At 46.4% G+C, this 57,671-nt stretch carries 50 protein-coding genes and 2 tRNA genes; 14 read left to right on the forward strand and 38 right to left on the reverse strand.

Annotated features, from left to right (window positions below; all coding sequences use genetic code 11):
* Window positions 1-131: 131 nt before the first annotated feature.
* On the reverse strand, window positions 132-1,700 hold the full coding sequence (locus Q0N89_RS02660; RefSeq protein WP_294033262.1) for an aminotransferase class I/II-fold pyridoxal phosphate-dependent enzyme: 1,569 nt from the start codon (window positions 1,698-1,700) through the stop codon (window positions 132-134).
* 267 nt (window positions 1,701-1,967) lie between these two features.
* Between Q0N89_RS02660 and msrB the strand changes: the two genes are divergently transcribed.
* The 8 genes from msrB to Q0N89_RS02700 all read left to right on the forward strand — a co-directional run bounded on the left by msrB (window position 1,968) and on the right by Q0N89_RS02700 (window position 9,275).
* Window positions 1,968-2,390, forward strand: coding sequence for a peptide-methionine (R)-S-oxide reductase MsrB (gene msrB / locus Q0N89_RS02665; RefSeq protein WP_294033263.1), 423 nt, complete (start codon window positions 1,968-1,970; stop codon window positions 2,388-2,390).
* Between the two features lie 40 nt (window positions 2,391-2,430).
* The gene (locus Q0N89_RS02670; protein WP_294033264.1) at window positions 2,431-2,910 is read left to right on the forward strand and encodes a glutathione peroxidase; all 480 of its coding nucleotides are present in this window, start codon (window positions 2,431-2,433) and stop codon (window positions 2,908-2,910) included.
* Window positions 2,911-3,187: 277 nt separating this feature from the next.
* Window positions 3,188-3,263: transfer RNA gene (locus Q0N89_RS02675), tRNA-Val, on the forward strand.
* A gap of 4 nt (window positions 3,264-3,267) precedes the next feature.
* A tRNA-Asp gene (locus Q0N89_RS02680) sits at window positions 3,268-3,344 on the forward strand.
* Between the two features lie 214 nt (window positions 3,345-3,558).
* On the forward strand, window positions 3,559-4,131 hold the full coding sequence (locus Q0N89_RS02685; RefSeq protein ID WP_294033265.1) for a hypothetical protein: 573 nt from the start codon (window positions 3,559-3,561) through the stop codon (window positions 4,129-4,131).
* An 833-nt stretch (window positions 4,132-4,964) separates the two neighbouring features.
* Window positions 4,965-6,422, forward strand: a complete 1,458-nt coding sequence (locus Q0N89_RS02690; RefSeq protein WP_294033266.1) for a hypothetical protein — start codon at window positions 4,965-4,967, stop codon at window positions 6,420-6,422.
* Window positions 6,423-6,656: 234 nt separating this feature from the next.
* Entirely contained in the window at window positions 6,657-8,039 is a 1,383-nt protein-coding gene (gene rimO / locus Q0N89_RS02695) for a 30S ribosomal protein S12 methylthiotransferase RimO (protein WP_367178549.1), read from the forward strand.
* 78 nt (window positions 8,040-8,117) lie between these two features.
* Entirely contained in the window at window positions 8,118-9,275 is a 1,158-nt protein-coding gene (locus Q0N89_RS02700; protein WP_294033268.1) for a sugar transporter, read from the forward strand.
* A gap of 107 nt (window positions 9,276-9,382) precedes the next feature.
* On the opposite strand, the gene Q0N89_RS02705 is transcribed toward Q0N89_RS02700, so the two are convergent.
* From Q0N89_RS02705 to Q0N89_RS02800, 20 genes are all read right to left on the reverse strand, one after another.
* A complete protein-coding gene (locus Q0N89_RS02705; protein ID WP_294033269.1) occupies window positions 9,383-10,006 on the reverse strand; it encodes a nicotinamidase in 624 nt (207 codons plus the stop codon).
* A gap of 24 nt (window positions 10,007-10,030) precedes the next feature.
* Window positions 10,031-10,834, reverse strand: coding sequence for a ferredoxin--NADP reductase (locus Q0N89_RS02710; protein ID WP_294033270.1), 804 nt, complete (start codon window positions 10,832-10,834; stop codon window positions 10,031-10,033).
* Between the two features lie 97 nt (window positions 10,835-10,931).
* Window positions 10,932-12,410 carry an NADH-quinone oxidoreductase subunit N gene (locus Q0N89_RS02715; RefSeq protein WP_294033271.1) on the reverse strand — a complete coding sequence of 493 codons (1,479 nt, stop codon included), beginning with the start codon at window positions 12,408-12,410 and terminating at the stop codon, window positions 10,932-10,934.
* Window positions 12,411-12,412: 2 nt separating this feature from the next.
* On the reverse strand, window positions 12,413-14,128 hold the full coding sequence (gene nuoM / locus Q0N89_RS02720) for an NADH-quinone oxidoreductase subunit M (protein ID WP_294033272.1): 1,716 nt from the start codon (window positions 14,126-14,128) through the stop codon (window positions 12,413-12,415).
* A 1-nt stretch (window position 14,129) separates the two neighbouring features.
* On the reverse strand, window positions 14,130-16,001 hold the full coding sequence (gene nuoL, locus Q0N89_RS02725) for an NADH-quinone oxidoreductase subunit L (protein WP_294033273.1): 1,872 nt from the start codon (window positions 15,999-16,001) through the stop codon (window positions 14,130-14,132).
* Window positions 16,002-16,004: 3 nt separating this feature from the next.
* Window positions 16,005-16,310 carry an NADH-quinone oxidoreductase subunit NuoK gene (gene nuoK / locus Q0N89_RS02730; RefSeq protein WP_078253555.1) on the reverse strand — a complete coding sequence of 102 codons (306 nt, stop codon included), beginning with the start codon at window positions 16,308-16,310 and terminating at the stop codon, window positions 16,005-16,007.
* 65 nt (window positions 16,311-16,375) lie between these two features.
* A complete protein-coding gene (nuoJ, locus tag Q0N89_RS02735) occupies window positions 16,376-17,017 on the reverse strand; it encodes an NADH-quinone oxidoreductase subunit J (protein ID WP_294033274.1) in 642 nt (213 codons plus the stop codon).
* The gene (nuoI, locus tag Q0N89_RS02740; protein WP_078253506.1) at window positions 17,014-17,562 is read right to left on the reverse strand and encodes an NADH-quinone oxidoreductase subunit NuoI; all 549 of its coding nucleotides are present in this window, start codon (window positions 17,560-17,562) and stop codon (window positions 17,014-17,016) included. Before nuoI ends, nuoJ begins: the two co-directional genes overlap by 4 nt.
* Before the next feature lie 13 nt (window positions 17,563-17,575).
* Window positions 17,576-18,607, reverse strand: coding sequence for an NADH-quinone oxidoreductase subunit NuoH (gene nuoH, locus Q0N89_RS02745; protein ID WP_078317629.1), 1,032 nt, complete (start codon window positions 18,605-18,607; stop codon window positions 17,576-17,578).
* Window positions 18,607-21,660, reverse strand: coding sequence for an NADH-quinone oxidoreductase subunit NuoG (gene nuoG, locus Q0N89_RS02750; protein ID WP_294033275.1), 3,054 nt, complete (start codon window positions 21,658-21,660; stop codon window positions 18,607-18,609). Before nuoG ends, nuoH begins: the two co-directional genes overlap by 1 nt.
* Window positions 21,660-23,084 (reverse strand): NADH-ubiquinone oxidoreductase-F iron-sulfur binding region domain-containing protein, encoded by a 1,425-nt coding sequence (locus Q0N89_RS02755; RefSeq protein ID WP_294033276.1) that lies wholly within the window; start codon window positions 23,082-23,084, stop codon window positions 21,660-21,662. The genes nuoG and Q0N89_RS02755 overlap by 1 nt, the downstream gene beginning before the upstream one ends.
* Complete coding sequence (gene nuoE / locus Q0N89_RS02760) at window positions 23,081-23,590, reverse strand: NADH-quinone oxidoreductase subunit NuoE (RefSeq protein WP_294033277.1); 510 nt, start codon at window positions 23,588-23,590, stop codon at window positions 23,081-23,083. Before nuoE ends, Q0N89_RS02755 begins: the two co-directional genes overlap by 4 nt.
* 147 nt (window positions 23,591-23,737) lie before the next feature.
* Window positions 23,738-24,133, reverse strand: coding sequence for a GFA family protein (locus tag Q0N89_RS02765; protein WP_294033278.1), 396 nt, complete (start codon window positions 24,131-24,133; stop codon window positions 23,738-23,740).
* Between the two features lie 9 nt (window positions 24,134-24,142).
* The gene (gene nuoC, locus Q0N89_RS02770; protein ID WP_294033279.1) at window positions 24,143-25,900 is read right to left on the reverse strand and encodes an NADH-quinone oxidoreductase subunit C/D; all 1,758 of its coding nucleotides are present in this window, start codon (window positions 25,898-25,900) and stop codon (window positions 24,143-24,145) included.
* 70 nt (window positions 25,901-25,970) lie between these two features.
* Entirely contained in the window at window positions 25,971-26,642 is a 672-nt protein-coding gene (locus Q0N89_RS02775; RefSeq protein WP_294033280.1) for an NADH-quinone oxidoreductase subunit B family protein, read from the reverse strand.
* 146 nt (window positions 26,643-26,788) lie between these two features.
* The gene (ndhC, locus tag Q0N89_RS02780; RefSeq protein WP_294033281.1) at window positions 26,789-27,388 is read right to left on the reverse strand and encodes an NADH-quinone oxidoreductase subunit A; all 600 of its coding nucleotides are present in this window, start codon (window positions 27,386-27,388) and stop codon (window positions 26,789-26,791) included.
* A gap of 136 nt (window positions 27,389-27,524) precedes the next feature.
* Complete coding sequence (locus Q0N89_RS02785) at window positions 27,525-27,740, reverse strand: heavy-metal-associated domain-containing protein (protein WP_294033282.1); 216 nt, start codon at window positions 27,738-27,740, stop codon at window positions 27,525-27,527.
* Window positions 27,741-27,833: 93 nt separating this feature from the next.
* Window positions 27,834-28,586: a DUF305 domain-containing protein gene (locus tag Q0N89_RS02790; protein ID WP_294033283.1), complete on the reverse strand. Its 753-nt coding sequence runs from the start codon at window positions 28,584-28,586 to the stop codon at window positions 27,834-27,836.
* Between the two features lie 72 nt (window positions 28,587-28,658).
* The gene (gene lolA, locus Q0N89_RS02795; RefSeq protein ID WP_294033284.1) at window positions 28,659-29,330 is read right to left on the reverse strand and encodes an outer membrane lipoprotein chaperone LolA; all 672 of its coding nucleotides are present in this window, start codon (window positions 29,328-29,330) and stop codon (window positions 28,659-28,661) included.
* Between the two features lie 231 nt (window positions 29,331-29,561).
* On the reverse strand, window positions 29,562-31,712 hold the full coding sequence (locus tag Q0N89_RS02800; RefSeq protein ID WP_294033285.1) for a cation-translocating P-type ATPase: 2,151 nt from the start codon (window positions 31,710-31,712) through the stop codon (window positions 29,562-29,564).
* A 268-nt stretch (window positions 31,713-31,980) separates the two neighbouring features.
* On the opposite strand from Q0N89_RS02800, the gene Q0N89_RS02805 reads away from it, so the two are divergent.
* Window positions 31,981-32,631, forward strand: a complete 651-nt coding sequence (locus Q0N89_RS02805; RefSeq protein WP_294033286.1) for an SH3 domain-containing protein — start codon at window positions 31,981-31,983, stop codon at window positions 32,629-32,631.
* Window positions 32,632-32,705: 74 nt separating this feature from the next.
* Window positions 32,706-33,689, forward strand: a complete 984-nt coding sequence (locus Q0N89_RS02810) for a hypothetical protein (RefSeq protein ID WP_294033287.1) — start codon at window positions 32,706-32,708, stop codon at window positions 33,687-33,689.
* Window positions 33,690-33,807: 118 nt separating this feature from the next.
* On the opposite strand, the gene argC is transcribed toward Q0N89_RS02810, so the two are convergent.
* Window positions 33,808-34,881: an N-acetyl-gamma-glutamyl-phosphate reductase gene (gene argC, locus Q0N89_RS02815; protein WP_294033339.1), complete on the reverse strand. Its 1,074-nt coding sequence runs from the start codon at window positions 34,879-34,881 to the stop codon at window positions 33,808-33,810.
* 269 nt (window positions 34,882-35,150) lie between these two features.
* Here argC and Q0N89_RS02820 point away from each other — a divergent pair, with 269 nt between their 5' ends.
* Entirely contained in the window at window positions 35,151-36,428 is a 1,278-nt protein-coding gene (locus tag Q0N89_RS02820; protein ID WP_294033288.1) for an aminotransferase class I/II-fold pyridoxal phosphate-dependent enzyme, read from the forward strand.
* Window positions 36,429-36,546: 118 nt separating this feature from the next.
* On the opposite strand, the gene Q0N89_RS02825 is transcribed toward Q0N89_RS02820, so the two are convergent.
* From Q0N89_RS02825 to Q0N89_RS02890, 14 genes are all read right to left on the reverse strand, one after another.
* Window positions 36,547-38,073, reverse strand: coding sequence for an acetyl-CoA hydrolase/transferase family protein (locus Q0N89_RS02825; protein WP_294033289.1), 1,527 nt, complete (start codon window positions 38,071-38,073; stop codon window positions 36,547-36,549).
* A 214-nt stretch (window positions 38,074-38,287) separates the two neighbouring features.
* Window positions 38,288-38,416: a methionine/alanine import family NSS transporter small subunit gene (locus Q0N89_RS02830; protein ID WP_294033290.1), complete on the reverse strand. Its 129-nt coding sequence runs from the start codon at window positions 38,414-38,416 to the stop codon at window positions 38,288-38,290.
* Window positions 38,417-38,425: 9 nt separating this feature from the next.
* Complete coding sequence (locus Q0N89_RS02835) at window positions 38,426-39,913, reverse strand: sodium-dependent transporter (RefSeq protein ID WP_294033291.1); 1,488 nt, start codon at window positions 39,911-39,913, stop codon at window positions 38,426-38,428.
* Window positions 39,914-40,185: 272 nt separating this feature from the next.
* Window positions 40,186-40,959, reverse strand: a complete 774-nt coding sequence (gene lpxA / locus Q0N89_RS02840) for an acyl-ACP--UDP-N-acetylglucosamine O-acyltransferase (protein WP_294033292.1) — start codon at window positions 40,957-40,959, stop codon at window positions 40,186-40,188.
* Window positions 40,960-41,006: 47 nt separating this feature from the next.
* Window positions 41,007-41,537 (reverse strand): 3-hydroxyacyl-ACP dehydratase FabZ, encoded by a 531-nt coding sequence (fabZ, locus tag Q0N89_RS02845; protein WP_294033293.1) that lies wholly within the window; start codon window positions 41,535-41,537, stop codon window positions 41,007-41,009.
* A 20-nt stretch (window positions 41,538-41,557) separates the two neighbouring features.
* Window positions 41,558-42,577 (reverse strand): UDP-3-O-(3-hydroxymyristoyl)glucosamine N-acyltransferase, encoded by a 1,020-nt coding sequence (lpxD, locus tag Q0N89_RS02850; RefSeq protein ID WP_294033294.1) that lies wholly within the window; start codon window positions 42,575-42,577, stop codon window positions 41,558-41,560.
* Window positions 42,577-45,078, reverse strand: coding sequence for an outer membrane protein assembly factor BamA (gene bamA, locus Q0N89_RS02855; RefSeq protein ID WP_294033295.1), 2,502 nt, complete (start codon window positions 45,076-45,078; stop codon window positions 42,577-42,579). Before bamA ends, lpxD begins: the two co-directional genes overlap by 1 nt.
* 174 nt (window positions 45,079-45,252) lie before the next feature.
* Entirely contained in the window at window positions 45,253-46,644 is a 1,392-nt protein-coding gene (gene rseP / locus Q0N89_RS02860; RefSeq protein WP_294033296.1) for an RIP metalloprotease RseP, read from the reverse strand.
* Entirely contained in the window at window positions 46,641-47,900 is a 1,260-nt protein-coding gene (gene dxr / locus Q0N89_RS02865) for a 1-deoxy-D-xylulose-5-phosphate reductoisomerase (RefSeq protein ID WP_294033297.1), read from the reverse strand. Before dxr ends, rseP begins: the two co-directional genes overlap by 4 nt.
* A gap of 40 nt (window positions 47,901-47,940) precedes the next feature.
* Window positions 47,941-48,789: a phosphatidate cytidylyltransferase gene (locus Q0N89_RS02870; RefSeq protein ID WP_294033298.1), complete on the reverse strand. Its 849-nt coding sequence runs from the start codon at window positions 48,787-48,789 to the stop codon at window positions 47,941-47,943.
* 38 nt (window positions 48,790-48,827) lie between these two features.
* Window positions 48,828-49,580, reverse strand: coding sequence for a polyprenyl diphosphate synthase (uppS, locus tag Q0N89_RS02875; protein ID WP_294033299.1), 753 nt, complete (start codon window positions 49,578-49,580; stop codon window positions 48,828-48,830).
* Window positions 49,581-49,661: 81 nt separating this feature from the next.
* Complete coding sequence (gene frr / locus Q0N89_RS02880) at window positions 49,662-50,216, reverse strand: ribosome recycling factor (protein ID WP_078253479.1); 555 nt, start codon at window positions 50,214-50,216, stop codon at window positions 49,662-49,664.
* 80 nt (window positions 50,217-50,296) lie between these two features.
* Window positions 50,297-51,022, reverse strand: a complete 726-nt coding sequence (gene pyrH, locus Q0N89_RS02885; protein WP_078253478.1) for a UMP kinase — start codon at window positions 51,020-51,022, stop codon at window positions 50,297-50,299.
* 193 nt (window positions 51,023-51,215) lie between these two features.
* Window positions 51,216-52,748: a helicase HerA-like domain-containing protein gene (locus tag Q0N89_RS02890; protein WP_294033300.1), complete on the reverse strand. Its 1,533-nt coding sequence runs from the start codon at window positions 52,746-52,748 to the stop codon at window positions 51,216-51,218.
* 203 nt (window positions 52,749-52,951) lie between these two features.
* Here Q0N89_RS02890 and Q0N89_RS02895 point away from each other — a divergent pair, with 203 nt between their 5' ends.
* The 3 genes from Q0N89_RS02895 (at window position 52,952) to Q0N89_RS02905 (ending at window position 54,933) form a co-directional block, all read left to right on the forward strand.
* Window positions 52,952-53,212, forward strand: coding sequence for a DUF2798 domain-containing protein (locus Q0N89_RS02895; RefSeq protein ID WP_294033301.1), 261 nt, complete (start codon window positions 52,952-52,954; stop codon window positions 53,210-53,212).
* A 13-nt stretch (window positions 53,213-53,225) separates the two neighbouring features.
* Window positions 53,226-53,774: a DUF2939 domain-containing protein gene (locus tag Q0N89_RS02900; protein WP_294033302.1), complete on the forward strand. Its 549-nt coding sequence runs from the start codon at window positions 53,226-53,228 to the stop codon at window positions 53,772-53,774.
* A gap of 112 nt (window positions 53,775-53,886) precedes the next feature.
* Window positions 53,887-54,933, forward strand: a complete 1,047-nt coding sequence (locus tag Q0N89_RS02905) for a WG repeat-containing protein (RefSeq protein WP_294033303.1) — start codon at window positions 53,887-53,889, stop codon at window positions 54,931-54,933.
* A gap of 55 nt (window positions 54,934-54,988) precedes the next feature.
* Here the strand turns inward: Q0N89_RS02905 and Q0N89_RS02910 are convergent, their stop codons facing one another.
* Window positions 54,989-57,142 (reverse strand): M3 family metallopeptidase, encoded by a 2,154-nt coding sequence (locus Q0N89_RS02910; protein WP_294033304.1) that lies wholly within the window; start codon window positions 57,140-57,142, stop codon window positions 54,989-54,991.
* A 75-nt stretch (window positions 57,143-57,217) separates the two neighbouring features.
* Window positions 57,218-57,598: a gamma-glutamylcyclotransferase gene (locus Q0N89_RS02915; RefSeq protein ID WP_294033305.1), complete on the reverse strand. Its 381-nt coding sequence runs from the start codon at window positions 57,596-57,598 to the stop codon at window positions 57,218-57,220.
* Between the last annotated feature and the right edge of the window lie 73 nt (window positions 57,599-57,671).

Raw genomic sequence — 57,671 nt, forward strand, 5'->3', positions numbered from 1 at the left:
GCTGTCAAAATTTAAAATTCAAAAATGGAATATCGGTAGATGGTTTGGGGATATTCTGATTTGGCATACCAAAAAGACAAGAACCGCCCATAATGAGCGGTTTGTCAGCTGATTTGAAACTTATCTTGATATCACTCCGTCCCAAACTCACGGCGTTTTTTGGCAAAGAATCGATCCAAGCGATCCATCGCATCTTCAAGATCAATCAGATTTGGCAAAAATACCACACGGAAATGATCTGGCTGATCCCAGTTAAAGCCCGTACCTTGTACCATCAGCACCTTTTCTTCGATCAATAAATCCATCATAAATTTCATATCATTATCAATCGGATAGATGTCACGATCAATCTTGGCAAAGCAATAAAACGCCCCTTGTGGTAAGGTACAGCTGATGCCCTTGATGGCGTTAAGTCGCTGTACCGCCAGATCACGCTGTTTGCACAGTCTGCCTGTCGGTGCGGTCAGCGCCTGCATGGACTGGTAGCCACCCATCGCCGTCTGAATGGCGTACTGCGCAGGCACATTGGCACACAGACGCATACTAGCGAGCATGGTCAAGCCTTCGATAAAGTCGGTGGCGTGGTCTTTTTTGCCCGAGAGCATCAGCCAGCCTGAGCGATAGCCTGCGATACGATGTGATTTGGATAAGCCATTAAAGGTAAGCACCAAGCACTCATCGGTGATGGTACACATCGGCGTATGGGTAACACCATCGTACAAGATACGATCATAAATCTCATCTGCCATGATGACTAGCCCATATTTGGCAGCCAGCGCTGCAAGTTTTTGTAGCATCTCATCAGAGTACACAGCGCCAGTTGGGTTGTTTGGGTTGATGATGACGATGCCTTTGGTGCGTGGCGTGATTTTGCTTTCGATATCTGCCAAATCAGGCTGCCAGTTGTCATCTTCGTTACAGCGATAATGTACCGCCTTACCACCGGCCAGATTTGCCGCTGCCGTCCACAACGGATAATCAGGCATCGGAATCAGCACTTCATCGCCATCATCGAGTAGCGCCTGCATGGTCATCACGATCAGCTCGCTCACGCCATTGCCGATATAGACATCCGCCACATCGGTCGCTGTCAATAAGCCTTTGGCTTGATAATATTGCAAAATCGCCTTACGAGCCGCAAAAATCCCTTGAGAATCCGAATAGCCCGACGCTTCATTCAGATTCATCGCCACATCACGGATAATCTCATCCGGTGCAAGTAGCCCAAATGGCGCAGGGTTGCCGATGTTCAGCTTGATGATACGCTGACCTTCAGCTTCCATACGCACAGCGGTCTGTAGTAGCTCACCACGGATGTCATAGCAGACATTGGCAAGTTTGTTGGATTTTTTTAGGGGTTTTTGGGTGTCATGAGACATGGTCGTCGTTCCTGTAGATACAGATAAAGTCGGTGCAGTCGTCGCTGTAGTCGCCGATGCGATGGCATCATCACCACGCAACAGATAGCTTTCGCTGACGCCCAGCACTTGGGCAAGAATGGGTAATTTGGCACTGGCGATGCCATTTTTGCCACATTCCCAATTGGCAATCGCCCCACGGCTGACTGGCGCACCGAGCTCGCCAAGCTTAGCTGCTAGACTCTCGGCGGATAAGCCAAGTGCCTTGCGACGCTGTTTTAGGCGGATGCCTTGTGCTTGGGCTGTGGTTAGGATGTCATTGTCTTGCAAAATTTGGCTCATGGCAACGATCGCTTGTGAATGAATGGCACTATTTTACGCCCATCATACACATTTTGCAAGTTATGCTTTACAAAATTCGCACACTTTGCAAGATTCATCGGATAAGCATGGCAATTTTGCAAGATTTACTTGCAAAAATCTTGGATACGCACCGATTTTGTGCTTATTTTGGCTAATTATTGGGCTTATCCATCCATCTTGTGTTACAATCATCCCATAGCAACCCATCATTTCACACCATTTTACAGTATATATTCAAGGACACCCATGAAAATCATCGACCAAGACACCTTACGCACCATGACAGATGCCGACTGGCGAGAGCGACTTGATGAGTTATCCTACTATGTCCTACGCCAAAAAGGCACAGAACGCGCATTTACGGGTATCTATACCGATACCGAGACGGCAGGCACTTATCATTGCAAGGGCTGTCATGCACCATTGTTTGCCAGTACTGCCAAGTTTCATTCGGGCTGCGGCTGGCCAAGCTTTGATCAAGTCATCGCTGACAACGCTGTCGATGAGACGCTGGATCTGTCGCATGGGATGCGCCGTATCGAAGTCACTTGCCATCACTGCGGTGGGCATCTGGGTCATGTGTTTGATGATAATTATGTCACCGATACAGGGCTAAGATATTGTATCAATTCGGCGGCTATCGTACTTGATACGGATAAAAATTCTTAAAGCCCTTAAATAACACCCATACCCCACACTGGATACTGATATGACGACGATTTATGATTTTACCGCCCAAGACTTGATGGGTAATACTGTGGATTTTACTCAGTTTCGTGGCAAAGTGCTACTCATTGTCAATACCGCAAGCGAATGTGGCTTTACCCCGCAGTTTGCAGGCTTACAAGCCTTGCACGAACGCTATCATACCGAAGGGCTTGTGGTGATTGGCTTTCCGTGCAATCAATTTGGCAAACAAGAACCCAATGACGGCTCTGCCATCGGTGAATTTTGTCAAAGAAATTATGGCGTAGAATTTTTGATGATGCAAAAAATCGATGTCAATGGCGAGCACGCCCACCCGATTTATACTTGGCTAAAAGAGCAACAAGGCGGCCTGCTGACCGATGGCATCAAGTGGAATTTCACCAAATTTCTCATCGCTCGTGATGGCAAAGTCATCGATCGCTACACCCCAATGACCAAGCCTGAGAGCCTGACTGCTGATATCAAGACAGCTTTGGCATAATCTGCGTGATTGTCTTTATGTGATTGCGTTTGCGTGATAATCTTGATAAATTCCGTGTTGCGTTTGATAATAAGTTGTTAATTTTCAATAAGTTATAAACTTTATCACAAAATTATCAAATTTTTGCCAAAAAATGTTTGACACCTGTGTAAATTTCTATATAATACGCACCACAACGAACGAACACAGCAACATAATCTAGCGTGTACGGTTCAAAACTTAAAATGTGATACCTTGACACAGTATCAGTTTTCCAAATGATGGAAAAGACATTTTAGGGTGGTTAGCTCAGTTGGTAGAGCATCTGCCTTACAAGCAGAGGGTCAGCGGTTCGATCCCGTTACCACCCACCACTATGCAGCGGTAGTTCAGTTGGTTAGAATACCGGCCTGTCACGCCGGGGGTCGCGGGTTCGAGCCCCGTCCGCTGCGCCACTTTTAGTGTAGCTTTTATAAGCTTTTCACTTTCTCCCCAAGTCTCCCCTGGCTTGGGGATTTTTTCTTTTTGACAGTTTTTTGTTTTAAGACTTTAAATGCTCAAACTACCTTCTTAATTTGTCGCAATAATCATTCAGTTGGGATGCACATAAAGCCGATAGGATTTTTTGCATCAATTATCATATAATAGATTTATCAATTTATTGTTCATTTGGTATTAGCTTTATTTGGCATCACACTATGTTTATTTGCAAATGTTAGCTTTGCAGCAGATTGGACGCCTGTTTTTAAAACATGGGAAACCCATGCGGAAGATTCAGATATTTTAAGATCTGTTACTTACAACCCTAATGTTGGTTGGGATGATTTGCATGGCTGGACTACTGCGGGACGACCAAACCCCGATTCAAATGACTTGGTTTTAATTAAGAAATTTGATACAAGCCAACTTTTGCATATTCCTGAACCTTATCACAGTGACATCATTTTAATAGAATATGAATCCGTTTATGATACACATATAGGCAATATGAAAGACACTATATACCTTCAGAACGCCACCCTTTATGGACTGCCCATCACCAAAATCGTTGATTATGGTGCTGAAGGTGAGGAAATGCATACGACAATCTATTTTGATAAAATGTCAAACGCTCAATATAGAAGTTTAAAAAAGATTAAACTTAAGCACAGACATGATGACTGGTGCGATGGTGGCCATCAAGCAGAATTTAGAAAAGATAAATACAATCAAGTCACCTTGTTTTTCTCTCAAGGCTGTTGATATCTTTAAAATAATTTTCAATTTTGCTATCTTACTTATTAATTGAGTTTTAGTTGGTAAAGTTGTTTCAAATTTATGCTAAAATACACCCAATTTTTAATTGAAAATTTGGGGCTGGTGCAGATAACACGCCTGCCGAAATACCTGTTTTAGTCGCTCTATAAGCGAATTGGCTCATGCTTTAGTAACCTACCGTTGCTGGGTTGTGCTCTGAATTACTTTGTGATACATTAAGTTTTGTTTGAGGCTCCCATATCAGTACGCACGGAATAGGACTGATATGCATAGGACTGGTTTTGCCATCATCCTTGCCAGTTCCATCTTTAAATATGTTTTATCAGATGCTCCCACGCCAGTACGAGAAAGTATAGGATTGGTCGTGCATAGGTCAGAAGTGGTCGCACCCCTGCTCTGATTCATCATCTGGTTTATATTTAAAGCCTTCTCACTTCTTAGACAACCATTGTCAAAAAAAACAAACTAACACCTCCTCGCTTTAACATTAAACTTATTTTAACAATATTGACAATTTTATATAACGAAAATGCTTTGATTTACTTTTAGCTCATACAACAAGATAAAATTTTATATTATAACTCTATTAAACTTCTCGTCATTCTATGCTAAACTTATATATTGCCAGGATACTAAACTTTGCGAACTATTTGCATAATTGTCATCAGGATGGATATCGCAAATAAGTATAAATTATCCTAAATACAACCATATCCCAATCCTCAATACGATGAACATACATCTTATTGAATAGATATTAACATGCCAGCAGAGACTTAGTTACGCAATTAGTGCAATGCCATCAATAAGGAATCAATGTGCAAGTTCGAGGACTATTTACACTATCTATACTTTATTTTATTGCTGAAATTTATCTTAATTTTAGTATATACCAGCAAATGTCGTTTTTAAGCACTCCTGTACATTTAGAAATATTAGAACATCAAGGTAAAATCATTGCTGGCATAGGTCTAGCACTGTTATTAACACGAATGTACATTGCTTTTCGCATAAAAAATTTACAAGCAAGGCATATTGCTCAGTCCACAATTAATGCAAAGACTCCTTTTTTGAAATTACTTTGTGTTTGCATTCCAATCAGTTTTTTTGTACAAAACCAAGTTATCAACTATATCATAAATCAAGCAACTCCTGAAAACAAAAATACAGCAATGCTAATTACGGCGGTACATTCCACATTTGTGCCACACTACACTGGTGACAATGCTATCAATGTCCATTCAGAAATCAAACCATCATTGTTACAAAAAACCTTTTTTCCTTTTGTGGATATTGGCAATGATGATTTTTCATACCAAAACTTTAGCCAAAATGCCTCTGCTTATAAAAAAGGTGCAGTATCATGTGATAAGTCGAATTACTATGCCACTCCAGGTATTCAACGGGCATTTCAACCGTTTATCCAATTATCAAAGCAGTCTGATTTTCGTAAAAATGAGAAATTGCATATTGATCATATTCATGCATTTTACTATTGCCTGTTAAATTCTGAAGAATATTTGCAATATCACAGCAAGCAAGGGAAAAGTGGCAAACAGATGCTCAAAGATGCGTTTAAAGAGTATCAAAGCGCTAGTCAGAAATTTCAAAAATCCACACGCTATCTCGTAAGTTGGAGACTCGACCGTGCTCATCGAGAATGGCGTACTCAGATGGATAACAAATTTAGATTTTCAACAACTATCAAACCAGGCTTGAATTTTAAGCAATTTGTCAACCACCCAGATGTCCGCAGATATTATTTGAATGAGGCTGGAGATAAAAAAGCTCAATATCCGTTTGATAAAAATTACGATATTATTCATAAGCAACAATACAATACATTAATCTCAAATAAAGTTTTGCCCTACTACCAACACTTGAATGGCAAGCGCAATATGACAGCCGATCAGCATATCATAGATGAACATGGAAGACAGGCATATAAGGCAATCATAATGCCCATGATTGGGTTTTGGGTATCATTCATTGTCCTCAGTCTAAATATATTAATATTGTTTTATGGTTTCTTAACTCGTTTCAGTGGAACTTTTATCGGCGCAATTGAGACATGCGGTTTTTTGCTTTGTATTATCAGTCTATTTGTTTGGAAAATTCCAAAATCTGAACCAAACGAACATCCTAATATATTTATGAAATTAACTTATTATCCATCAAGTGTTATCACTCGCTATTATGATGACATTATTCATCAAAACGAAAAGGATGTATATTGGAACCAATCCGAAAGTGATCGATATCACCAATACAAATAATTCCAAAACCATGTTTTCTGCATATAATTTCAGATGTATAAGTTGCCACCAATTTATGCTAAAATACACCCAATTTTTCATTGAAAATTTTATTCAAAATCAGTCAGCCAAGAGCCAGCCATGACAAGCACGCCAACCGTATTTGACCCAAAAAATCCAACCACCACGCAAAGTTCTGAACCTTATCACCACAAAGCCAATCACAACCAAAACCGCAGTATCGACCAAAGTGGTATGGTTGCGACATCCACAGCAAATGGCGCGCCAAAAATCGGCTTTGTATCGCTAGGCTGTCCAAAAGCACTCGTCGATAGCGAACGCATCATCACTGAGCTTAGCCGTGAAGGTTATCAAGTCGCCAAAGATTATGACGGTGCGGATTTGGTGGTCGTCAATACTTGCGGTTTTATTGAATCTGCTGTCCAAGAATCGCTCGATGCCATTGGCGAAGCCATCAACCAAAACGGTAAAGTCATCGTCACAGGCTGTCTAGGCAAAGATGCCGAAAAAATCCGCACCATGCACCCATCTGTGCTTGCCGTGACTGGGGCGCACGCTTATGATGAAGTGGTATCAGCCGTCACCCATCATGTGCCGAAGCCTGTTAAATCAAAGACTTATGACCCAAAAATCGATCTCATCAATGATGCAGGCATCAAGCTAACACCTAAGCATTATGCCTATCTAAAAATCTCTGAAGGCTGTAATCATCGCTGTACATTCTGCATCATCCCATCACTGCGTGGGGATTTGGTCAGTCGTACCATCGATGGCGTGATGAAAGAAGCGGTCGCACTCAAAAATAGCGGTGTCAAAGAGCTACTCATCATCTCCCAAGACACTTCTGCGTATGGCGTAGACACCAAATACAAGACGGTCTTTTGGGATGGTCAGCCGATTAAGACGAAGTTTTTTGATCTGTGTGAGCAGATGGCGAAGCTTGGCATCTGGGTACGCCTACACTATGTCTATCCTTATCCACACGTGGATCAAGTGGTGCAAATCATGGCGGACAGTATGGCAAAGTCAGGCGGTACAGGCGGACTACTCCCCTATCTTGACATCCCATTTCAGCACGCAAGCCCAACCGTGCTAAAAGCCATGAAACGCCCTGCGATGAGCGAAGACACCCTTGAGCGTATCCGTGCGTGGCGTGCGATTTGCCCGGATATTGTCATCCGCTCGACTTTTGTGGTGGGCTTTCCGGGCGAAACCGAAGCCGACTTTGAATACCTGCTTGACTGGCTAAAACAGGCGCGCCTTGACCGTGTCGGCTGTTTTACTTATTCAGAAGTCGAAGGTGCGGTGGCGAACGATTTGCCAAATCCTGTACCTGATCATATCAAGCAAGAACGCTATGAGCGACTGATGGCACTTCAACAACAAATCAGCAGTGATAAGCTTGCCGAAAAAGTCGGCAAACGCCTAGTCGTGCTCGTCGATGAGATTGATACCGAAGAAAATATCGCCATCTGCCGTAGCTATGCCGATGCACCTGAGATTGACGGTCATGTCTATGTGGACAATATCGACGCCACTGTCAAAGCAGGTGATATGCTGACGGTGACGATTGATGAAGCGAGCGACTATGATTTGTTTGCAAGTTTTGGTTCGTGATTGATTTGGCATCATGACAAGCATTCACCCAAGCCATTCCGCTGAATGGCTTTTTTTATAAAATAACGATAAATCACCATGACCCACGCCCAGCAAAGCTTTGTCCCTGTCATTATCCTTGCGCTATCGGCGTTTGTGTTTAATACCACAGAGTTTATCCCCATTGCGCTGCTGACCGACATCGGTGCAAGCTTTGGCATGACAGCAAGCCAAACAGGTATCATGATGACGGTGTATGCATGGATTGTCGCCCTGCTGTCACTGCCGATGATGCTACTGACTGCCACCATTGAGCGTAAAAAGTTACTACTGGCGCTCTTTGCACTCTTTGTCATCAGTCACGGCGTATCTTATCTGGCAACAAGCTTTACCATGCTACTCATCAGCCGTGCGATGGTGGCGCTGACCCATGCGGTGTTTTGGTCAATCACGGCAAGCCTAGTCGTACGCCTAGCACCCGATGGCAAGCAAACACAAGCACTAGGGCTACTCTCCACAGGCGGTGCATTAGCGACGGTGCTTGGCTTACCCTTAGGGCGAGTGCTTGGGCAATTGCTTGATTGGCGGACAAGCTTTGGGGTGATTGGCTTGATTGGGCTTATCATCATGCTACTACTCACCTATCTGTTGCCACGCTTGCCTGCACAGAACTCGGGGAATTTATCTAGCCTACCTGATATTTTACACAACAAGCCACTGCTTGGCGTGTATCTGATGATTGTGCTTGCGATTACGGCGCATTTTGGGGCGTATAGCTATATTGAGCCATTTGTGCTGACGGCGACGGATTTTGGTGCGGATTTTGCGACGATGGTACTGCTGATTTTTGGGGTGGCAGGTATCGTGGCGAGTATCTTATTTGGGCGGTATTATGAAAAACCTGGCAATCGCTTTATTGGACTGGCTTTTGGCGGTATGCTTATTGGCTTGATGGCGCTTACACCGATGAGTAGATTTCAAACCGTCTGGACGGTTTTGGTATTTGTTTGGGGTGTGTCGCTGACTGCGTTGGCACTCTCGCTACAAATCCGTGTGCTAAAACTCGCCCCAAAAGCCACCGATGTCGCCATGTCGATATTCTCGGGGATTTTTAATGTTGGTATTGGTGGTGGCGCGATGGTGGGCAGTCTTGTGATTGCAGGGCTTGGCATTGGTATGATTGGTTATGTCGGTGCACTGATTTTGATGGGTGCGATTGGGGTGTTTATGATAAGTACCAAAAAGCAATCGTCATAAATGACCATTAGGATGGATATTTATCACATGATTAAAAATAAGCCAATGAGATATTAATACCGCATCATCTCATTGGCTTTTAGATTAAGTAAATCATTCTACTTGATTTAGCTAAATTTCCCAAAATCCAGCACCACATCCATCGCCTGCATATCATCGATGGCAGCTTGTAGTGAGCCATCTTGGTCGATGGCAGCGGTCGCATCCATCAGCACGGTGCAGTGATAGCCCAGATTGGCAGCATCCATCGCCGTCCACGCCACACAAAAATCTGTGGCAATCCCCACCACATAGACGGTATCAATGCCACGCTGTTTGAGATAGCCATCCAGCCCCGTCATCGTGCCATCCGCTTCCATAAAGCCAGAATAACTATCCACCCGCCAATGATGGCCCTTGCGGATAATCAGCTGTGCGTGCGGAATGTCTAAGTCGGGATGAAAATTGGCATCGTCCGTGCCTTGTACACAGTGGTCAGGCCACAGCACCTGCTCGCCATAGTTTAGCACGATGGTGTCAAATGGCTGTTTGTCCGCATGATTGGATGCAAATGAGATATGATTGGCAGGATGATAATCTTGGGTCAGCACCACATGCTCAAACTGCTTGGCAAGCTCGTTAATGATAGGCACGACACGCTGCGCCCCCTGAACCGCCAGATTGCCTGTGATAAAGCCATTTTGGACATCGACCACGATGAGCGCCGTGGTTGCTTGATTGATATTTTTCATAATTTCCCAACAGTTTATAAATCGTTACCAATAATTCTCAACAGCGATATTGCCCACGCCACGACGGTTCATGGTCAGCCCCTTTGCCTTCAGCGCTTCTTTGGTGTCATCGACCATCTGCGGATTGCCACAGAGCATCACATGGCTATCAGCATCAAAAGCCAATCCCGCCGCCTGCTCAAGCTCACCACGCTCAATCAATGTCGGGATACGAGCTTGTAGGCAACCTTCAACCGCTTCACGAGTCACAATCGGGATGTAGCGAAAATTCACCGCCTGCTCGCTCATCTCGGAGAATGTTTTGGCAAGTTCATGGATTTTGTCTTGAAAGGCAAGTTCCGCACTCGTGCGAGCACTATATACCAAGATGATATTTTGATAATTTTCCCAAGTATATAAATCTTGCAGCATCGATAAAAATGGTGCAAGCCCTGTGCCTGTGGACAGTAGCCACAGCGTCTTTGGTGCAGGTTCTTGATAGCGTGATAAGGTCAAAAAGCCAAACGGCATGGGATTAAGCCACAGCGTATCACCGACTTGTAGATGCTGTAGCTGTGAGGTAAACGCCCCATCAGGCACAACCACCGAAAAAAATTCAAGCACTTCATCATATGGTGATGATGCCACCGAATACGCCCGAAAAATCCGCTCATCGGGTACATCGTTGCCTTGATTGGCATGAAGTTCGCTGGGATTGACACCCAATCGTACAAACTGCCCCGCTTCAAAGCGAAAGCCATCAGGGCGAGTGGTGGTAAAGCTAAATAAAGTATCCGACCAGACGGTCTTTGAAAGCACGGTGAGTGCGGTGGCTTTGTCGTCGCTCATAAGTCATCATTCATCATTTAAAAAATACAATATACCAAAGCCATCAAAACAAAACAAGCACCAATGATGGTGCTTGTTTTAAGTCAATGGCAAACGATTAGCGAATCATCGCAAGTCCTGCCAATTGCATCATACCTTCTGGTAGGACACCAAAGATAAGCACAATTGCAGTGACAATCATCACCATCACGCCACCTGCTTTGACGCCCCAATGTTGGTGCGCATCAAACTCAAGGTTGGTTTTTGGTTTTTGGTATAGATTAACGAGTACTCGCAGATAGTAATACAAACCGATGGCACTGCCAAGGATAATCATACCTGCCGCCCAAAAACGCATCCCTTGTACTGCTGCAAAGAAGATGGTGAACTTGGTGATAAAGCCTGCTGTCAATGGAATACCTGCCAATGACAATAGCATCACCGTCAGCACCGCAGTCAGGACAGGACGACGCCAGAACAGACCTTGATAGAATCGCATCTCATCAGCTTCGCCACTGATTGATGTATGTCCACGCTCACGGTATGGGCTAGACATCAGTGCAATCACGCCAAAAGCACCAATCGATGTCAGCGCATAGATACCCATGTACATACTTACCAAGCCTGCGCCACCACCTTGTACTGCCAACAGTGCAATCAGCGCATAGCCAATATGGGCAATCGATGAATACGCCAACATACGCTTGAGATTGTCTTGGCGGATGGCAAGCAAGTTACCAATCAAAATCGACAATGCCACGACCACAACCAATGCTGTATCAAATGCAGGTACTGTCTGTGCAAGGCTACCGGCAAAGAAACGCAGTGCCAATGCCATCATCGCAACCTTGCTGACGCTTGCCAAAAATGCCGCCACCGGCGCAGGTGCGCCTTCATAGACATCTGACACCCACGCATGAAACGGCGCTGCTGATAGCTTAAAGGCAATCGACGCAAGCATCATCACCGCACCGACGACGAACAAGCTAGAGACTTCTTGGGCAAGTAGCAGTTTTGCCAGTTCTTTGAATACCAATGTACCTGCATCCGCAAAGATGAGCGCCATACCCATCAATAGTGTCGCTGATGCAGCTGCTGATAGCACTAGGTATTTGAGACCCGCTTCGAGCGAACGCGACCGCAAGAAAGTATAAGCGAGCATCCCATACATCGGCACAGACAACAGCTCAAGGCTCATGAAGAATGCTGCCAAGTGCTCAGCACCTGTCATCAGCATTGCACCTAATGTTGAAATTAGCATCAACAAATACAGTTCATCTTTATTGTCTTTGAGCGTCTCAAAATAGCCATAAGACAGCGTACAGCACGCCAATGACGCAATCAAAATCACGCCCATATTAAACTTGGCAAAGCCGTCAAACATAAACAGACCACCAAGTGTACCGCCTGATAGTATCAAGCCCATCGCCTGCGCCAATAAAGCAAGTAAAGCAATGTTTAGACCGACGACGCTGATGGTCGCCGTCCAAAAGTGCGAACGCTTCATGGCGATGGCGAACATCACCACCAAAGCAGTCACCGCCACCACAACCATCGGCAGTAATGACGAAACAGATGCGAAAATCATATGATCCATAATTACTCTCCGTGTGTGTGGTTGTGACCGTGATGACCATGATGCCCGTGTTCAGGCTTGGCATCATGACCTACGCCATGCAGATGATCGGCGTGCTCATGCATAAAATCACCCATATGACCATCAATCAAGCGTACACCGTGTTCAGGGCTACCTGCTTTGACATCATAGGTATAAGCTTGTGAAATCCACTGCATTGAGCTTTGTGATTTATCCAGTACAGGCTGTGGATATAGACCAAGCCATACCAAACCAGCACCCAAAGTCACTAGTAGTAGCAATTCACGCTTACCAAGATCTTTGAGCTTACCGCCGTTTTGTTTAACTAATTCTACAGTGGTATTTTTGCCAAAGAGAGCTTGATAAATCATAATCAGCGAGTACAGACCTGCCAGTACAAGGCTCACGGTTGCAAGCACCGTTGCAATCGGATGCAGCTCAAATGCGCCAAGCAAAATCAAAATCTCACCGATAAAGTTACCCGTACCCGGAATACCAAGCAGTGCCGCACTAAAGAACATCAATAGCGGTGCAAAGTAGCGGAACTGACCCCACATACCACCCATCAAGGTCAAATCACGGGTGTGCAGACGCTCATACAACTGACCTGCCATGATGAACAGTGCCGCACTTGATAGACCATGTGCAATCATCTGCACCATCAAGCCCTGTAGCGACACCAAAGTACCGGCATAAATTGCAAGCACCACAAAGCCCATGTGCGAGATACTGGTATAAGCAAGCAGTCGCTTGACATCGGTTTGGGCAAATGCCAAGAACGCCCCATAAAATACGCCAATCATACCAAGCACAATCGCAATCGGAGCAAATTCAGCCGATGCAGCAGGGAACAATGGCAATACAAAACGCAATAAGCCAAATGCCGCTGTCTTAATCAAGATACCTGCCAAGTCCACAGAACCTGCGGTCGGTGCTTGGGCGTGTGCTTCAGGTAGCCAGCCATGCAGTGGAAAAATTGGCAACTTTACTGCAAAACCGATAAAGAAGCACAGCATGATGATGTATTCCCAACCGCCAAGATTTAGACCCAATAAGTCATGATAATCAAAGCTGAGCACCCCTGTTTGGCTAAAGTGAATGATGACCAGTAGCAAAATACCAATCAGCATAATCAAGCCTGATGCTTGGGTGTAGATGAAGAATTTGGTAGCGGCGTATTCTTTGGTGCGACCGCCTGTGGCATTATGACCCCACAACGCAATCAAGAAATAAATTGGCAACAGCATCAATTCCCAAAAGAAGAAGAATAAGAATAAGTCAATTGCCAAAAAGACACCGATAACACCACCCAAGCTCCACAGTAGATTTAGGTGGAAAAAACCAACTCGGCGCTGAATCTCACCCCACGAACAGCCGACTGCCATGATGCCCAAAAATGCTGTCAAAGCAATCATCAGTAGCGATAGTCCATCCATCGCCAAGTGGAATTTGATGCCAAAGGTTGGAATCCACGGTAGGATAAACTGCGCTGCCCAAGGTAGGTTGTTCTTATCCACCGCCCCTTCGGTGGCAAGCAAGGTATTCATACCACCTTGTTGCCATAGCACCAAAGTCAAACCAAAGGTAATCACCATACCAATCAGTGCAATCCACCGTGGCAAGCGATCATCCACTTTCTCAATCAGCCAGCAAAGCAAGCCTGCAATAAACGGAATTGCAATCAATGCTGGCAGTATCCAATTTTGTTCTAATGCCATCTTACACCACCATCATCATTGCCAAGATTAGAAGAATGACCAAACCAAAGCCAAAGCTAATCGCATGGGTGCGCAGTAGTCCAGTTTGGGTTTTTGTGGTCAATTTATTACCCACTGACGCAAGCGCAGGGAAAATATTAATCAGCTTATCAACTGGGTCATTGCGTAGCGCTTTGGTGATTGCCAAAAATGGCTTAACAAAGATAATGTCATACAACGCATCAAAGCCAAGCCCATGATAGCACCAGTGATACAATGCACCACCGATGGCAGTCTTTTTAAAGCACTCAAGCAGACGACCTTTGTTAAACACATACAAAATCACCGCCAGTAGTAAGCCTGCCGCCATAAAGCCAACAGCGATGTATTCGGCTGTGTGCTTGGCATCAGCATTACCTGCTTGCTCAAGTAGCGCGCCCGGGCCTAGTGGTAGTACGCCTGTCAAAGGCGGTACAAGCAGTGCACCCACACCCGTTGATAGTACCAGTAGCACGGTCAAAGGTAGCCAGTATGAGATGCCTGATAGCTTATGCGCATGAGTTTTTTCTTCGCCAAAGAAGGTAATCCAAATCAAGCGGAAAGTATAAACCGATGTCAAGAATGCACCAGCAACGCCCGCCCAAAACAGGGTTTGATAACCGCCTGCATAAGCTTCCCAAAGAATCGCTTCTTTTGAGTAGAAACCGACAGTCACCCAAGGTAGTGCAACGAGCGCACCGCCACCGACGACAAAGCAAGCGAACACCAGTGGAATTTTCTTATACAGACCACCCATCTTAAAGATGTTTTGTTCGTGATGCACTGACAAAATCACCGCACCCGATGCCAAGAATAAGAGCGCCTTAAAGAATGCGTGCGTCATCAAGTGGAAAATCGCCACTTGCCATGCACCCACACCCAGAGCGATGAACATATAGCCAAGCTGACTCATGGTTGAGTACGCCAAGATACGCTTGATGTCTGTCTGCGCCAAGGCACAAAAACCTGCAACGAGCATTGAGATTGCACCGACGCCGCCTACCCAGTACAGTAGCACTTCAGGGGTCAGGACAAATAGCGGATGCATACGAGCAATCAGATACACACCTGCGGTAACCATCGTCGCTGCGTGAATCAGTGCCGATACCGGTGTCGGGCCTGCCATCGCATCAGCCAGCCATGTATGTAGTGGAATCTGCGCTGATTTACCCCAAGCACCACCCACGAGCATCATTGTAGTCAAAATCATCGTTGGGTTATTGACGCTGAATACTTCAGGTGCTTTGGCGATAATCTCTGTGATGGTCAATGTACCAAATTCACGGAACAATAAGAACAGACCAATCGCCAAGAACACATCACCCACACGAGTGACAGTAAATGCCTTGATTGCAGCACGACCATTGGCACGCTCAGTATAATAAAAACCAATCAACAGGTACGAGCAGATACCAACCCCTTCCCAACCTAGATATAGTAGCAATAGGTTATCGCCTTGTACCAGTAGTAGCATACTGGCGACGAATAGGTTCAGGTAGCTAAAAAAGCGAGCAAAGCCATCTTCACCCTTCATATACCATGAAGCAAATAGGTGAATCAAAAAGCCCACGCCCGTAATGATGGCGGTCATGGTCAAAGTCAGACCATCAAAATACAACCCAAAAGCAGGTGCAAAATCCCCCACTTTTAGCCAAGTCCATAGCGGTACATTCACCGCTTGTCCGTTATAATTTTGGAAATAATCGAGCGATGTCATCAAGGCAAAGATTGCCGACAATGCCATACTACCCACGCCCACAATGGTAGCCATTGTTTCAGATAGGCGATCACGCAAGCTTGCTAAGATCAAAAAACCAATCAGTGGGCAAATAAAAGTCCACGCTAGCATACTCATGTCTTACCCCTTTAATCGACTGGCTTGATTTACATCAAGATTGCGGAATCGATGGTAGAACTGAAGCAAAATTGCCAAACCAATCGCCGCTTCTGCTGCTGCCAATGTCAGCACAAAAATGAACATGATTTGACCATCTGGGCTGCCCCACATATTACCTGCAACCACAAAAGCCAAAGCGGTCGAGTTCATCATAATCTCAAGGCTCATCAGCATAAATAGCACATTACGGCGTGCCATCACACCCACCAAGCCAATGGCAAATAAAATCGCTGCCAAAATCAGTGCGTGCGATGATGGAATACCCAAATTCGCCACTTGTTGCCCTGCTTGTACTGCCACATCGCTGACAGCTGTCTGCAAATTTGTCGCCATCACAGACCCCCTTGGCGTTTGTTATGATCGGTAAAGACAGGACCATCAGGCTGATGGTTTGGTGCATTTGCCCCATCTTCGGTATCTTGGTAATGACTAAAGTTCTCATCATCGAGTGCTTTTTTGCCAAGATGATAAGCTGCAACCAGTGCGCCCAATAGCAAAAATGCCGCCACTTCAACGAGTAGCACATATTGGGTAAATAAGCTTGTGCCGACGGCTTTGGCATCGATGGTTTGGGCATTTAGCATTTGATTGGCATCAGATGATGATAAAATCAGACCCACAAGCACGGTGGCGATAATCAGCATCAAGCAAACAGGCGTCGCCCAAGCACTCGATGTCAGCCATGATTTTTCTTCGCTGACATCCGTGCCAAGATTTAGCATCATAATCACAAAGACAAACAGCACCAAAATCGCACCAGCATACACAATCACTTCAAGCACGCCGGCAAATGGCGCACCTAGAATAAAGAAAATACCTGCCACTGCCAATAATGACACAATCATCGATAAGATGGCGTGCACAGGATTGGCGTGCGTCACCACTCGAAAACTAGCAAAAACTGCCACAGCTGCCAAGGCATAAAAGCCGACCAAATTGGCATTGCTTAAAATGTCGGATAAAATCGTCATCATGGTAATAAACTCCGCACATCAATCGGTGCAGCTTCGTTTTGGTGCGAGCCTTTTGGTTGATTTTCGGTCGCCATGCCAGTCACACGATAGTAGTTATAATCAGGATATTTACCCGGCCCTGAGATGAGCAGATGCTCTTTTTCATAGACTAGGTTTTGGCGGTTGTATTCACCAATTTCAAAATCTGGCGTCAGCTGAATGGCGGTGGTTGGACACGCTTCTTCGCACATCCCACAGAACACACAGCGAGAGAAGTTGATACGGAAAAATTCTGGATACCAACGACCATCTTCTCGTTCGGCTTTTTGTAGGCTGATACAGCCAACAGGACACGCCACCGCACATAGGTTACACGCCACACAGCGTTCATCGCCATCAGGGTCACGGGTCAGGACAATGCGACCACGAAAGCGTGGCGGCACTGGCACAGGTTGCTCTGGGTACAAAATGGTGTCACGGGGACGCAAGGCATGGCTATTGACCATCCACATTGAGCGGACGATACTTGCGATACCAACTGCTGTATTTTTTAGAGTTGTTAGCATAATTTCATCATCCTTATTGTGCCAGTAGAATGACTGCGGCAGTCACCAATAAGTTAATCAAGGTCACCGGCAGGCAGACTTTCCAACCAAAGTTCATCACCTGATCATAGCGTGGACGCATGAGCGAGCCACGAGCTAGAACAAACAAGGTCATAAAGAACAAAGTCTTTAGCATAAACCATACCACAGGTGGAATAAATGGAATATCAATGCCAAACGGTGGCAACCAACCGCCAAAGAACAAGCAAGTCATCAGCGCTGAAATCAGCACCACATTGACATATTCACCGATAAAGAACATACCAAATTTCATGCCTGAATATTCCACATGATAACCTTCGGCTAATTCTTGTTCGGCTTCTGGTTGGTCAAATGGATGACGGTGCGTCACAGCCACGCCTGCCACCACAAAGGTCAAAAAGCCAAAGAACTGTGGCACGACATTCCATACGGTTGTTTGGGCTTCGACAATGTCACGCAGGTTGAATGAGCCTGCCATCGCCACCACACCCATTAGGGATAGACCCAAGAATACTTCATAGCTGATGGTTTGGGCTGATGAACGCAGACCACCTAGTAGCGAGAATTTGTTCGCTGATGCCCAGCCACCAAACATCACGGCATATACCGCAAGACCTGCCATCGCAAAGAAGAACAACAGACCGATGTTCCAATCAGCCGCACCCAAAGTTGGACTTAGCGGAATAATGGCAAAGCTTGCCAAAGCGGTGAACATCGCAATCGCCGGTGCTAGTGTGAAGATTTTTTTGTCAGCAAATTCTGGCGTCCAGTCTTCTTTAAAGAAGATTTTTAGCATATCTGCCACAAGTTGTAACGAGCCTTGCCAGCCCACACGGTTTGGACCATAGCGGTCTTGCCACAGCGCAAGCATACGGCGTTCATAGACAATCATCAAGGCAGCAACAATCACAAGCCCCAAGAAAATCACCAATGCTTGTACCACCAAAAACAGCACCGACCAAGCATCAAAGCTCATCATATTTGCCAAAAATGTCGGCATTTCTGGAATAATACGCGTACTCATTACACAGCCTCCACAGATGGTGCGACTTTGATCGGTGTATCACTCACCTTAAACAGCGGATTACGGTGATGGCTAGGCAAGTGATCCAAGCTCACCGCATAAGCGGGACGATAAATCGGATCGACCGTATCGGCACGCTTAATGGTGGTTGGGACTTTTGGTGACAGCGGCACTTGACCTGCTGCATAGCCGATACAACCATCAGGGATAAATTCGACCAGTTTCACCGGTAGGACAATCTCACCTTGCACGCTTTGGATGGATAACAAATCCCCTTCACGCACTTGCCAATGATCGGCATCTTCTTGGGTCATGTACCAACCGATGTCTTGGTTTTGGCTTGCGACCACAGGGCTTCTTGATGCCATTGGGCTTGAGCCAAATAGCGTATGCACAGGGATTAAGCGTACCACGCCATTGAACACGCTAGTGCTGGCTGGGTCTTGTACCATCATACGATTTGACGCATAGACCACCTCTAGGCGTGGCAAGCTGTCAAATAGACGCACGCCGACATCACCGCCTTTGAGCTTACCGCCAACTTTGTCTTGGTATTTGTTCCAAGCTTGTGGCGAGTTCCAACCTGCCGCCCATGCAAATGGGATGCTGGCAGGATTAGTTTGGTTACCCACATAACCTTCCATTGAGAAAGTCAGTGCGGTATCTACATCTTTTGGTTGCATTGGCTCATGGATTGATAGCGGTGCACGCATCGCTGTACGACCTGAATAACGGCGTGGTTCACGAGCGATTTTTAGGCCCGTGATACGATAGTCCGCTTCAGGGGCGGCATCTTTGATACCTGCAAGCTGCGGATAATCAGCGGCAATATCCGCAATCACTTCATCTAGGTGTGCTGCTGATGCTACTTGTCCTGCATCATGTGCCAACGCATAGAGCCAACGCCATGCATCTTTGATGTCGCTTGTTGGGTCGTAGTATTTTTTGTCATAAGCTTGGAAGAAACGCTGTGCACGGCCTTCTGCGGACACGAGCGTACCATCACTTTCTGCAAAGCTTGATGCCGATAGTACCAAATTCGCCTTGTCATGCCATGCATAGTACTGATGATCGATGACAATCACAGTTTTGCCATCAATCTTATCAAGCACATTGATGCTATTTAGCTGACTTAGATCGTTTTCGAGCACTACCACCGCATCAAAGTCTTTTGCCAAGACTTCTTCGATCGACTGACCACCGAGTAAGCTTAGACCTGCGCTGTTCGCTGATGGTAGGCACAGATAGATACCCGCCATCGTCACAAACTTAGCATCAAGTGCTTTTGGCTTTGGTGTACGCACAAGCTGAGCTTGTACATCTTTATCCGTCCCTGTGCCGTCATGTTCAGGCTTGGCGACAAGCTGTGGATCGTGCTCAGGCACAGTTTGTGCAGCATCTTCGAGTGCTTGATAGGCGGCAAGTTCTGCATCATTGACAGACTTAATCGCACGGCGTTTATTGCTAAGCGCTTGAGCGATATAGCCTGCCGCTTCGATAACTTGAGCTGATGCCAATGATGTACCTGATACCACAAGCGGTTGATTGGCAGTAACCAAATCGACAGCGATTTGATATGCCAAATCCAGCATATCGGCATCGGCATTGAGCGCAGGTTTGCTTAGGTTCTCAAGGTGCGCATCAAAGCTTTCGATCACTTCACCGACCAAATAGCCAAGACGGGCAATCTCTTCTATACTCGCCACCGCTGACACTTTGGCAATGTCATCAAGCTTGGTATCGACCACATCCACCACATAAATCGGACTATAAGCCGACTGACCGATACGCTTGACAGGTTCAGCCAGCCAATGATCGGTGCGTAGTGCGGTTGCCATTTTTTTGGCTTCGTTTTTGGCGGCTTGGCGGACTGACAGTGCCACACGAGCGGCAGTCTGCGTGATGTCTTCGCCTAGCACGAACACCGCATCAGCTTGTTCGATTTGGGCAAGCGAGACATTATACACGCTGTCATTACGCAGGATTTCAACGGACTTTTCTACCAAAGCTTTGGTTGCCATGGATTGACCTGTGCTGTAATTGTCCGCACCGACCAGTTTTTTGAGCGCATAGTTATTTTCTAGGCTGGTCGCATCAGTGCCGATACCGATGGTTTTTTTGCCTTTTAATAATTCAATAGCACTATCAAGGGCTTGGTTGGCATCCATCAGCTGTTTGCCTGATGCGCCATTGGCGTATGGGCGTACAGGACGGTCGGCACGATTGACATAACCATAACCGAAACGACCACGGTCGCATAGGAAATAGCCATTGACATCATGGTTGTAGCGGTTCTCGATACGGCGGATTTCACCATAACGCTCGCCTGCTGAGATATTACAGCCACTTGAACAGCCATGACAGACGCTCGGTGCGTACTGCATATCCCATTTGCGGTTGTAGCGGTCTGAATGCGTCGCATCGGTGAATACACCGGTTGGGCACACTTCGGTCAAGTTGCCGCTAAATTCGCTCTCAAACTGACCATCTGCTTCACGGCCGAAATACACACGGTTATTCGACGCATAGACGCCCATGTCTTCGCCACCGGCATAGTCTTTATAAAAACGCACACAGCGGTAGCAAGCGATACAGCGGTTCATCTCATGATTGATGAACGGGCCTAAGTCTTGGTTGTGGTGCGTACGCTTGGTAAAGCGATAGCGTCTTTGGCGATGCCCTGACATATAAGTCATGTCTTGTAGATGGCAATGACCGCCTTCTTCGCAGGTTGGGCAATCGTGCGGATGATTGGTCATGATATACTCAACGATACGCTTACGAAAACCCTTTGCTTCTTCGTCATCGACTGAGATATACATATCATTAGTCGGTGCGACCATGCAGCTCATCACTAGGCGGCCACGACCTGCTTCATAGTCTTCGGCATTGTTGTACTGCTTGACCGCACACTGACGGCATGAGCCCACTGAGCCAAGCGCAGGATGATAACAAAAATACGGAATATCAATACCAAGCGACAAGCAGGCTTGCAATAAGTTATCGGCGCTATCGACTTCTACTGTCTTGCCATCAATATGAATGACTGCCATCACGCACCCCCTTGTTGAGTGGCATCGCTTGAAGCGGTGTCGCTGTTTTGGATTTTATTGTCAAATTCATGGCGGAAATACTTGAGTGCACTCATCAACGGCTCCATCGCCCCCGGTGCGTGCGCACAAAATGTCTTACCAATCCACAAATCTCGTGTCAATTCAGACAGCTTTTCAATGTCTTCAGGCTTACCTTGACCATTATCAATCGCATCAAGCATCTTGACACCCCAAGGCAGACCATCACGGCACGGCGTACACCAGCCACAGCTTTCTCGTTGGAAAAATTGTTGTAAGTTCTTGGACAGGCTCACCATATCTTGGGTCTCATCCACGACCATCATCAAGCAAGTACCCAGACGGCTGCCTGCTTTCATAATCGGGTCAAAGTCCATCACCAAATCCAGATGCTCATCGCTTGCAGTCAAAAAGTCGGTACTCGCCCCGCCCGGTAGCCAAGCTTTGAGCTTAAGTCCATCTTGCATGCCACCAGCCAGCTCAATCAGCTCACGAGCGGTATAACCAAATGGCACTTCCCACAGACCTGCATCCTTGACACGACCTGAGCAGCCCATGATTTTGGTGCCCGGGGTTTCTGATTTGCCTTTTTTCTTTGGCAAATCTAGATACCATTCAACGCCATTGAGCATAATAGCTGACATATTGTTCAGCGTCTCAACATTATTGACAACGGTCGGACGACCCCATGCGCCTGAGACTTGTGGGAAAGGCGGTTTGGTGCGTGGGTTGGCACGGCGACCTTCTAGGCAGTTAATCAACGCCGTCTCTTCGCCACAGATATAGCGACCTGCACCTGTATGTACGTGCAAATCAAAATTAAACGCCGTACCCAAGATGCCATCACCCATCAGACCCGCTTCATGCAGCTCTTTGATGGCGGCTTCTAGACGCTCGGCAGCTAGGATATATTCACCACGGATAAAGATATAGCCCACGCTTGCGCCGATGGCATAAGCGGTAATCAGCATCCCTTCAATCAGCTGAAACGGCAGACGCTCCATCAATAGGCGGTCTTTGAATGTGCCCGGCTCCATCTCGTCAGCATTACAAATCAAGTAACGCACGCCCCCATCAGGCGGTGTCATAAAGGTCCATTTTAGACCTGCGTTAAAGCCTGCGCCCCCACGACCACGCACATTGGCGGTCTTAATCATCTCGCCGACTTCTTTTGGGGTTTTTGATAAAGCGATTTTTAAGCCTTCAAAGCCTTTTAGTGCCAAATAATCAGCCAGCTTTAGCACGGCATCTTGGTGAAACAGTCGCCAAGTCAATGGGTGTGTCAAAGAAGTTGGCTCTTCGCCTTCTGCCAAGCCCACGCCATAAATCGGCACACGCTGATTGTTCAGCTGACTTGGTGCAAGACCATTTTGGCGAGCTTGTATTTGTTCTGCTACGGTTTTCATGCGTATTGCTCCAGCAACATCGATACTTCGCTTGGCAGGACAGGGCCATAAGTATCTTCATCGATTAGCACGCTTGGGCCTTTGTCACAGTTACCCAAACAGCAAATTGGCAATAGTGTAAAGCGACCATCCGCTGTCGTCTGACCAAATTCAATGCCAAGCTCACGCTTGAATGCGTCTGCCAAAGCTTCATAACCTGTCAAATAACACGCAATCGAATCACAAATCAAAATCACATGGCGACCCACAGGACTGCGATAAATGCGGTTAAAAAATGTCGCCACACCTTCCACATCCGTGGTGGCAATGTCTAGCATATTGGCAATGGCAGCGACTTGGGCATCATCCACCCAGCCGTTTCGCTTTTGAACCAATTTTAGGGCATCAAGCACCGCAGCACGAGCTTGTGGGTAGTGATGAATGTATTCATCAATGCCTACAATCTCTTCACTGGTCAAAATGGATGCCACATCCACTTTGGGGGTTTTATCAGTTACAATTTTCATAGAAACCCTTGTTGTTATTATCAATCAATCTATCGTCCACAGTCATTCATGTCAATTGCGTAAAACTACTGATATTAGACATTATGAACAATAATGATACTTCTTTATTCATGCCAATTCTTTTAAAGAGTTAGGCAATTTACCAAATTAACTATTTGTCACCATCTCCAAGAATTCGGCTTCGGTCAATTTGGGTGTGTCATTAGCAAGTTCGTAATAACACGCTTTTTTATCAATAAAAATTTGTGAAGTCAGTTTAAAATTCACATCATCAAACAGCCCTGCTGACAAATAATAATTGTCCGTGCCTAGCTGATGAAAATACAAATGCGTACCACAGATTTTACAGAAATTGCGAGTACCCCAATCTGATGACTGATAAGTACCAATTTCTTGGGCATTATCGGTGGTTATACTTTGTGCTTGTACGGTAAATCCTGCTGAACCACCCCATTTACGGCAGTGATTGCAATGACAGGCATGAAGTGCATCATTGCTTGCCACTTCTATAGTCACCGCCTGACACAAACATTGACCTTTCATTTTAGCCCCTTATCGATCACAGTCAGCCATGACAATGTCAATACTTGCCAAATAAATAATCGCATCAGAGACCAGCGAGCCATTGATTACGCTTGGCATCTGCTGAAGGTGGGCAAAGGTCGGCGTACGGATACGAGTACGATAGCTCATGGTTGAGTTATCTGAAGTGACATAGTAGCTGTTTAGACCCTTGACACCTTCGACCATCGCACAGCTTTCGCCCGCTGGCATCACAGGACCCCATGACACAGAGACGAAGTGGTTAATCAAGGTTTCGATGTCTTGGAGCGTGCGGTCTTTTGGCGGTGGTACAGCCAGTGGGTGCTCGGCTTTATAAGCACCGCTTGGCATATTGTTTAGACACTGCTCAATGATGCGTAGCGATTGGCGAATTTCTTCGATTTTTACCAAGCATCTATCATAGGCATCACCATTGTAGAATACAGGCACTTCAAAGTCGAAGTTCTCATAGCCCATATACGGACGCGCCTTACGCAAGTCAAAATCAATACCTGTCGCACGCAGACCGGCACCGGTTACACCCCATGCCAAAGCTTGCTTGGCATCATATTGGGCGACCGCTTGGGTACGGCCTTTTAGCACGGTGTTGGTCATGGTGGCTTTGACATATTCATCGATACGCTTTGGCATCCAGTCAAGGAAATCTCGTACCAGTTTTTGCCAGCCATTTGGCAAATCGTGCGCCGTACCGCCGATACGGAACCATGCAGGGTGCATACGGTAGCCTGTCACCGCTTCGATGACATCATAGGCTTTTTGACGGTCGGCAAACATATAAAATACTGGCGTCATACCGCCTGCGTCTTGGATGAATGTACCCCAATATAGCAGGTTATTGGTGATACGGAAAAATTCGCTCATCATCACACGGATGGTCTGCGCACGCTCAGGCACGGTGATGCCTGCCAATTTTTCGACCGCCATGATGTACGGTAGCTCATTCATCACACCGCCCAGATAGTCGATACGGTCGGTATAAGGGATGAACGAATGCCAAGTCTGACGCTCTGCCATCTTCTCCGCACCACGATGGTGATAGCCGATGTCAGGGATACAATCCACAATCTCTTCACCATCTAACTGTAGCACCAGACGGAACGCACCGTGCGCTGATGGATGGTTTGGGCCGATGTTTAGGAACATAAAGTCTTCGTCACGGCCGCTACGCTTCATACCCCACTCTTCAGGGACAAAGCGTAGATTTTCTTGTTCAAACTGCTGTTTGGCAGTGTTTAGGAAATATGGGGTAAATTCGGTCGCACGCGCGTGGTATTCTTTACGCAGTGGATGACCTTCCCAGTATTTTGGTAGTAGGATACGAGTCAGATGTGGATGACCATCAAAGATGATGCCAAACATATCATAAGCTTCACGCTCATACCAGTTGGCATTTGGATAAATCTTGGTGGCGCTTGGCGTGCTTTGACCTTCTTTTAGGGCAACCTTGACACGGATGTCGCTGTTACGCTCAAGGCTCATCAGATGATAAAACACCGTAAAATCACTTGGCGGCAGACCATGACGATGCGTACGCAGGCGCTCATCAATGGCAGATAAGTCCACCAGCATCACATACGGCTTTGGCAAGGTACGCAGGGTCATCAGCACATCAAGCACATGCTCAGTACTTACCCAAATCGTTGGGATACCATCGGCAGTTTCTTGGATGGTGTACTGACCTTGATGCTTGGCATTTAGTTCATCAAAAACCGCATGCTTTGATAATGCGTTGTCAATGATGCTCATTGTTATTTTCCTTATATCGCCATATTCATCGATATGGACAAAAGCTAAAACTTGAAATTAAATAATCGAATTACCAAGCATCATCTTGGCTACGCAAATTGACCGTCGCAATACGGTCGGCATTTTTGCGGTCACGCTCTGGTGTCATCACAGGCTGGATAATGCCCTGCTCATCTAGGTGAATACCAAGCGGACGGCGTTCGTGCGTGATGGAATTTTGTAGGAGCATCAGCGCTTGGATGACCGCTTCTGGGCGTGGCGGACAACCCGGGATATAGACATCGACAGGTAGGATTTTGTCCACACCTTGTACGACAGAATAGATGTCATACATACCGCCCGAGTTGGCACACGCACCCATTGAGATGACCCATTTTGGCTCAAGCATCTGCTCGTATAGACGCAGGATAACCGGCGCCATCTTGACAAAACAAGTCCCTGCCACAATCATCACATCCGCCTGACGGGGAGATGCACGAATCACTTCAGCACCAAAGCGTGATAAGTCATGCACGCCTGTCAAGGTGGTGGCATACTCAACATAGCAGCAGCTAGTACCGAAGTTAAACGGCCAAAGTGAGTTTTTGCGACCCCAGTTGGCAGCAGCATGGGTTAGGTCTGATAATTTTGCCATAAAGACATTCTTATCAATCTCTGCTTGGGTGATGTCGTCAATCAACTCTCGTGATTGTTTTGGGTATTGTTCTGCCGATTGATTGGCACGGGTTAGTGTGTATTTCATAGCGGTACACTTTATTTGGTCTGTATAGAATAGATGAATTGCTGGATAAAATCTGGCTTAAGCGTTTTGCATTCCTTTGCAGTGCGATGTGTGCAATTTGCATAAGGCAAAAAACGCCACAGCCAAAGCCGTAACGTTTTTTGTGGTTAGTCATCCTGACGAAAATCGTGCGTGGTGACGCGTCCTGTGGTGTTGATATGGTCAATATTTGCCATATGTGCACGGTTTTTTTCGATATCGTTAGAGACATTGATGCGACCTGATGACTGCGCAGGCACTTTGCCCGTTGGGTCAGTGTGTAACTCATCGATGCCGTTGAATGCTGTAATGGCAGCCAAATCAAAGTTTTCAGGGCGAGTTAAAATGCGTGGTTTTTTGCGACGCTTATCAGCCGGTGCCCAGTTCATCGCACCCAGTCGCATCTCATAGACCAAACCGACGAATAAGATGGCAATAAAAATCGCAGCCGCCGTAAAGCCAAGCCAATTGACTTCACGCACACTGACTGCGTAAGCGTACAAAAATAATGCTTCTAAATCGAAAATAACAAAGAAAATCGCAACCAAATAGAACTTGGCAGACAGTCGAATGCGTGCCGAACCTGCTGACACAACACCCGCTTCGAAGGTTTCTTGTTTTTGAGAACCTGATGAACGACCACCCAATAATCGTGGTACTACCAACATAAATACCACAAGCCCTGCGGCGGCTAACAAAAATGCAATCGCTGACCAATTGGCTAACATAATCACCTCTGTGTGATTTTTTTGGAATAAAACTGATGTATTATAGCATAGATAACAAAATTACATCATTTTAGCAATAAATTCAGATAAAAATGGCATTTTTTAAATTTATATCTGTTATATATGTAACAAATAATTAATTTACCGCTGACACATCAAATCCTGCGTCCTCGATCGTCTCACTCAGCGCCTGTACGCTCACTATCGCTTCATCAAAGCTGATGACAGCTTGCTGATTCTCAAGACTGACCGAGATCGACTGTACGCCATCGACTGCCTGCAACGCCTTTTGGACACTGGCTGTACAGCCACCACAGGTCATGCCTGAGATATTAAAAGTTTTGGTTGTCATAATCAAAAACCCTTGTCAGCTGATTTTTGGCTAATTTTACTCTTTTTGACCAAAAAAAGCAAAAACCCAATGTGACTGCACATTGGGCTTGACTTAGCGTTTTTTATCAGATTTTAGCCATGCTTTCATCGTATCGATGTGATGCTGCTGCTCCATCATCATTTGATTGACAAAGTCATCAATCTCAGATGCAAGTGACTGTTTTTGGTAAATTTTTGCCATATTGACTGCCAGCTTGTGATGACCAATCATCACCTTGGCAAACGCTGTATCAGCATCTGGATCGTTGCTGTCATCGATCATGTGATCAAAGGCTTGTTGATCGATTTTTGCAATTTGTTGTTGCACATCTGACAAATCATCAGAGATGTCTTTTTGTTTTGGCTGTGCAATCAGCCAATCTTTCATCCATCCGATTTCAGCCTGCTGTGTATCAATAACTGCCTGCGCCATCTCACGAACTTGTGGATTTTTGCCGTGTTTGAGCTCCACATACGCCATCGATACCGCCGCTTGGTGATGCGCGATCATACTTTTTATAAAAGCCATATCTACATCTCGAGCCTTGATGGCATCCGATAGTTGCTCTTTGATGTCTTGGATGATGGCATGGTATTTTTGGGTATGCTCGGTGCTCTCTTGCGTGACTGCGGTCGCTTGTGCTTGTGTTGACTGGCTTTGCACTGGTGAAATTTCACTTTGTGCTACCGACTGCGCCACCGATGGCGATATAGGTGCAGACTGCTCAGAAGTTGATGCGTTTTGGCTGCATCCCACCAAGCAAAGCACCCCAAGTATCGCAGGTGCCACAATCTTATACATCGCTTTTGGACTGTCACTATTCATAGGCTTTGGTCTATATCGATGATGGTTGAGATTGTCATGCGCACAAGTCACATGACAATCATTGGATTGGGATTATTGGCTAATCACATCTACGCCTGCAGGTGGCTTAAAATCAAACTGCGATGCGGCGATTTTTTTGTTCATTGTAATATTGCTAAAGCGAATCGATGTCTCCTGACCTAAGTTATCATTTAGCACCATCATCACAGGACGGCCGCCATTGAAGCTGATAGAGACATTTTTGAAGTTTGCATTGGCAGACTTTGGTGTCAGCACAAAGTAGTTTTTATTGCTGTATGGCTGACTGACGCTAAAGCTACGGTTAATCTGATTAACATCACCAGATAAAAGTAGCGCAGGTGTTTCACCGACTTGATTATTTACCGACTGCTTGGTCACTTGCTGCAAATCTTTGTCATAGATCCATAGCGTGCTACCGTTTGCGACAATCAACTGTTCAGCAGGTGATTTAGTTTCCCAACGGAACTGATTTGGACGCTGCACACTCATCGTACCAGAAAAATTACTAGTTTTATTACCTGCTCGTGTCTTTTGGCTAAAATTCGCCGACATAGATTTGACATTGCCAAGTAAGCGGTTTAGGCTTTTTGTGGCATCCGCTTGGCTGACGGCGGCAGCGTGTGCACTTGTCGTCATTAAAGGCACTGCAACAACGCCAACTGTGGTCACTGCCAAAGCAGCTTTAACCACTGCCGCCTGAATCAAAGATAAAGTTTTAGTCATTATATTCTCCAAAATTGAAAATATTATAAATCAAAACACAATCTAAAGCACAAAAGATTCGTGTTTTATTTCGCTATGTGGGTATTTTGCCAAGTTTATATGTTGCAATCTACTGCAAAAATGCTAATGATGACACCGAATTGTTACACAGTTGGTTAATTTTTGAGCATTTACTGTAATTTTTGGCAATAATTCACCATTTCAGCGATATTTGTAACAAAATATGACAATTTATTCTGTCATCAAATTCAGTCGCTTGAGTCGAAGTGCATTCATCAGCACCGATATTGAACTTAGTGCCATTGCTGCCGCTGCCATCACAGGGCTAAGTAGCCCCATTGCTGCTAGCACAATACCAATACAGTTATAAATCAGCGCAAAGAATAAGTTTTGTTTGATGGTATCAAGCGTACGCTTGGCAATGTGGTAAGCATAATAGACATGGCTGAGTGACTCACCAAGCAATGTCGCTGATGCCGTATGCCGTGCCACATCGGTCGCACCACCGACTGCAAAGCTTGCTTGCGCTGCTGCCATCGCTGGTGCATCATTGACGCCGTCTCCGACCATCGCCACCTGATGACCTGCCTTGACCTGTGTTTCGACGGCGGATAGCTTATCTCGTGGTGACATCTGGGCTTGTGCGTGTTCAATGCCAAGCCCCTTTGCAACAGCATCGACCGCCGACACTCGGTCGCCACTCATCAGCATCGTGGTGATACCCTGCTGATGTAGGCGCTCGATGATGGCTTTGGCATCAGGCTTAATGGCATCTGCTAGCCCAACTATCGCCACAGGCTCATCATTAATCGCCACCGCCACCACACTCATTGCGTCCCAGTCATCACTTTGCCGACTATCACCTTGCCAGTTATCAAGTCCGACAAATGATGGCGCACCCACCTTGATATGACCCACACCATCAATCATGGCATCCATCCCCTGACCTGTATGTGTGCGTACATCCTGCACAGTGTATAAGGTTATGGCACGCTCTTTGGCAAACTGCACCAACGCCACTGCCAACGGGTGCGTGGCATACTGCTCGACACTCGCAGTCACCGCAATCAGCGTCTGCTCCGACCATGCCGAACTTAGAGATTGCCACTTTGCCACCACAGGCTCGCCTTTGGTCAGCGTACCTGTCTTGTCAAAGACAATCGTATCAATCCGCCCTGCCATCTCAAGGCTTGGCGCATCACGAAACCACACGCCATGCCGTGCTGCCACGCCCATACCCGCCATGATAGCAGCAGGCGTCGCTAGTCCTAGAGCACACGGACAAGCAATCACCAGCACCGCCACCGCTCGCATCAATGCCGTATCAAATCCCGTGCCAAACCATAGATTCACCCCAAAGGTCAGCAGGGCTATCGCCACCACCACAGGCACAAAGACCGCCGACACCGTATCGGCAAAGCGTGCAATATTCGCCTTAGACCCTTGTGCATCTGCCAGTGCCGTCATCATATCGCCAAGCTTGGTCTGTGCGCCGGTTGCACAAGCCTTATAAGTTACACTGCCGTCACTTAGTACACTGCCTGCATAGACCATCTGTCCCACCGCCTTGTGCACGGGTGCACTCTCGCCCGTCAGATGTGCTTCATTTGCCCATGCTTGACCACTGATGACGACACCATCGACTGCGATTTTATCCCCTGTATTGGCAAGAAGTACATCACCCACCCCAATCTCATCAATCGCCACCTGCACAAAGCCATCACCCACCTGCTTATGCACCATCGATGGTACAAGCTTGGTCAATAGCTCAAGACTATCAAGGCTCTGGGTCTTGGTACGATGCTCAAGGTATTTGCCCAGTCGTACAAAAGCAATCACCATCACCGATGCTTCAAAATACACCCCATGCATCGCATCAGGATGAGTCAGCCAGACATAAGTCGAATACGCCCAAATCGCCGTCGTACCAATCGCCACCAGCACATCCATATTGGCAAGTCCGCCCTTGATACTCGCCCACGCCCCTTGATAAAACTTCGCCCCATATGCCACCTGCACAACGGTCGCCAGCATAAACTGCACCCACACAGGCATCATCAGCGCATGACTGCCGACCATCATGCCAATCATCCCCACCCAAAACGGCAAGCTTAAGCCCCATAACACCCACAACTGCCACGGCATCTGCGTATCCATCATAGACTTATCAAGCGTCGCACCAAAGCCCGTCTTGGCAACCCAAGCCACTATCTCATCTGGACTGGTCTTGGTATTATCATAGCTGACTTGCAGTGTCTCTGTAGCAAAGTTCACCGTCGCCGTCTCAATGGCAGGTTTTTTATTCAGCACTTTTTCGATGCGATTGGCGCACGCTTGGCAGGTCATGCCGGTGATGGCGAAATTTTGGTGAATGATTGGCATGATAATTCTCCTTTTCTTAATGGTTTTATCATAATTAACTCATGGTTATCAGCATAATCGCTCATCGCCATCATGCCCAACCTTATGATAAGCCTTATGATAAACCTTGACCCATGGTTAATGTCAAGCCAAATATCAAGATGATAGCTACCGCTAGACACATGAATGACACAACAGTTTCATAAAGTGTTAATTTGATTGATACATCAGTAATAATTTGGTAAAATTCTATGATGGTTATAGTTTATCTCATAATTTAGGAGTAGTTATGAAACGTGTTTTAATCGCAGCATCATTAAGCCTAGCCATGACAGGCTGTGACGGTGATGTCATCAAGAGTATGGCTCGTGCTGTATTGGCTGACGAAATCAATCAAAATCAGCAACAAGCACCACAACAACAAGCCCAACAACCTGTAGCAACCGACCCAAATGCACAGCTACAACCTGTTCAGCCTGTAACCACTGCACCTGCACAGCCAACCACTCAAGCACAACAACAACCAGTGCAACAGCCCGTACAGCAACCTGTTGCAGTAGTGCCTGCACAGCCAGCTCAACAACCTACAACTGTTCAAGTACAAACCGTGCCTGCACAACAGCAACCAACAACCATTATCGTGCAAGCTGAACAGCCACAACCACAAAAGACCGTTGTGGTTAAACAAGAAAAGAAATCAAACTTCAACCCAACACACATTGTGGTAACATCAAATGATCCGCATATCTTTATGCGTGCTGAACCATATACGGAGGCAAAAAAAATCACCAAACTACCTAGAGGCACCAAAGTTCGACAAATTTATTGCAATGATATGGAATATAGACCAGACCAAAATGAGCATGGCAGATGGTGTCAAGTTAGCACTCAAAAAGGCACTACCGGCTATGTATTTGATGCCTACCTTAGTCCGCTATAATAAAACTTTCTCATCATACACCACCCAAAATTCGTTTGGGTGGTATTTTTTAATCAATGAAACAAGAAATTATCATGCACACATCTAAGTTTCTTTTCACCGCTCTGCTTGGTTTGGCAACGATGAATACTGCCTGCTCTAACAATTCTAGCGAGCAAAGCCAAGCATCGACATCCAACCCGCAAACTCAAGCCGTCAGCACAGACACTGCAAGCCAAAATACAGGGAGTAATGACGACAAGGCGACACCCACCGAAACAACTACTGCAAACAACGAAAATTCGCCTTGCCCTGTACAAGTGCCGAACGATGATAAAGATTTGCTAAGTCGTGGTAATTTACAACTGCTTGAAAAACATGGTATTCAAGTTTCTCAATGCCAAGTGATGCTAAATAACCAATCTTTTAAAATTGATATTTATAAAAAAGAACCGATTGGCAATGTGCGATACTTAGCCCTGCACGATAGCGAAGATGCAGCATTTGATGGCGGACTTGATGCCATCAAAGATGGTGGATTGATGGTGGTACTTGAAAATAATGAGCAACGCTATTTTTATGACCAAGCTCGTCAAGCCGTCACCAAAAAAGACCCTAATCGTATTTTTACACCATCGGATGAGTTTTTCCCATTGGGTGAGTTTATTTTACAACAACTTCACATCACGCCTGATGCATACATTATCTCGTTGCACAATAACAATCCCGACGGCGGATTTGGGATGAAAAATATCAAAAAATATGGTGCGACAGACATTCTTTGCCATCAACATTCTGATGATAAAAATCTGTTTTGGTTGCCATATTCAGCCACCACACCTGATATTAAAGAGCTTGGCGACAAACTTTGTGCAAAAGGAATTTACAATGTCGTGCTAGAAAATGTGCCTGCTGTCGCTGATGGTGATGGCTCATTATCAATCTACGCTGCAAATCAAGGTTATCGATATGTCAATATCGAAATTCGTGCAGCGAAACGCAACAATGTCGATAGTGAACAGCTTGCAAAATCTGAACAAATTAAGCACATCCAAGAGTTTCTACAAGCTGTGCAATAAGTAAAGTCAACATACAGCTTATCAAATACGCTGTAATCTCTAAGACTTCTATAATCAAAACCACTCATCTACTACAAATGAGTGGTTTTTTATTATGATAAATCAGCTTTTTATTCCATCACGGCACGACAGGCACCAGCTCAAGCCCTGTTGTTTCGGGTAGTCCGCATAGGATATTCATATTTTGTACCGCTTGACCTGCTGCACCTTTGACCAGATTATCCTGCACCACCAGAATCGTTAGCATATCGCCGTCTTGATGGATGGCGATGCGTAGTTTGTTCGACGCACGCACCGAGCGAGTATCAGGTAGCACGCCTTTTGGCAACACATCCACAAAATACTCATCGGCATAACACGCCTCAAACACACTTTGCCAATCCTGCGCCTCGCCTGCCTCAGACAGTGGCACATGAATGGTGCTAAACATCCCACGAATCATCGGCACCAGATGCGGTACAAAGCGTAGCTTGTGCGGGAATTTGGCGGACAAAATCTCATTCACCCCTTGGGTAATCTCAGGGCTATGGCGATGCCCTGCCACGCCATACGCACTAAAGTTATCCGCCGTTTCAGCATAGCTGATACCCAGCTTGCCTTGGCGACCTGCGCCCGAGATGCCCGATTTGGCATCAATGATGATACGCCCATCGACTAGGCTTGTCCCTGCTTGATTCTCCGCATCAATCACAGGTTTTAGCCCCAAAATCGCCGTCGTCGGATAACAGCCCGGATTGGCAATCACAGATGCAGCCGCAATCTTATCACGGCTCACTTCAGGTAAGCCATAGACGCTGTCTTTGAGCACATCTGTGCAAGTATGCACCATACCGTACCACTGTTCAAAGTCATCAAGCGACTGCAAGCGAAAATCTGCGCCCAAATCAATCACCTTCACGCCCTTTGCCACCAGTGCAGGCGTATGTGCCATCGCCACACCATGCGGTGTCGCAAAAAACACCACATCACAGCCATCTGCCATCTGTGCCATCGTCTCATCCGTCATATCGCTAAATGCCACATCGCACACGCCACGCAGACTTGGGAAAATCTCACTCACTGCCTTACCCGCTTCACTGCGAGAAGTCAAAAACTTCACCGCCACAGACGGGTGACGGCTCAAAATACGCAATAGTTCAACCCCTGTATAGCCCGTACCACCGACGATACCGACACGGATTTTCTCATTCATAGTCATCTCTACTACCCTTATTATCAAAGCCTATAAACTCATCCATATTAGCCCAAAGACACCCAAAATGCAATGATATTCATCACGCCACATCAGCAAATCCTACCGTTGCACTTAGGGCTTAGTTTGACTGATAAAGATAAGATTACTGATAACAGCCCAGCGGTTTATGAAAATTCATCATAAGTATGTGGTGCAATCTGAATTGAGCATGACTAAAATTTTTATTATAATTGCTTAAATTTATTCAATGTTATGGAGTAACACTCATGAGCTACAAAGACGAAACCCTAGCCATTCACGCAGGCTACAGCCCAGAGCCCACCACCAAGGCAGTTGCCGTGCCGATTTATCAGACCACTTCGTATTCCTTTGATGACACTCAGCACGGGGCGGATTTGTTTGATTTAAAGGTGCAAGGCAATATCTATACCCGCATCATGAACCCGACCACCGCAGTGCTAGAAGCACGAGTGGCGGCACTCGAAGGTGGTATTGGTGGCTTGGCATTGGCATCGGGCATGGCGGCGATTACTTATGCCATTCAGACCATCGCCGAAGCAGATGATAATATCGTCTCAGTCTCTCAGCTGTATGGTGGGACTTACAATCTATTTGCCCATACCCTACCAAAACAAGGTATTGAAGTTAAATTCTTTGATGGCAACAATCCTGATGAACTACGCCACAAGATTGATGACAAAACCAAGCTGGTCTTTGTAGAATCTATCGGCAATCCACTGGGCAATATCATTGATTTACAAGCGGTGAGTGCCATCGCTCATGAATTTGGCGTGCCTGTCATCGTCGATAATACCGTTGCCACGCCTGCCCTACTCAAGCCCTTTGAGCATGGGGCGGATATTGTGGTGCATTCTTTAACCAAATATATCGGCGGTCATGGCACGAGCATTGGCGGTATTATTGTGGATAGCGGTAAATTCCCTTGGGGCGATTATCCAGAACGCTTTAAATCCTTAAACACCCCTGACCCAAGCTATCACGGTGTCAATTATGTTGAAGCCTTAGGCGAAGCTGCCTATATCGCTCGTGCCCGCGTCGTGCCACTTCGCAACACAGGGGCAGCGATTAGCCCGATGAATGCATTTTTGATTTTGCAAGGCTTAGAAACCTTAAATCTACGCATGGAGCGACACACCTATAATGCCCAAAAAGTCGCTGAATTTTTACAAAATCATCCTAAAGTAAACTGGGTCAATTATGCAGGACTGCCAAGCCATCCACAGCATGAGCTAGCGGTCAAGTATCTTGGCGGTAAACCATCAGGTATCTTATCCTTTGGGGTTAAAGATGGTCGTGAAGGTGGTACACGCTTTATTGATGCCTTGCAATTATTCACCCGCCTAGTCAATATCGGCGATGCCAAAAGCCTTGCTTGCCACCCTGCGACCACCACCCATCGTCAGCTCAATGCCGATGAGCTCAAATCCGCCGGTGTCAGCGAAGACATGGTGCGTCTATCAGTAGGTATTGAGCATATTGATGATTTGATTGCTGATTTAACGCAAGCACTTGAAAAAGTGTAAATCTTACAACTTAAGCAACGCAGACAGGGCGAGCAATCCACTTGCCCTGTTTTTTTTGTTGTGATACAAAAAAACCGCCCGAACAATCGAGCGGTTTTGGCTTAAGCCATCAAATTGATTATTTGATACGCATATCACCAGTTTCAACGAAGCGTTGGTGCCATGATAGCGCTTCAAGCAAGATGTGTGGCGTGTGGATACCACCTGCTTTCTCACTCACTGCCAATGCACGATCATAGTAGTCACGCAGCATATCACGATAGTCAGGGTGTGAGCAGTTCTCGATGATTAGCTTAGCACGCTGTTTTGGTGACTTACCACGCAAATCTGCCATACCTTGTTCGGTCACGATGAACATCACATCATGCTCGGTGTGGTCGTGGTGGCTGACCATTGGTACGATTGATGAGATTGCACCGCCTTTGGCAGTTGATGGGCTGACATAGAACGAGAAGAAACCGTTACGGGTAAAGTCGCCCGAACCACCGATACCGTTCATCATCTTAGTACCCATGACATGAGTTGAGTTCACATTACCGTAGATGTCCGCTTCGATCATCGCATTCATACCGATGATACCTAGACGGCGGATGATTTCTGGGTTGTTGCTGATTTCCATTGGGCGTAGGATTAGCTTGTCACGCAAAAACTCAATGTTGTCATTGAAGCGTTGTAGCGCATCTGGGCTAAATGACAATGCAGTCGCCGAAGCGTGCTTCATCTTGCCTGCCAAGATCAGATCCAGCATACCATCTTGTAGTACTTCAGTGTAGCCGGTTAGATCTTCAAATGGCGCATCCAATAGACCTGCCATCACAGCATTGGCGACGTTACCCACGCCTGATTGTAGCGGCAATAGGCTCTTTGGTAGGCGACCTGCCTTGACTTCATGATCAAGGAAATCGATGATTTGCGCTGCGATACGCATTGAGACATCATCAGGATCAGCGAATTTTGAGTTACGGTCACCGCCATTGGTCAATACGATAGCGATTACTTTGTCAGCAGCGCACTCGATATATGGCGTACCGATACGGTCAAATGCACCAACCAATGGGATTGGCTTACGATGTGGTGGCAGACCGACTTCGCCATAGATATCATGCATACCTTCTAGGCCAGCATTTTGGGCAGCGTTCACTTCGATGATAACATGCTTAGCGCATTTGATGGCTTCGACCGCATGACCGATACCCATTGCAGGGATGATATGACCTTCTTCGGTGATGCCTGATGCTTCGATGATAGCGATGTCAAACTGACCGTAGAAACCTTGACGCATTTGTTGCTCAACGTGCGATAGGTGCATATCTTGATAAGCGGTACGGCCTGCGTTGATGTTGTTACGAAGTGTTGGATCTGATTGGAATGGTGAGCGGAAATGTACCGCATTGGCTTCGGCTAGTACACCATCACACTCAGGAGCGGTTGATGCACCTGTCACCATACCGATGCTGAACTGCTCGCCACGCTCATGCGCTGCTTTGGCTTTATTTGCAATTGCAGTTGGTAGTGCTTTTGGATAGCCTGCACCTGTAAAGCCTGTGATGGCAAGGTTCATACCATTTTGGACGAACTCAGCAGCTTGCTCAGCGCTCATCACTTTATCACGCAGACCTGCGTGGCGAATACGATCGATAGACATAATATTTTCCTCTTGAGTTATGTATCCCAACAATGCGGTAAAACGCAAATGAATTTACACTTGTAAATTAGCATGATTTTACCACTAGATGACAGTGAAATAAATAGTCAGTGTTCTATTTTTTGGTATTTTTTATTAAAATTAAGTAGTCTAATTTATAAAATAGAAAAACACGCCAAACGAGTGCTTGGCGTGTTTTTGGCAAATCATCAGATTAATGATCTGCAGGGACTTTATCCATATCAATGTCAGGGTGCTTGATCAGATGGACGGATGATAAAATCAATCCACCCCAAATTGCAATCATTGCAACCAACATGACGATTAATGCTGTCGTACTCATAATCACTCCTTATTCTTCGTGCGACTTATGTCCTTTGATGTTTGGCAATAGCAAAGCGACAATCGCACAGATAATCACCACGCTCCAACCATAAGTAAACAGCACATCAGTTGGATAGCCGCCATAGCCTTCTTTAAACAGTGATTGCAATGACAATGCCAGTGTAACGATCAGCACCACTGGTGTCACCACAGTCAGCATAAATGTCCACACAAAGCCGACTTTCACGCTTGAGATGGCGTTGATGTGGTTGATAAGCTTAGGCAATAGGCCACGATTTAGCCAAGTTACCCAGATGATTGACAAGATTGCACCCAGTACGATGCCGATGTTGTTGGCGAAGTTGTCGATGATATCCACGAAAGTGATGGCGTTTTTGGTGCCAAACATCGCAATCGAGATGATCGCAGAGCCTAGACCAACGATGGTCACTGACTTGTTTTTTGACCAGCCGAATTTGTCTTGTACTGCTGAAATTGGCACTTGTAGGATCGATACCATCGATGTGATACCTGCTACTGTCAATGACGCAAAGAACAAGATACCGACGATGTGGCCTGCATCACCCATGGTTGAGATGATTTTTGGGAATGCGATAAACGCAAGACCGATACCGCCTTTGACCACATCAGCAACTGGTACGCCCGATGCCTGCGCCATAAAGCCAAGCACTGAGAAAATACCAATACCTGCCAACAACTCAAAGCTTGAGTTGGCAAAACCGACCACCAAACCAGAACCTGTCAAGTTGGCATTGCGCTTTAGGTATGAGGCATAGGTCACCATAATACCAAAGCCGATCGACATTGAGAAAAATACATGGCCATAAGCGGCGAGCCAGACTTTTGGATCAGCCATTTTCTCCCAGTTTGGGGCAAAGAAAGTGTCCAGACCCAAAGTCGCACCTGGCAATGTCACCGCACGGCCAACCAAAATCGCAAACATCACCACAAGTAGCGGAATGAAGATTTTGTTCGATAGCTCAACGCCTTTTTTGATACCGCCGTACATGATGAACAGGACAATCGCCCATACCACCACCAAGCCAATCAATAGCTCAGGTGAGTAGCTAAGCGTCATCTCACTGGCATTTTGAAGGTAAGTATTAAAGAAGAAACCTTCGGTATCCTCGCCCCATTTTTGCCCGAAAGCAAACAGCGTATAGCTACCTGCCCAGCTCAGTACCGACGCATAGTAGATACCGATGATGGTACACACAGCCACCTGCCACCAGCCGATGCCTTCGGCGGATTTGACCATACGGCGGTATGCAGTCGGTGGTGCGCCTTTGTACTTTTGACCAACTACATAATCCAAAAACAGCAGTGGAAAACCTGCAGTCGCCAATGCGACCAAATATGGAATAAAAAATGCACCACCGCCGTTTTCGTACGATACATACGGAAAACGCCAAATGTTGCCCAAACCGACAGCCGATCCGATGGCTGCCAAAATAAAGCCAGAGCGTGCTGACCAACTTTCTCGTTGCGCCGACATAAGCCCTCCAATTCAATTCAACTCGTGCAAATACACATCCTGCGTTCGTTTCTTGTATTCCTCCAAGAAATGCGACGCCCTAATACATAGCGTTTTAGACCCTTGATTTATTCCATGAAGTTTTTATAAATATAAAAAATGTTTATAAATCATAGAGTTTACAAAACCTAGAATAATAGTTTGAATTAAGAAACAAAAAAAGTCAAATCCTAAATGTAAAAAACACCCACAAATTTATGTACTTGTGGGTGTTTTATGGTTGATTTGGGTGTTTAGCGGATCAGACCTCGCTCACTGTTTTTGATTGAGTTGATCAATAACTGTACTTTCGGTTCTTTTTCGACCATCTGCTCAAGCTGTGCTACCGCTTCATCACGCAGTAGCCCTGAGCGAAATACCACACGATAAGCTTCATCGATGGCTTTGATCGTCTCGGCTGACCAGCCTTTGCGGCGCATTCCTTCTTTGTTCAGACCATGAGTTTTGGCAGGATTACCTGATACGGTGACAAAAGCGGCGACATCTTTTAGGATTAGGCTAGCACCACCGATCATGCTGTAGTCATCGATACGGCAGAACTGATGGATGCCAGACTGACCACCGATGATGACATGATTACCGATATGACTATGCCCTGCCACGCCCACATTATTAGCCAGTACATTGTAATCACCAAGCACGCAGTCATGGGCAATATGCACATTAACCATCAGTAGATTATGGCTACCGATCTTGGTCATGGCTTGATCTTGCGCCGTGCCACGATGGATGGTACACGCTTCACGGATACGGTTATAATCACCAACTTCTAGATAAGTCTGTTCGCCTGCATATTTGAGATCTTGTGGATTTTCGCCGACGCTTGCAAATTGATAAATGTCGTTATGCTTACCGATGGTCGTATTTTCACCGATGACGACATGGCGACGCAGTACGGTATGAGCGCCGATTTTGGCATTTTTGCCAATGATACAATACGGGCCGATGACCGCTGTTTCGTCGATTTCGGCAGTTGGGTCAATGATGGCGGTTGGATGGATATTCATAGTTTACCTTAATAAAAAATCAATAAAAAATTGTCAAATAGCATGAATCAATTTTTTATCGCATCCAACTTTTGGCGAGCAATCATAATCTCTGCGCTACACGCAAGCTGGCCATCAACATGCGCCGTACATTCAAATTTATAAATATCTCGCTTATTCATAATCGTTTTTGAGCGGATAACAAGCTGATCACCTGGGACTACAAGCTTCTTAAAGCGCACCTTATCCACACCGGCGAACAGATACAGATAGCCATCTTCGGATGTCTGCCCTGCACTGATAAAGCCAAGCATACCAGACAGCTGCGCCATCGCTTCGACCATCAGAACCCCTGGCATAATCGGATTATCAGGGAAATGACCGTTAAATAACTCTTCATTGATACTGATATTTTTATAGCCTGTAATCCATTCATCGACACGACACGCAGTCACACGGTCAATCAGCATAAACGGATAGCGATGTGGCAAATAGTGCTTGATTTGGTCATATTTTAGCGGTAGTGTGACGCCACGCTCTTTAAGCGATTGTACATCGGCTTCGCTGAGTAATTCTTCATCAAATAATGATACTGACATGATTGTATTCCAATAATAGATTATTTTTCGCCCATTTGGCGGAATTTGACCGCAGCACGGCGCCATTTGGCTTGTGGCATAGCAACCGTCCCTGATGAATAAGTACCAGACTCGGTGACATCACTGATCACCATCGCCATACCAGTAAAGGTGACGCCATCAGTGATCGTCAGATGGCCATTGATACCGACAGCACCGCCGATGATGCAGTTTTTGCCGATGGTGGTACTGCCTGCGATACCTGCCTTGGCAGCGATCGCTGTGCCACGACCGATACGCACATTATGCGCAATCTGCACCAAGTTATCGATGATGACATGATCTTCGATGACGGTATCTTCGACAGCGCCACGATCAATACAAGTATTGCTACCGATGCGCACATCATCACCGATGACGACTCGTCCAAGCTGTGCGATGCGTTGCCACTCAACACTTTGTTCACCCATCAGTGGCGCAAAGCCAAAGCCTTCTGAGCCGATACTGGCATGGCTATGGATACGCACTCGCTGACCGATCACGCATGAATGACCAATCGTCACCTGTGGCATGATGACGCTATCAGCACCGATGGATGCGCCATCAGCAATGATACAATGTGCGCCGATGGACACACCATCAGCGATGATAGCATCACGACCGACGACGGCATAGGCACCGATTGACACACATTCACCGATCGTCGCACGCTCATCGATCTGCGCTGTCGGATGAATCGATGGTAGGCTCGCAGGTGCAAATAAGACACTTACGCACGCATAAGCCAAATAGGCATCATTGACCAGTAGCACGATACCTTCGATTGGATAGTCTGTCAGCTTATCGGCGAATTTCTTAGAGATCAGCACCACGCCTGCTTTTGAGCCAGCAAGCTCTGGCAGATACTTTGGCTGAGCCAAAAAAGCAAGCTTGGTCGCTGTCGCATCCGCTAGATTTGCCACGCCATCGATACTGATGCTGTGTGCATCGTCAAGCTCTGCCTTGTTCAGGACAGGCTGTCGTCGCTCGATGGTGGTGATAATTTTTACCAAATCCACCATTAGAACACGCTACCGATTTGGAACTGAATGTTATCTGTCTCGTCATATTCTTTGGCATTGAGTGGCTTAGCATAGCTTAGAGAAATCGGACCAATCGCCGTGTACCAAGTCACACCAACACCTGCGCTATAACGAAGCTCGTTATCCGCATTCATTAGCTTAGCAGTACCTGTCAGATTCGGGTTGATGGTCGATAGATCTACCGTCTCATCAGCACGACCTGTGGTATCAAAGACTTGGCCGCCTTCGACAAATAGTACTGGGCGTACTTGACTTGTCCAATCCCCCTTAAACGGCATCGGCAAAATCAGCTCAGCGCCAAAGGTTGCCAAAGCATTACCACCCACTTCTTGGCCACGATTAGTAGTGGTAGAAGCTGTACCATCTAGAATGGATTGCCAATACGCCTTACCTTCTTCAGTGGCTGTAGCGCCATCTGCTACAGCTTTTAAGTTGCCTGCCGCCCATTCAATTGCATTATATGGCTGCGACAATGGGCCAAGTGTTGATTGATCAAAGCCACGCACCGAGCCATAGCCACCGGCATAGAAGTTTTCATAAAATGGTAGGTTGTGACCATAGCCAAGCTTGGCATAGCCACGCAGGATTGAGCCTTTGATAAATGGGTGATAATAGTTACCATTATAGACGACTTTTTGATAATTCTTATCACCAAAACCAAGTGTCAAATCCACCGAGTGGCTTTGACCTTCGGTTGGAAATACAGGACGATCCAGACTTGAATAGTTCCAACCAATCAATCCATTATAAGTATTGTATTTATTTTCAAAGCTTTCAATATTACCGCCATTATAAAAACGCGTACCACCATCTTTGACCAAGTCATTGACATTACTTAGTCCCATTCTGCTACTACCTTGCACCTTGACACTATCTAAGTTGATACCGCCACTGATGCGCTGATTTTCATCAATCGGATAGCTGTAAGTTAGGTTACCGCCATAGGCATCGATGACATAGTTGCTCAGGTTTTTTGGATCGTATTTGGTACGGCGATAATAAGCACCAATGGTCTGTGATACGCCATTGACCGTAAAGAATGGATTGGTCATCGATAGATTGTACGAGTCACGAGTCTCTGAACGAGAAAAACCTGCAGCGACACGATTACCTGTACCCATAAAGTTATTTTGTGACACATCAAATTGGAAAGTCACACCACCGCTTTGAGAATAACCTGCAGCAATCGATGACGAGCCTGATGGTTGTTCTTCAACTACGAAGTTTACATCGATTTGGTCTGGTGAATTTGGTACTGGTTGTGTATCAACCACGACATTCTTAAAAAAGCCAGTACGCATTAGGCGTGCACGAGACAGCTGAATTTTTTGGTTCGATGCCAACGCTCCTTCTAGCTGACGCATCTCACGGCGTAGCACTTCATCTTTGGTCTTGTGGTTACCATTAAAATTGATACGGCGTACATAGACAGGACGCACAGGGTCAATGTAATAATCGATATCAACGGTACGAGTAGCATCATTGATGCGAGTGACAGGGCGGATTTGGGCATAATAATAGCCATCATCACCGAATTTGTTAGCGACAGCGCTACTGGTTTCATCCATTTTGGCTTGAGAATAGGTTTCACCTTCTTTAAAGGCAATCAATTTATTTAGCTCATCCATTGGATAAGTCACATCACCTGCAAAGCTAGCTTTGCCAAATTGATACTGCTCGCCTTCGCTGATAGCCACTTCAATAAAGACTTTTTGTTTTTCTTCATCGATATTTAATGTCGCATCATCGATATTAAATTTTACAAAACCAGAATTTAGATATTTTGCACGCAGTCGTTCGACGCTAGCGGCTAGCTTTTCTTGGGTGTAGCGATCAGCACGAGATAGTGGATTGATGACATCATCTTTGACGACGAAGGTTTGGCGTAGCTCATCATCGCTAAAGTGATTATTGCCGATGATATTAATATCCGCCACACGAGCACGCTTACCTTCGGCAAACTCAATGTCTAGCTTGACGCGGTTACCTTCAAGGTCAGTTTGTTTGACAGTGATATCGGTATTGTAGTAGCCTTGCGATGCGTACTGGTTGGTCAATTCGCTCTCAAGCGCATGGATGGTTGATTGCTTTAGCACACCGCCGACAACCAAACCACTCGCTTTTAAGCCTTGCTCAAGCGCATCTTTTGGAATCAGACGATTGCCTTCAAAATTCAGCTCGGCAATGGTTGGGCGTTCTGTCACTCTAAAGACAACACGGTCGCCATTGACATCGGCTTGCACATCCGAAAAATTACCTGTGGCATACAATGCACGGATACTCTCGGCAAGCTGTTCATCGCTGACCGTCTGACCCATGCGAATCGGCAATGTCGTCTGCAGGCTCTCAATAGTCACTCGCTGCAGACCCGAGATGGAAATGTCATTGGCAACAAACTCTGCATGAGCTGTGCTCATCGCCATCGTCACTGCCAATGCAATGGCTGTTGCCTTAAAACCTTGAAAAGTTGAAATACGCATAAGTCTATCCAAACTTAATTTTAAATTAATCTGTTTAATATGGCATAATTTGATACAAAAATCCACTCATGCCACATATTTATCCTGCTAAAGGTAAGCCAAAAATGAGATTTTGGCAAGTATAAAAACGCAATTTGGGTGAAAATTTCACATACTTTAGCACAAAAGCAGGATTTAGCCAAAAATACGCATGATGTCGTTACTAATCGCTAGCACCATGAAACATAAAAGCAATATCGCACCCACACGAAATGCCATCGCTTGCACCGATTCGGCAACCGCTTTGCCACGAATCAGCTCATAAAAATAAAACAACAAATGACCGCCATCAAGCATCGGTATCGGCAATAAATTGAGCACGGCAAGACTTAGGCTAATCAGCGCCGCTGTCGATAGCACCTGTTGCCAGCCGATTTCAAAGCTGGTCTTGGACACTTCAGCAATGGTAATCGGCCCTGATAGATTCTCAAGCCCAATCATCCCTGTAATCATCTTGGCGATTGAATTGACGGTCATCACTGACAAATCATAAGTCTTGGTCAAAGACTTTTGTAGTGCTTGTATCGGCGTATATTGGATGGTTGTGCGATATTCGGGCGGTATCAGTGTCTCGCTGTCGATTTTTGGCTTGATACCAAGCTGACCGATGACACCATCACGAGTCTTGATGCCACGGGGCATCAGCCTAATGGACTGCTCTTGACCATCACGCACGATGGTGGCGTTTAGCATGATTTCTGGATGCTTGCGAATTTGCTCGGCAACTGACTGCCAGTCATTGACCGCTGTGCCATTGATGGCGACAAATCGATCATTGACCTTGAGCCCCATCAGCGCACCTGCACCATCTGCCACCATCTCACCCACCACAGGCTCAATGACAGGCTGATACGGCATCACCCCAAGACTCGTCAGCGGATCTTTTTGGCTATTATCCGCCGTATCACTTTGTGTCATGCCACTTTGCATAAAGTTCTTGACCGCTACATCAGCACTCAAGTGCTGTCCATCACGATCGATGCCTACAGTGATATTTGTGCTCTCACCCATCTTATCAGCCAGTGCATAAGCAGTCTGTTGCCATGTCTCCACTGCCTTGCCATCAATACTGACAATTCGATCGCCAACAATCAGCGCACTGTGCGCAGCAGGCGACTCAGGGATGATGCGACCGATTTTGGTCAAAAGCTGTTCACTTGGGAATAAGAACAGCACCCAAAACAGCACAATGGCAATGATAAAATTCATCACAGGCCCTGCTGCGACGATAGCGATTTTCTTTAGGGGATGTTGAGTATTGAACGCCACCGATTTGAGCGCATCAGGTACAGGCTCGGCACGCTCATCGAGCATCTTGACATAGCCACCTAAGGGAATGGCAGCGATTTGATACTCAATCCCCGAACGGCGACTTGTCCAGCCGAATAATCGTGGCCCAAAACCAATCGAATAGGTCAGCACCTTGACCCCACACAGGCGAGCGACGATATAATGCCCAAACTCATGCAATGCCACCAGTGGCCCAAGCACACAGATGGCTGCCAATATCATATACAGCGCATTCATGCGTCCGCCACCGTCCGCACAAGTGTCTCAAGCTTGGCTTTGGCGACTTGGCGTACCTTATCATCCATTGCCAAAATCCGTGCCAAGCCCTGTGCTTCGTCAGCAAATTCTTGGTCAAAATCAGCAATCAGCGTATCATCCATCAGGCACGCTTCGACAATCTTGGCAATGTCAGTCAAGCGAATCTGCCCTGCCAAAAATGCTGCCACCGCCACTTCATTGGCAGCATTGAGCGTAATACACGCCCCCGTGCCACGCTGTGCCGCCATGCGAGCAAGCTTAAGGCAGGCAAATTTATCCAAATCCGGCGCTAAAAATTTCAAATCCGCCAATTGGTACAAATCCAAACGACTCACCCCCGCATCTATCCGCTCAGGATAAGCGAGTGCATGAGCAATCGGCGTTTTCATATCTGGACTGCCAAGCTGCGCCAAAAAACTGCCATCGACATATTCGACCAGCGAATGCACCACGCTATTTGGATGAATCACGACGCTGATACGAGACTCAGGCAGATTGAACAAATGACACGCTTCAATCAACTCAAGCCCCTTATTCATCATCGTCGCCGAATCGATAGAGATTTTTTGTCCCATTGACCAGTTGGGATGAGTGATGGCGTCGGCGACACTGGCATTTTGCATTTGTTCAATCGATTTGTACAAAAATCCACCGCCCGATGCCGTCAGCCACAGCTGTCTGATGCCATGCTGATCGTCATGAATGGCGGTATTATCCGCTTGTACAGATTGTGGCAGGCACTGAAAAATCGCATTATGCTCAGAATCAATCGGTAAAATCACCGCCCCATGCTGACGAGCGGTATTCATCACAAGCTCGCCTGCCATCACGAGCGATTCTTTATTGGCAAGTAAAATTCGCTTGCCTGCTTTGGCAGCTGCTAAAGTCGATGACAACCCCGCCGCACCCACGATAGCCGCCACCACCGTATCCACCGCAGGATCACTTGCCAAAGCTATCAAGCCATCATCGCCTGCTAGCACTTCGATGTCAAGATTTGCACTGTGTAATTTGTCTTGTAAACTCTGCTGATTATCCACTGATGTACAGACCCGCACAGGACGAAATTCACACGCCAACTCAAACAGCTTATCCGCTCGCCCATAGCCTGATAAGGCATGGATACGATAGCGATCAGGATGCTGGCGAACCAGTGCCAAAGTACTATCACCGATTGAGCCTGTCGCACCTAGGATGGCTAAGCGTTGTGCAGTAAAGTTGCTGTGAATGTTCATCAGTGTGTCAAATCTTTATAAATATCAATAAAATCAAGGATTAAAAAGGAATCCGCATGGCGGCAAAGTGCATCTTAACCCACACTTCGGTGAATACGCCAAGTCTGAGTAGCATCCAAAAGCCAAACGCAAAAATCGGTGTCGCTGACAATAGCGAATCAATACGATCAAGCACACCGCCATGACCCGGTAGGATGCTGCCAGAGTCCTTGATACCGGCACGGCGTTTGAGCATGGATTCAAACAAATCACCCAAGACACTTGCCGCCACTGTGATGGCAGATAGGATAAGAAATAAGAATAATGCCGTGCCTGACAGCTGTAGATAATTGCCGACAATGATGGCGACCACGCCTGCGGTCGCAAGACCACCAATCAGACCTTCGATGCTTTTGTTTGGTGAGACATTCGGCGCAAGCTTGCGTTTGCCAAATTTACGACCGACAAAATATGCCCCACTATCAGCACACCACACAAGCAAAAACACATACATCAGCCACCACGGTGACATCTGCCACAGTCCATACATGGCAGTGATGGCAGCGGTCAAAATCACCACGCCCATATACGCCAATCGCTTGCCGTACCATTTTTCCTTAGCAGGATATTGTAGCACCCAAGCTGTCGCCATCGCCCAAATCGCAATCGACGCCGCCCACCAAAACGCCCAAGTCCACGGCACAAAGATGGCAATCATCGTCAAAAGCAGCACCGCTAAGACAAAGCGCGCTGGGTACTTGACCTTTGGCATGAGCTTCGTCCATTCATGGGCTGCAATCAGCACACCGATGGCAAGTAGTGGCACAACAAAAATCGGCATCGAACTTGCAAACAGTGCAAAGCCAACAATAATCACCAATACAATTGCGGTTTTAATTCGTTGCCACATAAGGTGTCCTATGGTGTCCTTAGGTTATAAATGAGTGCTTAGCGTGCTGTGTCAGCTTGCACTTGCTCACTGGTTTTGCCAAATCGCCTTTCACGATTGGCAAAGCTTGCCATCATCGTATCAAGCTCATCCACGCCAAACTCTGGCCACAGCGTCGGTGTAAAAAACAGCTCGGCATAAGCGATTTGCCATAGCAAGAAGTTTGAGATACGATAATCCCCACCAGTGCGAATCAGCATATCTACAGCAGGTAAATCCGCCAATTGTAGCTTGCTTGCCAACGCATCTACCGTGATGTCATCAACGCTAAGCTTAGCATCTGCGACTTCTTGGGCAAGCATTTTGGCAGCATTGGCGATATCCCATTGTCCGCCGTAGCTGATGGCAATTACCAAAGTCATCGCATCAAACTGCGCCGTCGTCGCTTCGGCATCCGCCATCAGCTGTGCCAACTCATCAGATAGCAAACTACGGTCACCGATGAAACGTAGGCGAATGCGATATTTATGCATACGGGGCATCTGCTCATGAATGGTCTGCTCAAGCAGACGCATCAACAGCTCAACTTCTGCCTTAGGTCTAGCCCAGTTTTCGCTCGAAAAAGCAAACACCGTCAAGACCTGCACGCCACGAGCCAAGCAATGCTCGACAATCGGGTCAAGCGCATCTTTACCCGCCACATGACCTGCACCTGTCGCAAGCTGATTGGCTTTACCATAGCGGTTATTACCATCCATGATGATGGCGATGTGCTGTGGGACGGTGGCAAGCGGTGCTAAGGGTGTGATCATGGTGTTTATACTTTTGTTAAATGACTATGACACAGGAAGAGCATCGCTCCGCCCATGTCAGTGTAGAATGACTTAAGTAAATTATACTTCCATCAATTCGCTTTCTTTTTTCTCTAGACGGGTATCGATGGCAGCGATGAATTTATCGGTCAGCTTTTGGATGTCGTCAGCTGCACGGCGTTCATCATCTTCAGAGATTTCTTTTTCTTTTAGCAAATCTTTGATGTCGCCTAACATATCACGGCGGATATTACGCACAGAGACACGCGCTTGCTCAGCATCGCCACGAGCGATTTTTTGCATATCACGGCGAGTCTCTTCGGTCAAAGCAGGCATCGGCACACGGATGACATCAGCAGTCATCGGGTTTAGACCCAAATCCGCTTCACGAATCGCCTTATCCACCGCTTGTACCATCGAGCGGTCAAATGGCTGCACCAGTAGCGTACGGCTGTCTTCGACATTGATGCTGGCTACTTGGTTAAGTGGTGTCTCAGAGCCATAGTAGCTGACCATCACGCCTGATAGTACACCCGGATGAGCACGACCAGTACGCAATTTAGCAAACGCCCCTTCAAGCGCTTCTAGCGTCTTATTCATACGAGCTTCGCCGTCTTTTTTGATGTCATTAATCATATCAATTTCCTTTCAAATTCTTAAAATCTACCAATCAATCATCGCCATGATACCAAATCATCAGTATCATGGCTTATTTATCAATGATAAACACGAGTGCCTTCAGCTTCGCCCATCACGACATTGAGTAGTGCATTTGGCTTATTCATATCGAACACTTGTAGCGGTACATTATGCTCACGGCATAGCGCAATGGCGGTCAAATCCATCACGCCAAGTTTCTTTTCAAGCACTTCATCAAAGCTTAGACTGTCGAATTTCACCGCATCATCATTGGTGGTTGGGTCTTTGTCATAGACGCCATCGACTTTGGTTGCTTTTAGGATTAGGCCTGCTTCGATTTCGATACCACGCAAGCACGCTGCGGTATCGGTGGTAAAAAATGGATTGCCTGTACCTGCAACAAAGATACACACTTCGCCGTTATTGAGATGACGAATCGCATCACGGCTAGAATATGACTCAACCACGGTATCAATGGCAATGGCTGACATCAGGCGAGTCTTGATGTTACGGCGAACCAGCGCATCACGCATGGCTAGACCATTCATCACAGTCGCAAGCATCCCCATTTGGTCGCCTGTAACACGGCCAACCAGACCTTCTTTTTGTAGTTGGCTACCACGATACAAGTTGCCACCGCCGACGACGATACCGACTTGTACACCCAGACCACACAGATGAGCGATTGAAAGGCTCATTTGGTCAAGGATAGACGCATCAATACCCATGCCACGACCACCTGCCAAGGCTTCGCCCGACAGTTTTAGTAGAATGCGAGAAAATTGTGGATTTTTATCAGACATATCGCCCCCAAAGCTTTCGTTAGGCTGATTTAAGCCCATAACAACTAGACAAATTGCCTAGATTTTAGCATAGTTGCCAATTTTTTGATATAGCTTTGACAAAAGATGTGCTTGTTTTGGTAAGTTTGTTCAGCAATAAGCCACCGACTTGCGATGGCTTATTGGGATAATTTGGGTCAGTGAGCCAAACCAATTATTTTAATAAATTCTTAATCACGCCCATCAGACCACGACTGATGGCTTGAGTGGCTTGTTTGTTAAGCTGACTGCCAAGCGCATCAGCGACATTGTAGGCTGTGCCTTGACCGGTTTTTTTGCGACCGCCGGTTAAGCCACCCAAAAAGCCTTCGAGCGCACTACTGCCTGCGGATTTTTCAGCGGATTGGTTGTTCGCTTGTTCGGCTTGAGCAGTTTGGGCAGTTTGCACTTGTTCAGCTTGTGCTTGTTCGGCTACTGCTTGCTCGTTCAATGCTTCATAAGCAGAATAATTATCAACCATATCTTTATAATAACGATACAAGACATCGCCTTGATAATCTTGGTCACGCTCATCACTTGACAGCGGTGTCAGCTGTGATGATGGCGGTAGGATGTAGGCACGCTCAACCACCGTCGGCATCCCTTTTTCGTCCAAGAACGACACAAGTGCTTCACCCACACCAAGCTCGCTGATGACTTCGGCGACATTGAGCGACTCATTACTGCGGAAAGTCTCAGCGGCAGATTTGACTGCTTTTTGGTCTCGTGGGGTAAAGGCACGCAAGGCGTGTTGGATACGGTTACCAAGCTGACCCAGGATGGTATCAGGCAAATCCAGTGGATTTTGGGTGACAAAATACACGCCCACGCCTTTTGAGCGGATTAGGCGTACCACTTGCTCGATTTGCTTGGTCAAAGCAGGTGGCATATCGTCGAACAATAGATGCGCTTCATCAAAGAACAGCACGAATTTTGGCTTATCCAAGTCGCCTACTTCGGGGAATGTCTCAAAAATCTCTGCCAAAAACCACAGCAAAAACGCCCCATACAAGCGTGGCGAACGCATCAGTTTCTCAGAATTTAGGATATTAATCACGCCCTTGCCGCCTTCGGTCTGCACCCAGTCTTCTAGGTTCAACGATGGCTCACCAAAAAACTCATTCGCCCCTTCGCTCTCAAGCTGTAACAGCTGACGCTGAATCGCCCCGATACTCGCTGCCGAGACATTGCCATACTGCACACGAAACTCAGAGGCATTATCCGCCACATACACCAGCATACTGCGTAAGTCTTTGAGATCCAGCAAATGCCAGCCACGATCATCAGCAACTTTGAACACTAGGTTCAATAGGCCTTCTTGGGTGTCATTAAGCCCCAATAGGCGTGCCAATAGCGTACTGCCAAGCTGTGAGATGGTCACACGCACAGGAATCCCCGTCTCGCCATACACATCCCAAAAACGCACCGGAAAGCCTGTCAAATACTCATCACCAAGCCCATATTCTGCCATACGCTCGCCAACTTTGCCGGTGGCTGTACCAGCTTTGGCGATACCTGATAAGTCGCCTTTGACATCCGCCAAAAATACCGGCACACCCAGTCGGCTAAAGCTCTCAGCCATCTTGCGCAGGCTGATGGTCTTACCTGTACCTGTCGCCCCTGCGATCAAGCCGTGTCGGTTCGCCATCTTGGTATGGATACCTAGATCAGCACCTGTTGAGACGGTTTTTGCGAGTGTTAAAATCATCATTTTTCCTTAAAAAAGACCTATGAAATTGGCTCATTATACTGTGAATCCCCAATCAGTTTGCAGTGAAATTTTGTAAATTTACAAAACAGCGCCGATGGTCATTTATCAACTTTTGGTTTTCATTTATCAATTAAAATGATGACCAAGCTGATGTATCCGTTTTACAATGTCATCATCCATCAGAATATTTAGGACATATTATGAAATCAAAACAAAACTTTGCATTCATTCCTGCTCGATTTGCGCACATTGCTTTTGCTTTTTATATGGCTAGTATCATGGCGTTTTTGATGTCGATTATTTTGGTGTGGATCAATACAGGGTTTGATGCAGGGTTTATGACTCGTGTGCTGCATTCTTATGTCATTTCGGTGCCGATTGCTGGCTGTTGTGTTATTATGGTGCGACCTTTGGTTCAAAAACTCATCAACATCACGGTCAAATCTGAAGATCCGCCGTGACATAGGATTGATTATGAAAAAATTTCTCGGCGCCATTGTTGTCATATTCATACTTGCCTTTGGTGGCTATTATCTCGCTTCACCCTATCTGACGCTGTATCAGCTCAAATCCGCCGTCGATGCCAAAGACACCGCCACGCTCATCGATGCGGTGGATTTCCCCCAAGTCAAAAGCAGTGTCAAAGAACAACTCAAAACCAAAGTCGCCCAAGAAATCCCTGCGCTCGACACTGCCGATGATGGCGCACTACTGGGTGCAATGTTCGCCACTGCTATGGTGGATGGTGTCGTCGATGCCGTCATCACGCCAAAGGCTGTCGAGCTGATACTCGATGGCAAAGATATCGGCAAACAGCTTGCGCTCGGTGATGCCGCCACGCCACAGACAGACACGGCAGATACTGCCACCAGCCATGACTGGCAATATGACTTGGGCTATCAGTCGCTGGATCGCTTTGGCGTCACACTGACCAAAGACAATGGCAAGCCTGTCACCGTCATCATGGCACGAGATGGCTTATTTGATTGGAAAATTGTTGATGTGCAGTTGCCACTAGAATAAACAGGACCGCTAAACAGCATCATTTAATTGCCCATTTTACCAAATTCTGATACATTATTTATCAACTAATTCTTATCATGGAAAATTTATGAAACACCCCATCACTCATACCATGCGTCATTTATCATCCGCTCTGCTACTGACGGGCGGTATCTTATTTAGCCAAAATCTATGGGCATGCGAGCGACCAGTGGTATACGGATATGATTATGTGGATTGCCTATCTGAAGGATTGGCAGTGGTTAAGCGTGATGGTAAATACGGCTTCATTGATCAAATCGGCAAGGTGGTGATTCCGCTGAAGTATGATGACGCTTGGTCTTTTAGCGAGGGATTGGCAAAAGTTTCGCAAAATGACAAATACGGCTTCATTGATCAAACCGGCAAGGTGGTAGCTCCGCTAAACTATGATTGGGCTTGGTCTTTTAGCGAAGGATTGGCAAGGGTTGAGCAAAATGGCAAAGTGGGATTTATTGATAAAGCTAGCAAGGTGGTAATTCCGCTAAACTATGATGATGCTTGGTATTTTAGCGAAGGATTGGCACAGGTTCGGCAAAATGGCAAATGGGGGTTTGTTGATAAAACCGGCCAGATAGTAATTCCGCTAAAATATGATTGGGCTTGGAATTTTAGCGAAGGATTAGCAAGTGTTTCACAAAATGGCAAATACGGATTTATTGATAAAGCCGGTAAGGTGGTGATTCCGCTAAACTATGATTGGGCTTGGTATTTTAGCGAAGGATTGGCAAGCGTTAAGCAAAATAACAAATACGGATTTATTGATAACACTGGCAAGGTGGTGATTCCACTAAACTATGATTGGGTCGGGTCTTTTAGCGAAGGATTGGCAGCGGTTGAGCGTAATGGTAAATGGGGATTTATTGATAACACTGGTAAGATAGTGATTCCATTTAAATATAATTCGGCTGAGTCTTTTAGCGATGGATTGGCAATGGTTAAGCATAATGACAAATTCGGATTTATTGATAAAACTGGCAAGGTAGTAATTCCACTACAATATGATGAAGCTTATTCTTTTGATAATGGTGTTGCGAGTGTTGTAGATTACTCCACTGGCGAAGCGTTTTATATTAATCAACAAGGTGAGCGCCTTAACTGGACGGGTAAACCCATCTTTATTGGCTATAATGATCAATAATCACACAGCAAAACCACCTTGTATAATCCAGACAAGGTGGTTTGGCTTAATTTACTTATTGAATACCATAGTTAGCAAGCAGTGCATCGAGTTTTGGTTCACGACCACGATACTCGACATACAGCTCCATCGGCGGACGAGAGCCACCTTGCGCTAGGATGGTATCTTCTAGACGCTTACCGGTGACTGGATTTAGCACGCCATCTTCTTCAAACTTGGCAAAGCCGTCATTGGCCAGTAGCTCCGACCACAGATAGCTATAATAGCCTGCCGCATAGCCCCCAGAGAAAATATGCGTAAATGAATTTGGGCGACGCACATAGTCAGGCAGTGTCAGCACGCCCACATCACGGCTAACTGCCAAGAACTGCTCTTGCGCCCAGTTCTCTGGCTTATCGGCGGTGTATTGGGTATTGACCGTCATATCAAAAATCCCAAACTCCAGCTGACGAATCAGATTGAACGCCCCTTGATAGTGTTTGGCTTCGAGTAGTTTATCCAGTAGCTCGCTCGGTAGTGGCTCGCCTGTCTGATAATGCGATGAGATGAGCGGCAGACTCGTGCGGTTAAAGGTAAAGCCTTCCATCAGCTGACTTGGTACTTCGACCGCATCCCACGGCACGCCATTGAGCCCCGTCACACCCTGAATATCCATCTGCGTCAGCATCAGATGCACGCCATGACCGAACTCATGGAACAAGGTCGTCACTTCATCATGCAGTAGCAATGACGGCTCGCCATCGGCAGGCTTGCGAAAATTCCCCACCAGCACCGCCACAGGCAGCTGCACACTGCCATCAGCATGACGGATACGGTCAATGGCGGTACTCATCCATGCGCCGCCCCGCTTATTCTCACGGGCATATAGGTCAAGATAAAACGACGCTTTGTGCTTATCCGACGCATCATACACTTCAAAGAACTTCACCGATGAATCCCACACATCCGCCGATGCAGGTCGGATGGTGATGCCAAAGATACGCTTGGCAATCTCAAATAGTCCCGCCAAGACTTTATCTTCCGGGAAGTATTCTCGCAAAGTCTCTTTATCAAATGAATACAATGCTGCCTTGTGCTTCTCGGTATAGTAGGCGATGTCCCAAGGGTTTAGCGTCTCCACGCCATATTCACGCTTGGCAAAGGCAGCAAGCTCATCGTACTGCGCCTGTGCCTTAGCACGGCTACGCTTGGCAAGCCCATCCAGAAAATCCATCACCTGCTTTGGCGAGTCCGCCATCTTGGTCGCTAGCGAATATTCGGCATAGTTATTAAAGCCAAGCAGTTTTGCCATCTGTAGGCGTAGTTTTAGGATTTCGGCGATGACAGGGTTATTATTCCATTTGCCGGCATTTGGCCCGACATCAGATGCTCGGGTGAGAAACGCTTCGTACATCTCTTGGCGAAGTGCGCCATCATCAGCATAGTTCATCACTGCCAAGTAGCTTGGGGTGTCAAGACCAATGCGATAGCCTGTTTCGCCTTTTTCTTCGGCTTTTTGTTTGGCGCTTGCCAGTGCTGAATCATTCAGCCCCTTGAGCGCATCGCCACTGACCGTCTTATGCCAGCCGTTGGTCGCATCTAGCACATTATTACTAAACTGCGTTGATAACTCTGATAAGCGTGCGTTGATTTGGGCAAGGGTTTTTTGGTCGCTGTCTGACAAATCGATACCTGATAGGCGAAACTCACGCAAGGTATCTTCGATGGCTTTTTGCTTAGGTGTATCAAGCGTGGCAAATTCTGCTGAGTTCTTGATCGCCTGTACCTGCTGATACAGCCCCTTGTGCATACCACGCCATGTCGAGTATTCGGTCAAGCTTTTTTGGGCATCATTAAAAGCCGCTCTAAACGCATCGTCATTTCGCACTGAATGCAGGTTCGCCACCGCCGACCATGCTTTGGATAATTTATCATCAATATCCAGCAGCGAAAAATAATAGCGATCCCACGAGATCGATGGGATGGCGGCGATGTCATCGATGGTTTTTTTGGATTCTACGATCAAAAAATCCATCGCAGGCACGACATCGGCGGCGCTGATTTTGGAGTATTTTGGCAAGCCAGTAAAATCAAGCAGTGGATTACCCATCAAGGTTTCTGGGACTTGCAGGGCGACAGTTGGTACGACAGCGGATGCGATTTTTGGCAAACCTACCAAACCAATCGCCATCAAAGATAGTCCGCCTTTTAAGACATTTCTACGGTTCATGATCCAATCCTTAAAATAAATACCATCCATACAATACCCAATCTGACACCAAAAAACCAGTGTCATTCATCGGTATTATGCTTGCTGATAAGTTGCTATCAAGTGTACTTTTTCCTGTTCATCGACCGCCAGCGCATAGACCCATGCTATTTGCTGTGAGCCGTCCGCCATCGTGACCATCACCTGCGTACGCACATAGCCCTCGCCCTCAAAGTCATCAAGCGCCTGCCAATGCTCAGGCAGATTATCAGAGCAGAATAAATAACCCTCAACCATCCGACCCTGCTCGCATGGGATGATGGCAGGATAACCTTCGGCTGCACCCCACCCTTGTGGGATCAGCACGCCCGTCATGCTTGCCGTCTCAAAGCGGCCACCGATATTGGCAAGCCAATGATGATTGGGTTGATTTGGCATGAGCGTGCCATAGACAAACAGTTGATTCAGCGCTGTCATCACTTAATCCTAAAATAAAAACATTGTAACACACTTTGCTATAAGCAACAAAAAAGCACCCATCGGCTGATGA

This window comes from uncultured Moraxella sp. (assembly GCF_945873075.1).
In the GTDB taxonomy this organism is placed as follows: Bacteria; Pseudomonadota; Gammaproteobacteria; order Pseudomonadales; family Moraxellaceae; genus Moraxella.

Coding starts and splice junctions, on each gene's coding strand:
- Q0N89_RS02660 (WP_294033262.1), bottom strand. CDS start 1,700: ATGAGCCAAATTTTGCAAGACAATGACATCCTAACCACAGCCCAAGCA.
- msrB (WP_294033263.1), top strand. CDS start 1,968: ATGAAAATCATCGACCAAGACACCTTACGCACCATGACAGATGCCGAC.
- Q0N89_RS02670 (WP_294033264.1), top strand. CDS start 2,431: ATGACGACGATTTATGATTTTACCGCCCAAGACTTGATGGGTAATACT.
- rimO (WP_367178549.1), top strand. CDS start 6,657: ATGGTTGCGACATCCACAGCAAATGGCGCGCCAAAAATCGGCTTTGTA.
- Q0N89_RS02700 (WP_294033268.1), top strand. CDS start 8,118: ATGACCCACGCCCAGCAAAGCTTTGTCCCTGTCATTATCCTTGCGCTA.
- Q0N89_RS02705 (WP_294033269.1), bottom strand. CDS start 10,006: ATGAAAAATATCAATCAAGCAACCACGGCGCTCATCGTGGTCGATGTC.
- Q0N89_RS02710 (WP_294033270.1), bottom strand. CDS start 10,834: ATGAGCGACGACAAAGCCACCGCACTCACCGTGCTTTCAAAGACCGTC.
- Q0N89_RS02715 (WP_294033271.1), bottom strand. CDS start 12,410: ATGGATCATATGATTTTCGCATCTGTTTCGTCATTACTGCCGATGGTT.
- nuoM (WP_294033272.1), bottom strand. CDS start 14,128: ATGGCATTAGAACAAAATTGGATACTGCCAGCATTGATTGCAATTCCG.
- nuoL (WP_294033273.1), bottom strand. CDS start 16,001: ATGAGTATGCTAGCGTGGACTTTTATTTGCCCACTGATTGGTTTTTTG.
- nuoJ (WP_294033274.1), bottom strand. CDS start 17,017: ATGATGACGATTTTATCCGACATTTTAAGCAATGCCAATTTGGTCGGC.
- nuoI (WP_078253506.1), bottom strand. CDS start 17,562: ATGCTAACAACTCTAAAAAATACAGCAGTTGGTATCGCAAGTATCGTC.
- nuoH (WP_078317629.1), bottom strand. CDS start 18,607: ATGAGTACGCGTATTATTCCAGAAATGCCGACATTTTTGGCAAATATG.
- nuoG (WP_294033275.1), bottom strand. CDS start 21,660: ATGGCAGTCATTCATATTGATGGCAAGACAGTAGAAGTCGATAGCGCC.
- Q0N89_RS02755 (WP_294033276.1), bottom strand. CDS start 23,084: ATGAAAACCGTAGCAGAACAAATACAAGCTCGCCAAAATGGTCTTGCA.
- nuoE (WP_294033277.1), bottom strand. CDS start 23,590: ATGAAAATTGTAACTGATAAAACCCCCAAAGTGGATGTGGCATCCATT.
- Q0N89_RS02765 (WP_294033278.1), bottom strand. CDS start 24,133: ATGAAAGGTCAATGTTTGTGTCAGGCGGTGACTATAGAAGTGGCAAGC.
- nuoC (WP_294033279.1), bottom strand. CDS start 25,900: ATGAGCATCATTGACAACGCATTATCAAAGCATGCGGTTTTTGATGAA.
- Q0N89_RS02775 (WP_294033280.1), bottom strand. CDS start 26,642: ATGAAATACACACTAACCCGTGCCAATCAATCGGCAGAACAATACCCA.
- ndhC (WP_294033281.1), bottom strand. CDS start 27,388: ATGTTAGCCAATTGGTCAGCGATTGCATTTTTGTTAGCCGCCGCAGGG.
- Q0N89_RS02785 (WP_294033282.1), bottom strand. CDS start 27,740: ATGACAACCAAAACTTTTAATATCTCAGGCATGACCTGTGGTGGCTGT.
- Q0N89_RS02790 (WP_294033283.1), bottom strand. CDS start 28,586: ATGAATAGTGACAGTCCAAAAGCGATGTATAAGATTGTGGCACCTGCG.
- lolA (WP_294033284.1), bottom strand. CDS start 29,330: ATGACTAAAACTTTATCTTTGATTCAGGCGGCAGTGGTTAAAGCTGCT.
- Q0N89_RS02800 (WP_294033285.1), bottom strand. CDS start 31,712: ATGCCAATCATTCACCAAAATTTCGCCATCACCGGCATGACCTGCCAA.
- Q0N89_RS02805 (WP_294033286.1), top strand. CDS start 31,981: ATGAAACGTGTTTTAATCGCAGCATCATTAAGCCTAGCCATGACAGGC.
- Q0N89_RS02810 (WP_294033287.1), top strand. CDS start 32,706: ATGCACACATCTAAGTTTCTTTTCACCGCTCTGCTTGGTTTGGCAACG.
- argC (WP_294033339.1), bottom strand. CDS start 34,881: ATGAATGAGAAAATCCGTGTCGGTATCGTCGGTGGTACGGGCTATACA.
- Q0N89_RS02820 (WP_294033288.1), top strand. CDS start 35,151: ATGAGCTACAAAGACGAAACCCTAGCCATTCACGCAGGCTACAGCCCA.
- Q0N89_RS02825 (WP_294033289.1), bottom strand. CDS start 38,073: ATGTCTATCGATCGTATTCGCCACGCAGGTCTGCGTGATAAAGTGATG.
- Q0N89_RS02830 (WP_294033290.1), bottom strand. CDS start 38,416: ATGAGTACGACAGCATTAATCGTCATGTTGGTTGCAATGATTGCAATT.
- Q0N89_RS02835 (WP_294033291.1), bottom strand. CDS start 39,913: ATGTCGGCGCAACGAGAAAGTTGGTCAGCACGCTCTGGCTTTATTTTG.
- lpxA (WP_294033292.1), bottom strand. CDS start 40,959: ATGAATATCCATCCAACCGCCATCATTGACCCAACTGCCGAAATCGAC.
- fabZ (WP_294033293.1), bottom strand. CDS start 41,537: ATGTCAGTATCATTATTTGATGAAGAATTACTCAGCGAAGCCGATGTA.
- lpxD (WP_294033294.1), bottom strand. CDS start 42,577: ATGGTGGATTTGGTAAAAATTATCACCACCATCGAGCGACGACAGCCT.
- bamA (WP_294033295.1), bottom strand. CDS start 45,078: ATGCGTATTTCAACTTTTCAAGGTTTTAAGGCAACAGCCATTGCATTG.
- rseP (WP_294033296.1), bottom strand. CDS start 46,644: ATGAATGCGCTGTATATGATATTGGCAGCCATCTGTGTGCTTGGGCCA.
- dxr (WP_294033297.1), bottom strand. CDS start 47,900: ATGAACATTCACAGCAACTTTACTGCACAACGCTTAGCCATCCTAGGT.
- Q0N89_RS02870 (WP_294033298.1), bottom strand. CDS start 48,789: ATGTGGCAACGAATTAAAACCGCAATTGTATTGGTGATTATTGTTGGC.
- uppS (WP_294033299.1), bottom strand. CDS start 49,580: ATGATCACACCCTTAGCACCGCTTGCCACCGTCCCACAGCACATCGCC.
- frr (WP_078253479.1), bottom strand. CDS start 50,216: ATGATTAATGACATCAAAAAAGACGGCGAAGCTCGTATGAATAAGACG.
- pyrH (WP_078253478.1), bottom strand. CDS start 51,022: ATGTCTGATAAAAATCCACAATTTTCTCGCATTCTACTAAAACTGTCG.
- Q0N89_RS02890 (WP_294033300.1), bottom strand. CDS start 52,748: ATGATTTTAACACTCGCAAAAACCGTCTCAACAGGTGCTGATCTAGGT.
- Q0N89_RS02895 (WP_294033301.1), top strand. CDS start 52,952: ATGAAATCAAAACAAAACTTTGCATTCATTCCTGCTCGATTTGCGCAC.
- Q0N89_RS02900 (WP_294033302.1), top strand. CDS start 53,226: ATGAAAAAATTTCTCGGCGCCATTGTTGTCATATTCATACTTGCCTTT.
- Q0N89_RS02905 (WP_294033303.1), top strand. CDS start 53,887: ATGCGTCATTTATCATCCGCTCTGCTACTGACGGGCGGTATCTTATTT.
- Q0N89_RS02910 (WP_294033304.1), bottom strand. CDS start 57,142: ATGAACCGTAGAAATGTCTTAAAAGGCGGACTATCTTTGATGGCGATT.
- Q0N89_RS02915 (WP_294033305.1), bottom strand. CDS start 57,598: ATGACAGCGCTGAATCAACTGTTTGTCTATGGCACGCTCATGCCAAAT.